The organism is Phenylobacterium sp. (assembly GCF_046590535.1).
Classification (GTDB): Bacteria; Pseudomonadota; Alphaproteobacteria; order Caulobacterales; family Caulobacteraceae; genus Phenylobacterium.
In genome coordinates this window covers 1-41,349 of sequence record NZ_JBKJTG010000131.1, presented here as the reverse complement: position 1 = coordinate 41,349, position 41,349 = coordinate 1, and the positions used below count along the sequence as shown (strand labels likewise).

At 70.0% G+C, this 41,349-nt stretch carries 38 protein-coding genes; 17 read left to right on the top strand and 21 right to left on the bottom strand.

Translation table 11 applies throughout. The features are described from left to right. The 3 genes from ACLL81_RS08085 to ACLL81_RS08075 all read right to left on the bottom strand — a co-directional run. Positions 1-452: acyl-CoA dehydrogenase family protein (locus ACLL81_RS08085; protein ID WP_411287837.1), on the bottom strand; the 452-nt coding region annotated here is incomplete at its 3' end. Between the two features lie 67 nt (positions 453-519). Then, the gene (locus ACLL81_RS08080) at positions 520-1,734 is read right to left on the bottom strand and encodes an acyl-CoA dehydrogenase family protein (protein WP_411287836.1); all 1,215 of its coding nucleotides are present in this window, start codon (positions 1,732-1,734) and stop codon (positions 520-522) included. Between the two features lie 9 nt (positions 1,735-1,743). Continuing rightward, entirely contained in the window at positions 1,744-2,970 is a 1,227-nt protein-coding gene (locus ACLL81_RS08075) for an acyl-CoA dehydrogenase family protein (protein WP_411287835.1), read from the bottom strand. A gap of 120 nt (positions 2,971-3,090) precedes the next feature. Here ACLL81_RS08075 and ACLL81_RS08070 point away from each other — a divergent pair, with 120 nt between their 5' ends. Beyond that, a complete protein-coding gene (locus ACLL81_RS08070) occupies positions 3,091-4,728 on the top strand; it encodes a GNAT family N-acetyltransferase (protein WP_411287834.1) in 1,638 nt (545 codons plus the stop codon). On the opposite strand, the gene ACLL81_RS08065 is transcribed toward ACLL81_RS08070, so the two are convergent. Beyond that, on the bottom strand, positions 4,725-4,940 hold the full coding sequence (locus ACLL81_RS08065; RefSeq protein WP_411287833.1) for a hypothetical protein: 216 nt from the start codon (positions 4,938-4,940) through the stop codon (positions 4,725-4,727). The two genes, ACLL81_RS08070 and ACLL81_RS08065, sit on opposite strands and share 4 nt — an antisense overlap. A gap of 157 nt (positions 4,941-5,097) precedes the next feature. On the opposite strand from ACLL81_RS08065, the gene ACLL81_RS08060 reads away from it, so the two are divergent. From ACLL81_RS08060 to ACLL81_RS08045, 4 genes are read left to right on the top strand one after another with little or no spacing between them, the layout of a single operon-like run. Beyond that, positions 5,098-7,785, top strand: a complete 2,688-nt coding sequence (locus ACLL81_RS08060; protein WP_411287832.1) for a peptidoglycan-binding protein — start codon at positions 5,098-5,100, stop codon at positions 7,783-7,785. 41 nt (positions 7,786-7,826) lie between these two features. Then, on the top strand, positions 7,827-8,747 hold the full coding sequence (locus ACLL81_RS08055) for a sulfite exporter TauE/SafE family protein (RefSeq protein WP_411287831.1): 921 nt from the start codon (positions 7,827-7,829) through the stop codon (positions 8,745-8,747). Beyond that, positions 8,747-9,499: a TIGR02186 family protein gene (locus ACLL81_RS08050; RefSeq protein ID WP_411287830.1), complete on the top strand. Its 753-nt coding sequence runs from the start codon at positions 8,747-8,749 to the stop codon at positions 9,497-9,499. The genes ACLL81_RS08055 and ACLL81_RS08050 overlap by 1 nt, the downstream gene beginning before the upstream one ends. Before the next feature lie 6 nt (positions 9,500-9,505). Beyond that, on the top strand, positions 9,506-9,973 hold the full coding sequence (locus ACLL81_RS08045) for a DUF3429 domain-containing protein (RefSeq protein WP_411287838.1): 468 nt from the start codon (positions 9,506-9,508) through the stop codon (positions 9,971-9,973). Here the strand turns inward: ACLL81_RS08045 and pdeM are convergent. Next, positions 9,970-10,707, bottom strand: a complete 738-nt coding sequence (pdeM, locus tag ACLL81_RS08040; RefSeq protein WP_411287829.1) for a ligase-associated DNA damage response endonuclease PdeM — start codon at positions 10,705-10,707, stop codon at positions 9,970-9,972. The genes ACLL81_RS08045 and pdeM overlap by 4 nt on opposite strands. Continuing rightward, positions 10,704-13,172: a ligase-associated DNA damage response DEXH box helicase gene (locus ACLL81_RS08035; RefSeq protein WP_411287828.1), complete on the bottom strand. Its 2,469-nt coding sequence runs from the start codon at positions 13,170-13,172 to the stop codon at positions 10,704-10,706. The genes pdeM and ACLL81_RS08035 overlap by 4 nt, the downstream gene beginning before the upstream one ends. 104 nt (positions 13,173-13,276) lie before the next feature. Here ACLL81_RS08035 and ACLL81_RS08030 point away from each other — a divergent pair, with 104 nt between their 5' ends. Both ACLL81_RS08030 and ACLL81_RS08025 read left to right on the top strand, forming a co-directional pair. Next, positions 13,277-14,005 carry a methyltransferase domain-containing protein gene (locus ACLL81_RS08030; RefSeq protein WP_411287827.1) on the top strand — a complete coding sequence of 243 codons (729 nt, stop codon included), beginning with the start codon at positions 13,277-13,279 and terminating at the stop codon, positions 14,003-14,005. Between the two features lie 58 nt (positions 14,006-14,063). Then, positions 14,064-16,883 (top strand): ATP-dependent DNA helicase, encoded by a 2,820-nt coding sequence (locus tag ACLL81_RS08025; protein ID WP_411287826.1) that lies wholly within the window; start codon positions 14,064-14,066, stop codon positions 16,881-16,883. Here ACLL81_RS08025 and ACLL81_RS08020 read toward each other — a convergent pair. The 6 genes from ACLL81_RS08020 to ACLL81_RS07995 all read right to left on the bottom strand — a co-directional run bounded on the left by ACLL81_RS08020 (position 16,870) and on the right by ACLL81_RS07995 (position 24,827). Further along, entirely contained in the window at positions 16,870-17,832 is a 963-nt protein-coding gene (locus tag ACLL81_RS08020) for a Coq4 family protein (protein WP_411287825.1), read from the bottom strand. The two genes, ACLL81_RS08025 and ACLL81_RS08020, sit on opposite strands and share 14 nt — an antisense overlap. Before the next feature lie 91 nt (positions 17,833-17,923). Next, entirely contained in the window at positions 17,924-18,856 is a 933-nt protein-coding gene (locus ACLL81_RS08015; RefSeq protein WP_411287824.1) for a prephenate/arogenate dehydrogenase family protein, read from the bottom strand. Then, positions 18,856-19,986, bottom strand: a complete 1,131-nt coding sequence (locus ACLL81_RS08010) for a pyridoxal phosphate-dependent aminotransferase (protein ID WP_411287823.1) — start codon at positions 19,984-19,986, stop codon at positions 18,856-18,858. Before ACLL81_RS08010 ends, ACLL81_RS08015 begins: the two co-directional genes overlap by 1 nt. A gap of 44 nt (positions 19,987-20,030) precedes the next feature. Beyond that, the gene (locus ACLL81_RS08005) at positions 20,031-20,837 is read right to left on the bottom strand and encodes a chorismate mutase (RefSeq protein WP_411287822.1); all 807 of its coding nucleotides are present in this window, start codon (positions 20,835-20,837) and stop codon (positions 20,031-20,033) included. A gap of 105 nt (positions 20,838-20,942) precedes the next feature. After that, the gene (locus tag ACLL81_RS08000; protein WP_411287821.1) at positions 20,943-22,058 is read right to left on the bottom strand and encodes a response regulator; all 1,116 of its coding nucleotides are present in this window, start codon (positions 22,056-22,058) and stop codon (positions 20,943-20,945) included. A 225-nt stretch (positions 22,059-22,283) separates the two neighbouring features. Further along, entirely contained in the window at positions 22,284-24,827 is a 2,544-nt protein-coding gene (locus tag ACLL81_RS07995; RefSeq protein ID WP_411287820.1) for a TonB-dependent receptor, read from the bottom strand. Between the two features lie 381 nt (positions 24,828-25,208). Between ACLL81_RS07995 and queC the strand changes: the two genes are divergently transcribed. The 3 genes from queC (at position 25,209) to ACLL81_RS07980 (ending at position 27,082) form a co-directional block, all read left to right on the top strand. Then, positions 25,209-25,931 (top strand): 7-cyano-7-deazaguanine synthase QueC, encoded by a 723-nt coding sequence (queC, locus tag ACLL81_RS07990; RefSeq protein WP_411287819.1) that lies wholly within the window; start codon positions 25,209-25,211, stop codon positions 25,929-25,931. Continuing rightward, the gene (gene queE / locus ACLL81_RS07985; RefSeq protein ID WP_411287818.1) at positions 25,928-26,560 is read left to right on the top strand and encodes a 7-carboxy-7-deazaguanine synthase; all 633 of its coding nucleotides are present in this window, start codon (positions 25,928-25,930) and stop codon (positions 26,558-26,560) included. Before queC ends, queE begins: the two co-directional genes overlap by 4 nt. A 150-nt stretch (positions 26,561-26,710) precedes the next feature. Then, positions 26,711-27,082: a 6-pyruvoyl trahydropterin synthase family protein gene (locus ACLL81_RS07980; RefSeq protein WP_411287817.1), complete on the top strand. Its 372-nt coding sequence runs from the start codon at positions 26,711-26,713 to the stop codon at positions 27,080-27,082. Positions 27,083-27,164: 82 nt separating this feature from the next. Here ACLL81_RS07980 and ACLL81_RS07975 read toward each other — a convergent pair whose 3' ends face one another. The 4 genes from ACLL81_RS07975 to ACLL81_RS07960 form a co-directional block, all read right to left on the bottom strand. Next, positions 27,165-27,365 (bottom strand): NF038104 family lipoprotein, encoded by a 201-nt coding sequence (locus ACLL81_RS07975; RefSeq protein ID WP_411287816.1) that lies wholly within the window; start codon positions 27,363-27,365, stop codon positions 27,165-27,167. Positions 27,366-27,445: 80 nt separating this feature from the next. Then, positions 27,446-27,943 carry a response regulator gene (locus ACLL81_RS07970; protein ID WP_411287815.1) on the bottom strand — a complete coding sequence of 166 codons (498 nt, stop codon included), beginning with the start codon at positions 27,941-27,943 and terminating at the stop codon, positions 27,446-27,448. A gap of 197 nt (positions 27,944-28,140) precedes the next feature. Beyond that, entirely contained in the window at positions 28,141-29,262 is a 1,122-nt protein-coding gene (gene aroC, locus ACLL81_RS07965) for a chorismate synthase (RefSeq protein ID WP_411287814.1), read from the bottom strand. 13 nt (positions 29,263-29,275) lie between these two features. Further along, positions 29,276-29,977 (bottom strand): DnaJ domain-containing protein, encoded by a 702-nt coding sequence (locus ACLL81_RS07960; RefSeq protein ID WP_411287813.1) that lies wholly within the window; start codon positions 29,975-29,977, stop codon positions 29,276-29,278. A gap of 80 nt (positions 29,978-30,057) precedes the next feature. Between ACLL81_RS07960 and pdxH the strand changes: the two genes are divergently transcribed. From pdxH to ACLL81_RS07945, 3 genes are all read left to right on the top strand, one after another. Beyond that, positions 30,058-30,723: a pyridoxamine 5'-phosphate oxidase gene (gene pdxH / locus ACLL81_RS07955; RefSeq protein WP_411287812.1), complete on the top strand. Its 666-nt coding sequence runs from the start codon at positions 30,058-30,060 to the stop codon at positions 30,721-30,723. Beyond that, complete coding sequence (locus ACLL81_RS07950; RefSeq protein WP_411287811.1) at positions 30,720-32,204, top strand: AAA family ATPase; 1,485 nt, start codon at positions 30,720-30,722, stop codon at positions 32,202-32,204. The genes pdxH and ACLL81_RS07950 overlap by 4 nt, the downstream gene beginning before the upstream one ends. Positions 32,205-32,278: 74 nt before the next feature. Further along, positions 32,279-33,925: a long-chain-fatty-acid--CoA ligase gene (locus ACLL81_RS07945; protein ID WP_411287810.1), complete on the top strand. Its 1,647-nt coding sequence runs from the start codon at positions 32,279-32,281 to the stop codon at positions 33,923-33,925. A 12-nt stretch (positions 33,926-33,937) separates the two neighbouring features. Here the strand turns inward: ACLL81_RS07945 and ACLL81_RS07940 are convergent, their stop codons facing one another. Genes ACLL81_RS07940 through ACLL81_RS07925 form a run of 4 tightly spaced genes read right to left on the bottom strand, consistent with a single transcriptional unit; the run spans position 33,938 to position 36,059 of the window. Beyond that, positions 33,938-34,420 (bottom strand): type II toxin-antitoxin system VapC family toxin, encoded by a 483-nt coding sequence (locus ACLL81_RS07940; protein ID WP_411287809.1) that lies wholly within the window; start codon positions 34,418-34,420, stop codon positions 33,938-33,940. Continuing rightward, a complete protein-coding gene (locus tag ACLL81_RS07935) occupies positions 34,417-34,710 on the bottom strand; it encodes a type II toxin-antitoxin system Phd/YefM family antitoxin (protein ID WP_411287808.1) in 294 nt (97 codons plus the stop codon). The genes ACLL81_RS07940 and ACLL81_RS07935 overlap by 4 nt, the downstream gene beginning before the upstream one ends. Before the next feature lie 45 nt (positions 34,711-34,755). Next, on the bottom strand, positions 34,756-35,652 hold the full coding sequence (locus tag ACLL81_RS07930) for an MBL fold metallo-hydrolase (RefSeq protein ID WP_411287807.1): 897 nt from the start codon (positions 35,650-35,652) through the stop codon (positions 34,756-34,758). After that, entirely contained in the window at positions 35,649-36,059 is a 411-nt protein-coding gene (locus ACLL81_RS07925; RefSeq protein WP_411287806.1) for a TIGR01244 family sulfur transferase, read from the bottom strand. The genes ACLL81_RS07930 and ACLL81_RS07925 overlap by 4 nt, the downstream gene beginning before the upstream one ends. A gap of 113 nt (positions 36,060-36,172) precedes the next feature. On the opposite strand from ACLL81_RS07925, the gene oppB reads away from it, so the two are divergent. The 3 genes from oppB to ACLL81_RS07910 are packed head-to-tail and all read left to right on the top strand — an operon-like array spanning position 36,173 to position 39,173. Beyond that, a complete protein-coding gene (oppB, locus tag ACLL81_RS07920; protein ID WP_411287805.1) occupies positions 36,173-37,096 on the top strand; it encodes an oligopeptide ABC transporter permease OppB in 924 nt (307 codons plus the stop codon). Further along, the gene (locus ACLL81_RS07915) at positions 37,093-38,001 is read left to right on the top strand and encodes an ABC transporter permease (RefSeq protein ID WP_411287804.1); all 909 of its coding nucleotides are present in this window, start codon (positions 37,093-37,095) and stop codon (positions 37,999-38,001) included. The genes oppB and ACLL81_RS07915 overlap by 4 nt, the downstream gene beginning before the upstream one ends. A 2-nt stretch (positions 38,002-38,003) precedes the next feature. Next, complete coding sequence (locus ACLL81_RS07910; protein WP_411287803.1) at positions 38,004-39,173, top strand: aspartyl/asparaginyl beta-hydroxylase domain-containing protein; 1,170 nt, start codon at positions 38,004-38,006, stop codon at positions 39,171-39,173. On the opposite strand, the gene ACLL81_RS07905 is transcribed toward ACLL81_RS07910, so the two are convergent. Continuing rightward, complete coding sequence (locus ACLL81_RS07905; RefSeq protein WP_411287802.1) at positions 39,174-39,671, bottom strand: hypothetical protein; 498 nt, start codon at positions 39,669-39,671, stop codon at positions 39,174-39,176. Between the two features lie 56 nt (positions 39,672-39,727). On the opposite strand from ACLL81_RS07905, the gene ACLL81_RS07900 reads away from it, so the two are divergent. After that, on the top strand, positions 39,728-41,349 hold a 1,622-nt coding region (locus ACLL81_RS07900), incomplete at its 3' end, for a peptide ABC transporter substrate-binding protein (RefSeq protein ID WP_411287801.1).

Genomic DNA, 41,349 nt, shown 5'->3' with positions numbered 1-41,349 from the left:
GCCTTGGTCTGCAACCCGGCCAGGTCCGAGCCTGCGCCCGGCTCGCTGAAGCCCTGGCACCAGCGCTGCTCGGCCTTCACGATCGCCGGGATGTGGCGGTGCTTCTGGTCCTCGTTCCCGTACTCCAGCAGGGTGGGGCCGAACATGCCCACGCCCATGCCGCCGATCGGGTTGACCGCTCCGGCCCTGCCCATCTCCTCGGCCAGCACCCGGGCTTCGGCGGAGGTCAGGCCGCCGCCACCATAGGCCTGGGGCCAGGTGGGGGTGCCCCAGCCCTTTTCGCCCATCCGCTCTTTCCACACTGCGAAGTCGCCCGTGGGCTTCGCGGGGCTCTGCGCCGCAGCGGACTGGCCGTCCATGTCCTTGGCCAGCGATGCGGGAAAATTGGCGGTCAGCCAGTCGCGGGCTTCGGCCCGGAAGGCGTCCAGCTCGGCGCCGCCGAAATCAGCCATAATAAATTCTCCCAAATATTCAATATCTTATTATCTATCATAGCACGCTGCCGCGGCGGCGGCCACTTCACTTCGATTTCGGGTCGGGCAGGCCCAGCACCCGCTTGGCCACCACGTTCAGGTTGATCTCCGAGGTGCCGCCCTCGATGGAGTTGCCTTTCGAGCGCAGCCAGGTGCGCACCGCGGTCAGCTCCTGTTCGGCATAGTCGTCGCCGGTCCATCCCAGGCCCTGCGAGCCCATGGCCTCCACCAGCAGCTCGTTGCGGTCCTGGGCGATCTTCGCGCCGGCGTACTTCATGATCGAGGTGGCGGCGGAGGGACCGTTGCCGGCCTTGGCCTCGTCGCCCGCCCGCCGCACGGTGAGCTGGAAGCTCCGGGCCTCCATCAGGTGCTCGGTGACCCGCCGACGCAGGTCCGCATCCGCCAGCCGACCGGTGGCGTCCAGCCCGACGTAGGCCTTGGCCGCCTCGGTGACAGTCGGCAGCGGCGAGGCCTGGCCGATGTTGCCGCCGCCCAGCCCCGCGGAGATGTTGTCGCGCTCGAACTGCAGCAGGCGCTTGGCCACCGTCCAGCCGCCGTTCAGCGGGCCGAATAGCTGGTCCTTGGGAACCTTCACGTCGGTGAAGAAGGTCTCGCAGAACGGCGAGGTCCCATTGATCAGCCGGATCGGCCTGACCTCGACGCCCGGCGCCTTCATGTCGATCAGCAGGAAGCTGATGCCCTCATGCTTTTTGGATGTGTCTGTCCGCACCAGGCAGAAGCAGCGGTCGGCGTGGTTCGCGCCGCTGGTCCAGATCTTCGAGCCGTTGACCAGCCAGTGGTCGCCCTTGTCCTCGGCCCGGGTCTGCAGCCCCGCCAGGTCCGACCCGGCGCCGGGCTCCGAGTAGCCCTGGCACCAGCGCACCTCGCCGGTGACGATGCCGGGCAGGTGCTGGCGCTTCAGGTCCGCGGTGCCGTACTCGATCAGCGTCGGGCCGAACATCATCACGCCCATGCCGCCGATGGGGTTGCGGGCCCCGGCCTTGGCCATCTCCTCGGCCAGCGCCCGCGCCTCGGCGCGGCTCAGCCCGCCGCCGCCCAGCTCCGCCGGCCATGTGGGTGTGCCCCAGCCCTGGGCGCCCATGCGCTCACGCCACAGTCTGGCGTCCTCACCCTCGGGCTGCGCCTGCATCCGGGCGAGCTGGGCGGCGGTGTCGTCCTTCAGCGCGGTCGGGAAATTCTGCGCCAGCCATGCTCGCGCCTCTGTCCGGAAGGTCTCAACCTCGGGGCCGAAGTCGGCCATCGCGCGCTCCTACTTGGCGTCCGGCAGGCCAAGCACCCGCTTGGAGACCACGTTGACGTTGATCTCCGAAGTGCCGCCCTCGATGGAATTGCCCTTCGACCGCAGCCAGCCGCGCACCGCCAGCACCTCGGCGGGGCTGTAGCCTTCGCCCGCCCAGCCGAGGCCCTGGTGGCCCATGGACTCCACCATCAGCTCCGAGCGCTCTTGAGCGAAGGTCGCCGCCGCGTACTTGATGATCGAGGTGGCGGCGCTGGGGCCGTTGCTGGCCCGGGCCTCCGCCGCCGTGCGGCCGATGGTCTGGAACAGGGCCTGGAAGTCCATCTTGTTCTTGGTGACCCGGTCGCGCAGGCCGCCGTCGGCCACACGCCCCTCGGCGTCGGCGCCTACATACTGCTTGGCGATCTGACCCAGGTCGCCGGCGGACCCGCCCGCGCCGCCCCCGCCGCTGCCGAACCCGCCCGAGATGTTCTGGCGCTCGTACTGCAGCAGCCGCTTGGCGATCTCCCAGCCGCCGTTCACCTGGCCCACCAAGTTGTCCTTGGGAATCTTCACGTCGGTGAAGAAGGTCTCGCAGAACGGGCTCTCGCCGGAGATCAGCTGGATCGGCCGTGTCTCGACGCCCGGCGTGGTCATGTCGATCAGCACGAAAGAGATGCCCTCGTGCTTCTTGGAGGTGTCGGTCCTCACCAGGCAGAAGCACCAGTCGGCCTTGTCGGCGTAGCTGGTCCATACCTTCTGGCCGTTGATCAGCCAGTGGTCGCCCTTGTCCTCACAGCGGGTGGCCAGGCTGGCTAGGTCCGACCCAGCGCCCGGCTCGGAATAGCCCTGGCACCAGCGGATTTCCCCGTTGATGATCTTCGGCAGGTGTTCGCGCTTCTGGTCCTCGGTAGCGTACTCCAGCAGCACCGGGCCCAGCATCCAGACGCCGAACGAGGCCAGGGGCGGGCGATAGTGGCCGGCGGCCAGTTCCTGTTCGAACACCCGGGCTTCCTGAGGCGACAGCCCGCCGCCGCCATAGGCTTTGGGCCAGGCCGGCGCCGTCAGCCCCTTGTCCGCAACCTTGCGCATCCAGGCGATTTGCGGATCGCTCGATCCCGCGAAGGTCCGGCCGCCCCAGATCGCCTCGGGGTCGGTCGCAGCCTTCGGGTCGCGTAGCTCTGCGGGATAGGCGTCCACCAGCCAGGCGCGGATATCCTTCCGGAAGGTGTCGATGTCGGCGCCGCCGAAGTCGGCCATGGCGTCCTCCACTCGTGAAACAGGCAGGTCCGCATCACCTTAGCGCCCGGCCCCTGCAGGGCAAGCACGACGAACAGTTGTTTGATATGGCCCACCCATAGCGCGGTATAAGGCGGGTCGATGCAGATACTTCGAGACCTGAAGCCCGCGGCAGTTGCGGCGGCGCCCTGGACGGCCGCCCTGTGCACGCTGGCGGCGGGGGTAATGCTACTGGCCTCGGCCGCGACACCGTCGGAGCCCGTGCGCTTCATGCGGCTCCTGGCGATCACCCCGGTCTATCTCGTGGAAGCCAGCCACTTCCTGTCGAGCGTGGTGGGACTGACCCTCGTGATGCTGGCGTTTGGCCTCAGGGCGCGGCTGGACGCGGCCTGGGCGGCGACGCTCGGCGCTCTGTTGATCGCCGCGCCGCTCGCATTGTTGAAGGGCCTGAACTGGGAGGAGTCGGCGGCGCTGGTCGTCCTGGCGGCGGCGCTGGCGCCCTTCCGCGGCGCGTTCCGGCGCAACGCGCGGCTCTCCCGGATGCCGGTCACACCGGGCTGGATGGCCTCGGCGGCCTGCGTCGTCCTGGGCGCGGGGCTCGTCGGCGTCTGGTCCTTCGAGCACGCCGACTATGGGACCATGCCCTGGTGGAGGGTGATGGCCGATCAGGACGCTGCGCGCGCCGTCCGCGCCTGGGTCGGCGCGGCCCTGGCCCTGTTCGCCTTTGGCGTCTGGCGGCTCCTCGCCTCGCCAGCGACCCCGCCGGTGGTCGGCGAGACCGACCCGGACTTCCCGCGCGTCCGCGCCATACTGGCTAAAGCCGAGGTTGCCGACCCTGGCTCCAACCTGGCGCTGCTGGGCGACAAGCGGTTCCTGTTCTCTCCATCGGGCGAGACCTTCCTGATGTTCGGCGTCCGGGGCCGCAGCTGGATCGCACTCGGTGCGCCGGTCGGACGCGGGGATGAGCAACTGGAGTTGCTGTGGCGCTTCCGCGAACTGGCCGACGCAAACGCCGCGCGTCCGGGCCTCTATGGCCTTGGGGCGGAAGACCTGCCGGACGTCGTTGAGCTGGGCTTCTCGATTCAGAAAGTGGGCGAGGGCGCCGCGGTCCCCCTGGAGAGCTTCAACCTCGAGGGCGGCCGGCGCGGCAATCTTAGACGCGCCTGGATCAAGGGGGCGGAACAGGGTGCGACCTTCGAGGTGCTGGACGCCCCGGCGGTCGCCGGATTGATGGCCGACCTGCAACTCATCTCGGACGAATGGCTGGCGCGCCACACCGGCGGTGAGAAGGGTTTCTCCATGGGCGGCTTCGTGGCTGCTTACGTGGTTCAGTTTCCCGTCGCTCTGGTACGTGTGCATGGACGGCCCGTGGCCTTCGCCACCTTGTGGACCACGGCCAGCCGCACCGCCTACTCCATGGACCTCATGCGCTACGCCGACGCAGCGCCGAAGAACATCATGGATTTTCTGTTCGTTGAGTTGCTGGCCTGGGGCCGCGCGCAGGGCTATGTCGCCTTTGATTTCGGCATGGCGCCGCTGGCGGGGCTCGACGACCGGCCGCTGGCCCCGATCATGTCGCGGGTAGGCCGGCTGCTGTTCGACCGGGCCGAGGAAATCTACAATTTCCAGGGCGTGCGCAGGTACAAGGACAAGTACGACCCCCTCTGGCAGCCGCGCTACATCGCGGCGCCCCACAAGTGGGCCATCCCGCTGCTCCTGGCCGACGTCGGCCTCCTGTCCTCGGGCGGCGTCGCGGGGCTGGCTAAGCGTTCCGGTTAGCGCCCGGTGGTGACGCCCATCAGGTTCACCAGATGGACGACGACGATCAAGGCGCACGCTGACGCCAGCAACATGATAAACCGCCAAGGCATCAGGCGCGGACCCTTGTACGGGTTCGGCGGCCGCGCGCCCCGCCAGCCGGCGAACACCGCTAGCGCCAGAAGGGCCGCGATGGCCGACAAGGTGACGCTCATGCCCATCTGCGACCGCATATCGCAGGCTTGGCCTTAAACCGGAAGCCAGGCCGCGGCGCAATGCGCCAGATCATCCACAGGATAGAGGGCCTGGACGCAACATGTAGCGTTAAGGTTGCATTTACACCCCCAGGATCGGTGGGTAGCCTCCAAGCTGTCGTGGAGTACCGATTCGATGTCGGCGGGTACGCCCTGGAGCGTGAAGGGGATAGACCCCAAGGCCCGCGAGGTCGCCAAGGACCTTGCCCGCCGCTCCGGGATGACGCTAGGCGAATGGCTGAACCGCGTCATCCTCGAGGATGATGTTCCGGAGGAGGTCACGTCGGAGTCGCATTTCACGGATCGGCCCCAGCGTCCCTTCGCTGAGACGCCGCGGTTCAAGCTGGCCGCCACGCCCGGTTCGCAGGACCTGGCGCGGATCGCCTATGCGCTGGATCGGCTGACCGACCGGATCGAATCCTCCGAGACCCGCACGGGCCTGGCGATCTCTGGCGTCGAACATTCCGTGCGCCATGCCCTGGCCCGCATCGAGACCGCCGAGCGCGAGCATGTGGCTGTGGCCCAGCGCCTGGACGGCGCGGTCGAGGAGGTGGCCGACGAGCATGGCCGCCTGGCCGACCGCCTGCGCCGAATGGAAACCGACAGCGCCGGGCCCCGCTCCGCGGAGGCGTTGCGCGCCTTGGAAAGCTCGGTCAGCCGGCTGGCGGCGCGCGGCGACGTGGCCCTGGGCGCCGACGGCGCCGCCCTGGTTGACGAGGTTCTGCGCCGGCTGGGCGATCGCCTCGCCACCGCCGAGGGCCGCACCTCCGACGCCCTGGACAGCCTGCGCGGCGCGCTCACCACCCTGGACGGGCGGCTTAGCACGGTAGAGGCGGGTTCGCCCGGGGCTATCGACCAGCGCCTGGAAGACCTCGCCGAGACCCTGACCCGCCGGGTCGAGGACGCCCGCACCGAGGTCGCCGAGAAGCTGAAGGCCTCGGCCGCTGGCCAAGTCGAGGCCCGGCTGCAGCAGATGGCCGAGCACGTCCGCACCGCCGAGCAGCGCTCCGCCCAGGCCATTGAGCGCATGGGCCGCGAAGTGCTTTCCATGGCCGAGACCCTGAACCGGCGCGTGCAGACCTCCGAACAGCGCAGCGCCCAGGCCATCGAGCAGGTGGGCGGCGAGATCGCCCGGATCGCCGGTGCCGTGGAGGCCCGCTTCAGCCGCGCCGAGCACGTGCAGGCCGACGCCCTGGAGAAGCTGGGCGCCGAGATCGGCCGCATCACCGACCGGCTCACCGAGCGTCTGGTCAGCTCCGAGCGCCGCGCGGCCCAGGCCATCGACGACGTCGGCGAGCAGGTCTCCCGGGTCACCGAGCGCATTGAGCAGCGCCACGAGCGCGCCTCCAGTGACCTAGCCGAACGCATCCGCCAGAGCGAGGAACGCACCGCCCTGCTGCTGGACGAGGCCCGCCGCCGGATCGAGCAACGGGTCTCCGAGAGCCAGGGCGGGCCGGTGGACGCCGAGCCCCGCGGCCCGTTTGGCCCGGAACTGTTCTCCCGCGCCGAACCCGACCTGGAGATGGAGGCCGCGAGCCTTGATGCTGAGGGGCCCCGCTTTGCGGCGGAGGACTTCGAGGCGGCCGACGGCTTCACCCCGATCCCCGAGGCTCCGGAAGACCTGTTTGGCCTCGACCAGCCCGAGCCCCCGGCCTCCGGCATCGAGGGCGCAGTCCGTCCGCTCTCCACCCGCGAGGTCATCGAGCAGGCGCGCGCCGCCGCCCGGGCCGCCCAGGGTCCGCGCCCGCGCGCCATGCAGGCCAAGGTCAAGGTCGATCGCCGCGGCGCCTCCGACCGGTTCTTCGCCGGCCTTTCGCTCAAGCCTCGCCGGGCCAACTCAGCCCTGCAGACCGCCCTGATGGTGGCCGGTGGCGCAGCCTTCTTCAGCGTCGGCGCAGCGGGCGTGGTGTTGATGGAGGGCCCCGCCGCCCAGCGCGAAATCTCCTTCCCCTCGACCTTCGCCTCGATCAGCCGCGCGGCGGTGGCCCTGACGCCGGGACCGCTGGGCCCCACCGCGCCGGCGCCCGTGGCCGCGCCGGCCGCGCCTGGGCTGGCGGAGGCCACGGACGAGGCCGGGTTCACCGACGCCGTCCGCGCCGCGGAGTCTGGCAAGCCCGGCGGCCTGGCGCGCCTGAAGGCCGGCGCCGACGCCGGATATGGCCCGGCCCAGTTCTACTTGGCCAAGCTCTACGAAACCGGCCGTTCCGGAGTGTCGCAGAACATGCCCGAGGCCCGGCGCTGGACCGCCCGCGCCGCCGAGGGCGGCGACCGCACCGCCATGCATAATCTGGCGCTCTACTATTTCCGCGGCGAGGGCGGCCCGCAGGACCTGGCCAGCGCCGCCCAATGGTTCCGCAAGGCCGCGGGCCTGGGCGTGGTCGACAGCCAGTTCAACCTGGGCCTGATGTACCAGTCCGGCAGCGGCGTGCCGAAGGACCTGGCGGAGGCCTACAAGTGGTTCTCCATCGCGGCCCAGGGCGGCGACGGCCTGGCCCGCGCCAACGCCGTCGGCCTGGAGGGCAAGCTCGCGCTGGCGACGCTCGCCGCCGCCGACAGGGCCGTGGCGGATTTCAAGCCGTCCGCCGAGCCGCTGGTCCAGGCGGCCGCTCCGGCTGGGACCCAGGTGGTCCAGCTCCCGCCCGACACGGTGGCCGCGGCCCAGCGGATCCTCGGCCGGCTGGGCTACTACAAGGGCCCGATCGACGGCGCGGGTTCGACCAACTTCACCATGGCGGTAGCCAGCTACCAGCGCGAACAGGGCCTGGCGGCCACCGGATCGCTTGACCCGAACACCCAGGCGCTGCTCTCCGTCTTCGCACGTTGACGGCCGCCGGCGCCGGCGGCGCCATGCACGGGCGCTGAGATTTGGACATCTACCTGCCCATCGCCGAGGTATCGGTAAACGCGCCCCTTCTGGTGGCGCTGGGCGCGCTGGTGGGGTTCATCTCCGGTCTGTTCGGTATCGGCGGCGGGTTCCTGATGACCCCCGTGCTGGTGTTCCTAGGCATTCCCCCCGCCGTCGCCGTCTCCAGCATGGCCAATCATGTGGCGGCCTCCTCCATGTCCAGCGTGGTCGCATATGGCCGCAAGCGCGCGGTGGATTTCCGCATGGGCGGCGTGCTCGCAGCTGGCGGGGTGGTGGGCGCGCTCGTCGGCGTGGAGCTGTTCCGCTGGCTGCGGCTGGTCGGCCAGGCGGACCTGGTGGTCTCGGTCTCCTACCTGATCTTCCTGTCGGTGATCGGCGGGCTGATGCTGACGGAGTCCCTGGGCGCCGTCCTGCGTCGCCGCCGGGGCGAGCCCCCGCCCCCGCGCCGCGATCGCCGGCCGCCCTGGCTCTACGGCCTGCCGCTGAAGATGCGCTTCCCGAGTTCGCGGCTCTATATCAGCGCTATCCCGCCGCTGGCGCTGGGCGCCTTCGTGGGGGTGCTGTCGGCGATCATGGGGGTGGGCGGCGGCTTCGTGCTGGTCCCGGCCATGGTCTACATCCTGCGTATGCCGGCCCGGGTGGTGGTGGGCACCAGCCTCTTCCAGATCATCATCACTACGGCCATGACCGGGGTGCTGCAGGCCGGCCGCAACCAGACCGTGGACATCGTCCTGGCCACCCTGCTCCTGGCCGGCGGCGTCCTGGGCGCGCAGTACGGCGCCCGCGCCTCCTCGAGGTTCCGTGCCGAGGAGCTGCGCGCCATCCTGGCGCTGATCGTCCTGCTGGTCGGCCTGCGCATGGGCCTCGGTGTATTTGTCGAGCCGGACGAGCCCTTCATCCTGATGTCGGGGATGGGTTGATGGCCGACCTGCCGCCCCCGGCCGCGATCTCCGCGGCGCTCACCGAGACCACCGTGCAGGTGAACTCCGACTTCCGCGGCGCCAAGATCGTGCTCTACGGGGCCGTCTTCGATCCCCTGGCCCGGCCCAGCGACGTGGTGGTGATCGTCAAGGGTCCCGAGCAGCCGGTCCGGATCGCGCGCAAGACCCGGGTGGCCGGCCTTTGGATCAACAGCCGCCCAGTGGTGTTCCGCGGGGCGCCGGGCTTCTACATGGCCGCCTCCAACCGCCCGCTGGAGGACATCGCCCGCTTCGGCGCGCTGCGCCGACTGGGCGCCGGCGTCGATCACCTGTCGATCCAGGCGCCGGCCGAGCAGCGGGTGGAGACCCGCTACGGCGTCCGCGACGTGGTGGTCAGCCGCCTGGGCTCCGACTACGACACTTGGCGCCGCGCCGTGGTGCGCCTGAAAAAGAACGCCGCCCTCTACGCCGAGGACCAGGGCGGCGTGCGCTTCGTCGACCAGGCCCTGTTCCGCGCGGAGATCGCGCTCCCCACCGCCGCGCCCACCGGCGACTACCGCGCCGAGATCGTGCTTTTTCAGGACGGAGTGGCCGTCTCTCGGAGGGTCCGTACCCTGACGGTCGAGAAGGTGGGAATCGAGCGCACGCTTTACGTCTGGGCCCATCAACGTCCATGGTCCTATGGCTTGGCTTCCATGGCGTTCGCCCTGGCGGCGGGATGGGCCGCATCGGCCATGTTCCGGAGAGACTGATTGCTGATGGACGATGTGCGGCCCGCCAGCACGGCCGAATCCGCCCCGGCTTCACTTTGGAGCATCGTGCTCCTGGCTGTGGCGCCGTTTCCGGCCGCGGCGTTCGCCTATGCCTACGGCGAGCCTGATCTCGCCCGGCCCGCGCTCGACGGCCTCCTGACCTGGTCGGTGGTGGTGATGGCCTTCCTCGGCGGCGCCCGCTGGGGCCTGGAAAGCGCCGAACCGAACCCGCGCTGGCCCCGGCTGGCGATCTCCGTCCTGACTCCCACAGTGGCCTGGGCGATGCTGATGGCCCGGGGCCGGGTCGAGGAGAGCTGGGTCGTGGGCGGGATCCTGGCGGCCTTCCTTGGCCAGTGGCTGTTCGACCACCAGACGCCGGAAACCCCCTCGCGCTATCCAAGGCTCTCCACCGCGCTCACCGCCGCGGCCTGTATCTCCCTGGCGCTGGTGCTGGAAAAAACCCTCGGCGCCTAGTCCCCGGTTAGTGAGCGCCAGCCGATGGCGTGCACCTTCGCGGCGCCCAGGGCAGCGGCCAGGGGCGGGCGGGCGAACAGTCCCGCGAACGCTTTGTCCCTCACGTTCAGACCCCCGGCATAGGCTCCGAAGGCCGGCAGGATCGCGCGCTCCGCATCGGTGACGAAGCAGCGACGCCGGACGCTGCCGCGCGACGCCCGCACCCGGGCCGCCGGGTGCAGGTGGCCGGCCACCTCGCCGGGCTGCGCGCCGCCACGCGGCTCGTGACGGAAGGTCAGGCCGCCCATCTCCAGTTCGTCCGCGGTCTCGCCGGGCAGGGCCTGCGGGCCGTCGGCGTCGTGGTTGCCCACCACCCAGACCAGGGTGCGCCCCATGGCCAGCCCGCGCAGGCGCTGGGCGTCGTCGGCGGCGAGCCGGCCCTCGGACCGGCGGTCATGGAAGGTGTCGCCCAGCAAGATCACCACCCGCGGCGCCAGCGCCTCGACCTCGGCCTCCAGCCGTCCCAGGGTCTCGCGGGTGTCGTAGGGTGGCAGCATCTGGCCGCGGGCGGCGTAGGACGAGCCCTTCTCCAGGTGCAGGTCAGCCACCACCAGGCAGCCTTCGGCCTCCAGCCACAGGGCCCCGGAGGGCCGCAGCGCGACCTCCGCGCCCGCCACCCCCGTGCGCAGCGAGCCGCAGGCGCTGGCGGTGAAGGCGTAGGTGAAGGCGATGGCCGGAGCGGTGGCGGCGGTCAACTCAGGGCCTCTGCGATCAGGTCGTCCTGCGCCTCGGCCAGGATCATCTCACCAGCCTGACCCGGCGAGCGCTCCTTGCCGATCTCCAGGAGGATCGGCACCGAGAACGGCGACAGGTGGTCCAGAGGCGAGTGCCGGATCCTGCCGCGGATGCGCGCCAACATTTCGCCCAGGCGCGCCACGTCGATGAGCCCGGTCGCCGCATCCTCGCGGGCGCACCTGAGCAACAGGTGATCCGGCTGGTGTTTGCGCAGAACGTCATAGATCAGGTCTGTGGAAAAGGTGATCTGGCGCCCCGACTTCTGCTCTTCTCCGGGAAAGCGGCGCTCGATCAGGCCTGAGATGATCGCGCATCCCTTGAAGGCCCGCTTCATCATGAAGCTCTCGGCCAGCCAGTCCTCCAGGTCGTCGCCCAGCATGTCTTCTGCGAACAGCGCCTCAAAGTCGAGGCCATCCAGAGGCTTCAGCGCCCAGATAGCCATCGCGTAGTCGTTGCAGACGAACCCCAGCGGCGCCGCGCCCGCCCGCTCCAGCCGGCGGGTCAGCAGCATGGCCAAGGTGGTGTGCGCCAGGCGCCCGTCGAAGGGATAGCAGACCATGAAGTGGCGCTTCCCGCGCGGGAAAGTCTCCAGCAGCATCTCGTTCTCCGACGGGATCACCGAGCGGTCGCGCTGGGCCTCCAGCCACTCGCGCACGTCCAGCGGCAGCACCTGCCAGTGCTCCTGGTCGTACATCAGCTGGCGGACCCGCTTGGCCAGGTAGGTGGAGAGCGCGAACTTGGACCCGCCCCAGGACGGCATCTTGGGGTCCTTGTCGGCCGCCGGGCTGACCAGCACATCCAGGCTGGTCAGGCCTACCAGACGCCACACCTGGCCGGCGAACACGAAGGTGTCGCCGGGATCGAGCATCTCCAGCATGCCCTCCTCGACCTCGCCGATCTTGCGTCCGCCGCGTCCGCCCCGCCCGGCCAGGCGCACCGACAGCACGGCCGGCGAAATGATCGCGCCCACGTTCAGCCGATGGCGCTGGGCGGTCTGGGCGTTGCGCACCCGCCAAAGGTCATCCGGGCCCTTCACGATCCGACGGAACCGGTCGTAGGTGCGAAGCGCGTAGCCCCCGGTGGAGACGAAATCGACCACCTGTTCGAAGTCCTCCCAGGCCAGGTCGCGATAGGGCCCGGCTGAGCGCACCTCGTCGTAGAGCCCCAGCAGGTCGAAGGGCTCAGAGCACGCGCAGCCCATGACGTGCTGGGCCAGTACGTCCAGCGCGCCGACCCGCGCCGCATCGCCGTCCAGGCGGTTCTCGGCGATGGCTTCCCGGGCCGCCTGACACTCCAGCATCTCGAACCTGTTTGCCGGGACGAACAGCGCGCGGGACGGTTCGTCCAGCCGGTGGTTGGCGCGGCCGATCCGCTGCACCATCCGCGACGCCCCCTTGGGCGACGCCAGCTGGATCACCAGGTCCACGTCCCCCCAGTCGATCCCCAGGTCCAGGGTGGACGTGCAGACCACCGCGCGCAACTCGCCTCGGGCCATGGCCGCCTCGACCTTGCGCCGCTGCTCAGCGGCCAGGGAGCCGTGGTGCAGGGCGATGGGCATGCTGTCCTCGTTCAGCCGCCACAGTTCCTGGAACGCGAACTCCGCCTGAAAGCGGGTGTTGACGAACACCAGGGCGGTGCGCGCGCCCTTGATCACCTCATAGACCTCGGCCATGGCGTGCTGGGCGGTGTGCCCCGCCCACGGTACCCGACCCTCCGACAACAGGATGTCCACCACCGGCTGCGCGCCGGCGGGCCCGCGGACCAGGTCGACGGCGTCAGCGCCGCCTGTGCTGTGGCTGGCCATCCAGCTCTTGATCACCTGCGGGTCGTCCACCGTGGCCGACAGGCCTACCCGGCGCATCCGCGGCGCCAGGCGCCGCAGGCGCGCCAGACCCAAGGCCAGCAGGTCGCCGCGCTTTGAGGCGTGCAGGGTGTGGATTTCGTCGAGGATCACGCAGGAGAGGTTTTCGAACAGCAACCGAGCGCCTTCCCAAGCGCAGAGCAGGGCCAGTTGCTCCGGCGTGGTCAGGAGGATATCCGGCGGCTTCACCTTCTGCCGTTGGCGCCGTGATACGCCGGTGTCGCCGGTGCGCGACTCCGCGGTGACCGACAGGCCCATCTCGACGATCGGCGCGGTGAGGTTGCGCTCCACGTCCACCGCCAGGGCCTTCAGCGGCGAGATGTAAAGGGTGTGCAGGCCGGGCGCGGTGTTGGAGGGGGCCCGTTCGGAAAGCTCGATCAGGCTGGGCAGGAAGCCGGCCAGGGTCTTGCCGCCGCCAGTTGGCGCGATCAGCAGGGTGTCGCGCCCGGCGCGGGCCTGTTCCACCATCGCCACCTGGTGCGACCGCGGACTCCAGCCCCGCTGGGCGAACCACGCTTCGAAGCGGGGCGGCAGAGTCTGGGCGGGAACAGCGGCGTCGGCCATGGGTGACCGCCTATAGCATGTTCCCGGTTCGTTTCACGAGGCGGCTTGAGACCCCCGCATCAAGCCGGGTTGTCCGCGGCCGGCTTCGCCAATAGGTCTTGTTCATGCGATCGATCCTCATCCTGGCGGCGCTCTGTGTACTGGTTGCCTGCACCCGGCCCGACGCCGCGCCGGCCGCCACCACGCCCGCGCGGGCCGCCGACGCCTTCCCGACGCCGGACCGGCCGGTGGCGGAAATCGTCAGCTCGGAGTGGTCCAGCGGTCCCGACCGCGATGCGGCCAATGAGTCCGGCCAGCTCATCAAGGGCCTGGGCATCGGCCCCGGCATGGCGGTGGCCGACATCGGCGCCGGCTCCGGCTACCACACCCTGCGCCTGTCGCCCGCCGTGGGCCCCAAGGGCCGGGTCTACGCCCAGGACATCGTCGCCCACTACATCTCCGGCCTGAAGCGCGAGGCGGCCCGCCGGGGCATCGACAATGTGGAGCTGGTGGTGGGGACGGCGGACGATCCCAAACTCCCGGTGGGCGTGCTGGACCGCGCGGTGCTGGTCCACATGTACCACGAGATCGGCAACCCCTACGCCCTGCTGCATCGCCTGATCCCCTCGATGAAACCCGGCGGGCGGGTGGGCGTCATCGACCTCGACCGGCTGACCCAGAACCACGGCACGCCGCCGGCGCTGTTGAAATGCGAGTTCGAAGCGGTGGGCTACCGGCAGGTCGACTTCATCATCCTGGCCGGGGGCGGCGGCTACCTGGCGGTGTTCGAGCCCCCCGCACTCAAGGACCGCCCGCGTCCCGGCGACATCGTCCCCTGCTCGGCGACCAACTGAGGCGAACTGCGACCAAGTTTTCGTTTCGTTCACCCGGAAACAGCGCTACGAAATCGCGGTGAACGCGCCCGCCGTCAGCCTCGATCTCGCGCCCGCCCTGGTGGTCCTGCCAGGCCCTCGGGCGGCGGTGGCCGACGGCTCCGGCGCCTGGGCGCTGCGGGCCCCCGACGCCCGCGACCTGTTCGACCGTGGGCCCGTCCTGCTGGCCCACGCCGCCATGACGGCCCGGCGGCTGGGGCTGCATGCGCCGCCGCGCTCGCCGGCCATCTTCGACGCCCTCGAGCTGTTCGCCTTCGTCCGGCCGGGGCGGTTCTGCGCGCCCTCGTCGGCAGGGCTGGCCCAGGCCCTGGGCCTGCCGGAGCCCAAGGGCGCGGTGGCCCAGGCCGGCGCGCTGCGCGACGCCTGCGCCCGGCTCCTGGCCGACCTCGCGGACGCGCCTGAGCCGTCGCGGGAGGAGGCCCTGGCCATCGCCGAGACCCTGGCCCGCGGCGGCTGGGCCTGGGGCGCCGCGGTGGTGGGCGCCCTGCGCTCGCAACCGGCCGGCAACCAGTTCCGCTCGTCCGGCCTCGATGTCTGGATGCGCCTGCCCGAATGGGAGGGCGAGGCCCCGCCCGGCGAGGCGGGGTCCAAGCCGATCGCCCCGGAAGACGCCGCTGGGCGCCTGAAGGAGCTGCTGCTCCGCGCCGGCCTCGACGAGGCCCGTCCGGCCCAGGCCGAGTTCGCCGCCGAGGCCGCCTGGGCCTTCCAGCCGCGGGAGAAGGAGGGCGAGCCCCGCATGATGCTGGCCGAGGCCGGCACCGGCATCGGCAAGACCCTGGGCTACCTGGCGCCGGCCTCGCTCTGGGCTGAGGCCAACGGCCCGGCGGTGTGGATCTCCACCTACACCCGCGCCCTGCAGCGCCAGATCGAGCGGGAGAGCCATGCCCTGTTCCCCGACCCCAAGGTGCGGGCGAAGAAGGCGGTGGTCCGCAAAGGCCGCGAGAACTACCTGTGCCTGCTGAATTTCCAGGAACAGGCCAACGCCGCCCAGCTCGGCGCCGGCGACCTGGTGGGCATGGGCCTGGCCGCCCGCTGGGCCCGGGTGACCCGCGACGGCGACATGACCGGCGGCGACTACCCCGCCTGGCTGCCGGGCCTGTTCGCCATCGCCCCCGCCGCCCAGGCCAGCCCAGCCAACTTGGTGGACCGGCGCGGCGAGTGCATCCACGCCGGCTGTTCGCACTACCGGACCTGTTTCGTGGAAAAGGCGATCCGCGGCTCCCGGCGGGCCGACATCGTCATCGCCAACCACGCCCTGGTGCTGACCCAGGCCGCCTTCGACGGGGCCCGCGCAGCCCGGGGCTCCAAGGCTGACGGCGAGACCACCCAGCTCAAGCGCATCGTCTTCGACGAGGGCCACCATCTGTTCGACGCGGCGGACTCGGCCTTCGCCTCCGCGCTGTCCGGCGCCGAGGCCGCGGAGCTGCGCCGCTGGATCCGGGGGCCCGAAGGCCGCGGCCGGCGGGGCCGGGGCCTGGAGACCCGGCTGATGGAGGTGTTGGGCGACCGCGACGACGCCAAGACCGCTCTGGCCGAGGCCACCCGCGGGGCCGCCGCCCTGCCGGGGGAGGGCTGGTCCGGCCGCATCGCTCCGCCCGGCGGCGAGGTCAATCCGCTGGGCCCAATCGAGCACTTCCTGGTGGCGGTGCTGGAACAACTCCGCGCCCGCGCCGCGCCCTCCGAGGTGGGCATGGAGTGCGCGGCTCGCCCGGCGCTGGACCTGGTGCGAGCCACCGCCCGCGACGCCGCCGCCGCCCTCGCCAAGCTCGAGGCGCCCCTGGTGGCCCTGGCCCGCCACCTGGAGGACGTTCTCGACGAAGAAGCCGCGACCCTTCCCACCACCGACCGGGCCCGCATTGAAGGGGCGTTGCGTGGGCTCGACCGCCGGGCGCGCATGACCCTGCCGGCTTGGCGCTCGATGCTCCGCGCCATCGACGAGGACTCCGAGGACGATCCGGACTTCGTCGATTGGTTCGACGCCACCTTCCTCTACGGCCGGGTGGTGGACGCCGCCTGCCGCCGTCACTGGGTGGACCCGACCGAGCCCCTGACCAATGCGGTGATCGCCCCCGCGCATGGGGTGCTGGTGACCAGCGCCACCCTGGCCGATCCGACGCTCATCGACCCCTTCGCGCTGGCCGAGATGCGCACGGGCGCGGCCCGCCTGCCGGACCGGCCGCGGACGCTCAGGCTCGCCTCGCCCTTCGACTATGCCGCCAACGCCCGGGCCTTTGTGGTCACCGACGTGGGCCGCGAGGACCCGCGCCAGGTGGCCGCCGCCATGCGCGAGCTGTTCCTGGCGGCCGGCGGTGGGGGCCTGGGCCTGTTCACCGCTATCCGCCGCCTGCGCGCGGTGCACGAGAAGATCGCCGCCCCCCTGGCCGACAAGGGGGTCGCCCTCTACGCCCAGCACGTGGACCCGCTGGAGGTGGGCGCGCTGGTGGACATCTTCCGGGCGGAAGAGGATGCCTGCCTGCTCGGCACCGACGCCGTCAGGGACGGCGTGGATGTTCCCGGTCGGTCGCTGCGCCTGCTGGTCTTCGACCGGGTGCCGTGGCCCAGGCCTGACATTCTGCACAAGGCCCGCCGCGCCCGCTTCGGCGGCAAGGGCTACGACGACGCGGTGGCTCGCGGCCGCATCGCCCAGGCCTTCGGCCGTCTGATCCGCCGGGCGGACGACAAGGGGGTCTTCGTCATGCTCGACGCCGCCGCCCCCACGCGCCTGTTCTCCGGCCTCCCCGAGGGGATCGAACTGCAGCGCGTCGGTCTGGTGGAGGCGATCGAGGGCGTGGCGGCGTTTCTAAGCACAGGAGATGCGCCCAGCGCTACGCGGCGGTGAGCTGTTCGAAAAGGTCGGCGGGCCAGGGGGATGCGTAAGGGACCAGGCCCAGGCGCGCACGGATGTCCTCGGTCGGCAGGGTCCACAGGGCCGGCCAGTCGACCCCCAGCAGCGGCGGGCTCTCGCGGCCGTGCTTCCAGCCGGCGAGGATGATGTCGAGCATCAGGCTGCCGCCTTCGGGCCGCTCGAAGGCCAGCCGTGACAGCACCATGGCCAGGAACATGGACGAGTAGTGGTGCCCGAACTGTCCCATCTGGAACCCCGAGATGGCGACCTCGTGCAGGCTGGTGGTGCGGTAGCCCGCCGCGATGTGCCACAGGTCGTGGCACTGCAGGATGCGGGCGTTGAGGTAGTCCAGGGGCGGTGCCATGTGGGCCAGGCCCAGGGCCTCGCGGTCCAGCACCTCCAGGTCAAAGCCGTTGTCGACGATCAGGGCGTGGAATTCGCCGCCCAGGGAGCCGCGCGGGCAGCGGCTGAGCGCGGCCAGGGTGAACCGCTCCGGATAGCCTTGGTCCACCGCCGCCGCGCAGCCGGGATAGGCCAGCGCGGCCTTGCCCACCCGTGCGCCCAGCCCGCCCGACAGCAAGCCGGAGAGCGCCGCGGTGCGCTGGGTCACCCCGCCGGCGTCGAGCATGATGCCCGGCGTCTCCAAGAGGTCCCAGTAGGCGTCCCAGAATGCCTGCGGGATCGCTTCGGGGGCAGCGTCAGCCAGTACGACGGCCGGCGCCGATACCGGCGCGCCCAGCCAGGCCCCGGCGCTCGCGTCATAGATGGCCGGCAGGCGCTCCGGCGCCGCAGCCGAGGCGTGTAGCCACAGGGCGGCCAGCGCTTCCAGGTCGGCGGGATCGAGGCCGGTCTTCAGACGCGCAGCAAGAGCCTGCGCCGTCGCCGCCGATCCGCTGGCGACGGTCTGGGCCTCGAAGCTCAGCCGCTGGTCGCGCGTGATCATGGCCACCCCCGCACCCTGTCCGGCAGCGACCCTAGCACGGCCGGGTCTTATTGGGATTGGCTGCGGTGATCTCGCGTCTTTGTCGGCGTCCTCAGTGCTTGCCGCGGTCGCGCCCGAAGTTGGGCTCGGCGCTTTCCTGGCCGGCGGAGATGATGTCTCGGCGGATTTCCCGGGTCCGGGAGAACAGCTCGAACAGCTTGTCGCCCTCGCCCCAGCGGATCGCCCGGCTGAGCGCCTGCAGGTCCTCGGTGAAGCGGCCCAGAATCTCCAGCACCGCCTCGCGGTTGGCCAGGAACACGTCGCGCCACATGGTCGGGTCGGACGCCGCGATGCGGGTGAAGTCGCGGAAGCCGCCGGCGGAATATTTCATCACCTCGGCCTGGGTGACCTCCTCCAGGTCGGCGGCGGTGCCGACGATGTTGTAGGCGATCAGGTGGGGCAGGTGGCTGGTGACGGCCAGCACCAGGTCGTGGTGACGCTCGTCCATCTCATCGACGTTGGAGCCCAGCGCCGTCCAGAACTGTGTGAGCCGCTCGACCGCTTTGCGGTACGGCGCGTCCTGGCGCGGTTGCGGCGTCAGGATGATCCAGCGATTCTGGAACAGCTCCGCGAAGCCGGCGTCCGGGCCCGACTGCTCGGTGCCGGCGATCGGATGCCCCGGGATAACGAACAGCGTCTCAGGCACCGCCTCGGCCAGCGCCTCGGCCACCGCCGCCTTCACCGAGCCCACGTCGGTCACCGTGGCGCCGGGCTTGAAGGCCGCCGTGGCCTGTCGCGCCGCCTCGCCCATGGCCATGACGGGCACGGCGAAGACGACCAGGTCGGCGTTCGCCACGGCCTCGGCCGGATCGGCCGTCACCTGGTCGGCGAAGCTCAGGGCGGTGATGCGTTCGCGGGCCAGGGGGGAGGCGTCGGCCACCGCGACCTCGCCCACTACACCGGCCTCGCGGGCCGCGCGGATCACCGACGAGCCGATCAGGCCGCAGCCGATCACCGCCATGCGGGGATAGATCAACGGCGCCATCAGGGTTGCATGAACTCGGCCAGCGCCTCGGCCAGGGCGCGGTTGTGCGCCGCCAGCCCGATGGTGAACCGCAGGTGATCGGGCAGGCCGTACATGTGCAGGCCCCGGACCAGTAGGCCTCGGGACGCCAGGAAGGCGTCGGCCTCGGCCGCGGTCCTGCCGGGCACGCTGGGAAAGCCCACCAGCACGAAATTGGCCGCCGACGGCTTCACCACATCCAGGCCAAGCCCGCCTAGCTGCTGCTCCAGCCACGGCCGCCACTGCTCGGTAAGCTCGACGGAGGCGCGCTCGAAATCCAGGTCGTCCAGCGCCGCGGCAGCGGCCAGCTGTGCGGGAACCGAGACGTTGAACGGCATGCGGATCCGCTCGCAGGCCTCGATGATCCCCAAGGGCGCGTAGCCCCAGCCGACCCGCAGGCCGGCCAGGCCGTGCAGCTTGGAGAAGGTGTGGGTGACCACGATGTTGGACGACCCGTGCGCCAGCTCCAGCCCATCGTCAAACGTTGGGTCGGCGACGAATTCTGAGTAGGCGCCGTCCAGCACCAGGATCACGCCGGGCGGCAAGGCCTCGTGCAGCCTGCGGACCTCGGAGAAGGCAATCCAGGTGCCGGTGGGGTTGCCCGGATTGGCCAGGAAGACCAGCCGCGTGCGGTCGTCGACACAGGCCAGCAGTTCGTCCACGTCGATGCGGTAGTCCGGCTCCGCCGCCAGCCGCACCTGCGCTTGGCAAGCCCGGGCGCCGATGGCGAAGCCGGCGAAGCCGTACCGCCCCTGCACGATGTTGTCGCCGGGCTCGAGGTAGGCCTGGTTGAGAATCTGGAACACCTCGTCGGAGCCGCAGCCGAAGATCAGCCGCTCCGGCTCGAGGCCGTGGCGCTCGGCGACGGCCGTGCGAAGGACAGTGGCCTTGGGGTCGGGATACATCTGCAGCTTCAGGCCGGCCTCGGCATAGGCCGCTTGCGCCTTGGGGCTGGAGCCCAGGGCGTTCTCGTTGGCCGACAGCTTGATCGGATCGGCGATGCCCTCGGCCTTGGCCTTTCCCGGCGTATAGGCGTGGATATCCAGTATGCCCGGCTTGGGTTGCGGGCGCGGTTGGGCGGCGCGGTCGTTCAGGGAAGCGGTGTCGGACATTTCAAAGGAGATGGCATGGAGCCTGGCGGCCTGAGGCCCGCCTCTTACACGTCCAGGGGCGCGGGCGCAGCCCCGATCACGCCTGAAAGCCCGCCGGGCGCCCGGGCCAGCCGTTCGTCGTCCGCCTGATAGTAGCCAGCCAGCATGAACAGCTTCAGGCCACCGGCCTCCGTCACAAGGGTGGCGGCCACACCGTCACGGCTGAGCGCCTCCTCGACGGTGGCGGCGGTCTGAGCGGCGTCGGTGACCCAGAATGTGCGATCGTCGCCGGAGGGCTCCATCGCCACTTCGCCCACGGCCAGCGCCGACAACGGCCCCCAGGCGGCAAGGCAGGGCAGGGCGGCGAACACCTTCAGCTTCGGTTCGGCCAGCAACCGCCCCCACCAGGCGCTGTCGGGGGTAAGGGCCGCGACGGCGACGCCGCCTTGGGTGCGGGCCGCGGCAAGGGCGTCCTCGGGCTTGCCCACCTGGCGCAACGGCGGGGCGGCGCCGAAGCGCAGGCGCGCCAGCTCCACCGTCCGGCCGGGGTCGCGCCCGCCCCAGACGGCCAGGTGGAAAGGGCCTTGCAGACTGAGGCTCTCGGCGATCAGCTCGCGCCAGACCCGGACCACCAGCGCCGGGGTCGCGCCGGTCCGCGGCATGGCCAGCAAGCGGCGCAGGACCTGGGCCTCGCGGGCCGGGCGCAGGCCGAACCTGCCCGCATCGCCGGCGGCGGCCTTGGCCTCCGCCACCGCGCGGGCCAGCGCGGCGCGCTCGTCCAGCAAGGGCAGGAGTTCGGCGTCGATGGCGTCGATGCGCTGGCGGACCGCGTCCAGGGAGGGCGGGGCCGCTCCGATGCTGGCCTGCGCCATATTTCCCCCCGAAACGAAGGTTCGCGACCTAAGTCATTGCGGCGATGGGTGCAATAGGTGCGATCGCCGCAATAAAGTTGCAGTCGTTACGAGCGCGCGCGGCCCTCACGCAGCCGCGGCGGCGGTCGCGGCGCCAGGTTCGGCCAGCGCCGCCTGCAGGGCGCGCAGCAGGTGTTCCGGCTTCATGGGTTTCTCCACCACCCCGTTCATGCCGGCCGCCAGGTAGCCGGCGGCGTCGTCGGGATCGGCGTTGGCGGTGAGCGCGATGATCGGGGTCGCGCCGATCCGACCGGGCAGGGCGCGGATGGCGCGGGCGGCGCTCACCCCGTCCATGCGCGGCATCTTGATGTCCATCAGGATCAGGTCGAAGCGGCCGGAGCGCGCGGCGTCGACCGCCTCCAGGCCGTCCTGCGCCGCCTCGCTGGTGCAGTCGAACATCTCCACCAGGGCCTGGGCGACCATGCGGTTGGTGGCGTTGTCATCGACCACCAGAACGTGCGCGGTGCGCGCGGCGGCGGTCTCGTGCGTCTCGGGCGTAGCGATCAGAGCTGGCAACTGAACGTCGAACACCACCGTCTCCGCGGCGTTGGCGCTGGTCTCCTGCCTCACACTGCCGCTCATGGCGGTGATGACCCGGCGGGCCAGCAGGACCCCCAGCGCCACCTCCAGGCCGAAGCGGGCCTCGACGCCGCGGACCCGGGCCTCCAAGTCCTGTTTGTCCCACGCCGGGTCGCGCGGTCCGCGCACCCGCCCCTGCAACGCCAACCCCACAGGGCAGGCGCTGACCTTAAGGCTGACTTCCATGGCGCCGCGGCTGATCCCGGCCAGTGCGTCGCCGACGAAGCCGTCGAACATCTGGGCCAGGCGCGCGCGGTCACTGACCACGGCGGCGTCCGGCGCTCCGTCATAGGAAACCAGCAAGGTGACGCCGGCCTGGGCGGCGCGGCCCTGCCAGCGCTCCTGGATTGCGTCCATCAGCTCGCGCAGCCGAACGGGTGCGGCGTCCAGCTTCGGGCCCTCGGCGCCTACCGCCTTGAGGTCGAGGGCGCTGTCCAGCATGCGCCGCACGCCCAGGGCGGCTTCGGTCACGCCAGTGACGCAGGCCTGGGCGTCCGACGTCAGCCGCTGGCGCGCCAACTGCTCGGTCAGCGCCAGCACCCCGTCCATCTGTTGACGGATATCGGCGGTGACTCGGTCGAGGAAGAACTCGGGCAGGGACATGGGCCGCCAAAAGCAACGAAATCTGTGGGTTATAATGAGGCCAACCGCTTGCCCAGAAGTTAAGCCTGCAACGTAAGGATGTGCTTTCGGCCTCTCGCCAAATTCGTCGCTTGTGTCGCGATCCGTCAGCGCCTGGCCAGCCAAGGCCCCGGCGCCCCGGTTCGCGGACATGAGAAAGGGCGGCGGGTCGCCCCGCCGCCCTGAATGCCGCTAGGGAACGCCGATCTAGAAGCGGTACTGCAGCTCCACGCCATAGGTCCGCGGGAAGTTGAGCTTCACCGTCTGCCGGTTGCCGACCTGCGGCGAGGGCGTCGAGACCGACGAACTCTGGTAGGCGACCTCATCGAAGGCGTTCTTCACGAAGGCGATCAGCGTGTAGCGGTTGTCGGCGTCCTTCCACAGGGCCCGGGCGTCGACGATGTCGTTGGCCGGCGAGGTGAAGCCGGGCTGGGCCCAGATCGTGGTTTGCTGGTCCTCGGTGTGGGTCCAGGTGGCCCCCAGGGTGAAGCTGCCGGGGTTGAACCGCCAGGTGTAGTTGGCGGCCACCGTCGCCTTGTGCTCCGGCGTCAGCGGCAGGTTGTTGCCGACCAGGGTCTGCGGCCGGCTGCCGTTGGGCAGGGTCACGCCGGTGGGCCGGGAGCCCGGCTGCAGGGCGCGCGGGTCGGCGGTGTCGACGAAGCAGCAGCCTTCCGTGATCTCGGTGTTCAGGTAGGCGTAGCTGGCCAGGATCTGCAGGTTGTCGATTGGCGACCACTGAGCCTCGACCTCCAGGCCATAGACGCGCGCCTCCAGGTTCAGGAACTGCGCGCCGGTCGAGCCGGTGGTCGAGTTCAGCACCACGGTCAGCGGGGTCTGGAAGCCGGCGTAGTCCGAATAGAACAGCGCACTATTGACCTGCAGGCGGCCGCCGATGGTCTTCTTCAGGCCGAGCTCATAGCTGTCGACGTATTCCGGCTCCGCATAGGGGAACGGAGTCAGGCCGTTGGAGGCCAGCCAGCCCCCCGACTTGTAGCCACGGCTGTAGCGCAGGTAGCCGTTGGTGTCGGCGTCCGGCTCCCATTGCACGCCGAGGGTTCCGGTCCAGGCGTCCCACGATCCGGACAGGTCCCGCTCCAGCCCGCCGGTCGGCAGCTGGCGCAGGTTGGAATAGAGCGGGTTGGCCAGGCAGGTGGCGATGGTCGGGCCGCCGCAGACCACGAAGGTGGTGAAGTCCACCGCCAAGCCCGGCGCCACGGCCGCCGGCACGCCGCCGGCGCGCAATACCGTCGTGGTCGTGGGCGTGCGCGAGACGTAGCGGGCGAAGTCCGTGCCCTCTTTCTCGTCCTTGGAGTAGCGCAGGCCCGCCGTCAGCTTCCAGGTCTCGGTGAACTGCCAGTCGATCTGGCCGAAGGCGGCATAGGAATCCACCTCCAGGTGGCCGTCGACCTTCAGGTAGTCGCCCAGCGGGTTGGGCGCCGCCAAGCCGCCGGTGGCCAGGTTGATCGGGTTCTGCACCGACGGGTCGCCGATCACCCGCAGGCCCTGCGGCTGGTCATAGATCTGGTGGTACTGATAGACCCCCGCGATCCACTGCAGCGGGCCGTCGGAGTTGGACGACAGGTTCAGTTCGTTGGACCACCACTTCTGGCGCTCCTGGTAGAAGAACTGCTGGTCAGGCGAGACGTTGGCCGCTGTGTAGGGGCCGAACGGGGTGGCGGCGGCGACGCTGAAATTGCCGACGCGCGGGGTGCCGTCCTGGTCGCCGCCCGTGTCGTAGGTGTAGCTCTGGAAGCCGCCCAGGTACTTCAGAGTCGCGCCGCCCAGATCCCAGGTGACGTCGGCGTGGATGCGCCGGTGGTTCGACAGCTTGCCGTAGTTGGTGCGGTTGGTGTTGATTTCGTAGGGGTCGGCGATGGCCGGGTTGACCCCCGCGTAGCCCAGGGTTGCGTTGTAGTAGAGCGCCGGGTTGCCCAGGCCCACCAGGGCGGTGGTGTCAAAGGGCGAGATCACCGCCTCGAAGACGTTGCCGACCCCGTAGCTGTCATCCCAGTCGAAGGTGGAGGCGCGCAGGCGCGCAACGATGTTCTCGCCCAGGTCGGCCTCAAGCTGGGCCTCGACCATGTAGCGCTTGACCGCGCCGGTGTCGCCGGCCGGCCCGATGTTGTTGATGAAGCCTTCCTCGCGCCGCTCAACCGAGCCGCCCAGCAGGAACCGCAGGCCCTCGGTGATCGGGCCCCGCACGAGGGCGTCGGCGCGATAGACGCCGTAGTTGCCCAGCACGCCACGCACTTCGCCGTTGAACTCGTCGCTTGGGCGCTTGGCGATGATGTTCAGCGCCCCGCCGATAGAGTTGCGGCCATAGAGCGTGCCCTGCGGCCCGCGAAGGATTTCCGTCCGCTCGATGAACAGCGACGGCGTCGACGCGTCGGCCATGGAATTGGAGAAGATGCCGTCCGAATAGAGCGCCACCGACGGGTCGGTGCCGATGGCGTTGGTCAGTCGCCCGAAGCCGCGGATCGAGAGGCGGTCGTTGTTGGTGTAGCTGAGGCTGGGGGTGATCCGCGCCACATCCTCGACGGTGGCCACGCCCAGGAGGTCGCGGCGCTCGCTGGTGTAGGCGGTGACGGCCACCGGCACGTCCTGCAGGGACTGCTCGCGCTTCTCGGCGGTGACCACCAGTTCCTCGATCATCGGCCCGTCCTGGGCGAAAGCGGGCTGGCTGATGGCGCCAAGAGCGAGTGTCGAAGCGCCCACGGCGAGCAGGCTCCGCAAGCGGAGAGACTTGGACATTTGAAATCCTTCCCAGCGGCAGGCGGAGCTCGTTAAGTGGCCCGTCCCGCCAAAGACGCCGCATGCAATTCAGATCACGGGGCGCGGCCGGCCCCCGGACAGGCGGGAAACTCATTCCTGATCGTTGATCTGTCAACGCCGGGGCGCGCCGATTCAGTGTTCTGGGGAAGGTTTCGCGGCGCCTGTGGCTGAAACGACAGCTTCTCGGCGGCAATCTTGTCTTTGAGAAATCATCGGTACGTCAAAACTAGACTGAGTTACGCGGCGTCATTCGTCACAATGACCTAAAGTAACGTCGTTCCCCGAAGATGAGACGGGGCGCTACCGCAACGCAACACCGCCGGACTTCACGAACCGCCTGCGGCGGCGCATATGGGCGCCATGACCGACACCGCTGGCGCACTGGTGCTGTTTTCGGGCGGGCAGGACTCCACCGTCTGTCTGGCCTGGGCGCTCGACCGCTACCGCCACGTAGAGACCGTGGGCTTCGACTATGGCCAGCGCCACGCTGTGGAGCTGAAGGCCCGCGCGCAAGTGCGTGCGGCGATGGTCGCGGGCTTTCCGGAGTGGGCCGCCCGGCTGGGCGAGGACCACATGCTGGAGATGCGCGGCTTCGGCGCCGTCGCCCAGTCCGCGCTCACCGCCGACCGCGCGATCGAGATGACGGCCCGCGGCCTGCCCTCCACCTTCGTGCCGGGCCGCAACCTGGCCTTCTTCGTCTATGCCGCGGCCCTGGCCGACCGGCGCGGGCTGCCGGTGATGGTGGGCGGCATGTGCGAGACCGACTTCTCGGGCTACCCCGACTGTCGGCGCGACACCCTGGACGCCATGGCCGCCGCGCTGAACCTCGGGATGGCCCAGGCCTTCGTCATCGAGACCCCGCTGATGCCCCTCACCAAGGCGCAGACCTGGTCGCTGGCCAAGGGGCTCGGCGGCGAGCCGCTGGTCAACCTGATCCTTGAAGAAAGCCACACCTGCTATCTTGGCGACCGCACGCACCGCCACCCCTGGGGCTACGGCTGCGGGAACTGCCCGGCCTGCGAGCTGCGCGCCCGCGGCTGGGAGGGCTGGGTCGCCGAGGGCCGCCCGGTGATCCGCCCGTGAGCTATGCGGTCAAGGAGATCTTCCTCACCCTGCAGGGGGAGGGCGGCCAGGCCGGCCGGCCGGCGGTGTTCTGCCGCTTCGCCGGCTGCAATCTGTGGTCGGGCCGCGAGCAGGACCGCGCCACCGCCGTCTGTTCCTTCTGCGACACCGACTTCGTGGGACTGGATGGTCCGGGCGGCGGCCGTTTCGCCGAAGCTCACGACCTCGCCCGCGCCGTCGAGGCAGCCTGGACGGGCGGCCCTGACAATCGCCTTGTGGTGCTCACCGGCGGCGAGCCGCTGCTGCAGGTGGACGCAGCCCTGATCGCGGCGCTACACGCCCGCGGCTTCGCTCTGGCCCTGGAGACCAATGGCACCCTGCCGGTTCCGGAGGGGGTCGACTGGATCTGCGTCAGCCCCAAGGCCGACGCCCCGGTGGTCCAGACCCGAGGTCAGGAACTGAAGCTGGTATTTCCGCAAACTGGCGTCGATCCGGCGCGCTTCGAGGGCCTCGCCTTCGAGCGTTTCCTGCTGCAACCGATGGACGGTCCCGACCGCGCCGCGAATACCCAGGCCGCAATCGCCTATTGCCTTGCCCATCCCCGCTGGCGTTTAAGCGTCCAGACCCACAAATACCTCGGCATCGCCTAGACCCTTTCTGGTTCAAGTGAAATCACTTGAACCAGATGAAAAGGGTCTATCTTCAAAGGTTTAGAGCGTGACGGGCGCCGAAACCGGTATCCACTTTCGGCTGTCACGCTCCAGGCCACGCCCGCGCCACGCGCCCTGTCCCCCAAGTCCATGACCCCGAACATCTTCGAAATCACCAAGGCCGCCGGCTTCGACGCGGCCCACCACCTGCCGGCCGGGCCGGGCGGACCCTATACTAGGCTGCACGGCCACTCGTTCAGGGTGGAGGCCACCGTGCGCGGCGAGGCCGCCGAGCCGGTCGGCTGGGTGGCGGACCTCGGCGACCTCGACAGGGTGCTGAAAGCGGTGGCCGGCGAGCTGGACCACGGTCTGCTCAACGAGAAGCCCGGTCTGGAGAGCCCGACCCTGGAGCGCCTGTGCGTCTATTTTGCGGAGCGGCTGAAACCGCAGTTCCCCGGCCTGTCGCGCATCGTCGTCTCGCGCCCCACCGCGGGCGAAAGCTGCGCGCTGATGGTGGCTTGAGCGCCTAGAGCGCTTTCCCGAAGTGGCCGCCGGTTCGGCGTCAGAAAGCGCGACAACGCAAAAGACTGGAGCGAATAGCGCTCTAGCGCTTCTTCTTCTCGTCCTTGTCGCCGTCGGGAATGATCGCGCCCACCACCATGCCCGCGCCCTTGGCGGTGGCGCCGATCGCAGCGCCGGTGACGCCCACGGCGGCGCCCACCACCATGCCGGCCAGGCATCCGGAGAGCAGCACGCAGGTTGCGCAAAGGACGGCGCCGCGCAGGGCGAGAGCTTGGATGGTCATGGCCTGTTCCCCGAGAACGCCCAGATCATGACTCAAAACGATTGCGGAATGATGGCGAAGTTCCGCGGGCCCGATGCGGCCTATTGCTGCGGCTTGGGATCGCCGGAGCGGCGCAGCGGCCCGCTATAGGCCGGATCGGCCCGGCGCCGGCGGTCGGGGCCAAAGTAGTCGCCCGTCCGTATATAGGGCCTGGGGTGCTCGACCACCTGGGATATCCGCTCGATCACCCCGCGCGCCGTCAGCGGCTTAGCCAGGAACTCGTTGACGCCGGCCTCACGGGCCTCATTCACCCTCTGCATGGTGGAGTGGCCGGTGATCATGATCACCGGCGCCATCTGGTTGGGGCTGTCCGGGGAATTCCTCAGTAGGCGGACGAAGTCGATGCCGTCCAGCGGCTGCATGGAAAGGTCGGTCATCACGATGTCGATGGGATGGTTGCGCATCATCTGCAGGCCTTCGGCGCCATCGCTGGCCTCGAAGATTTCCTTCACCCCGATGGCGCGCAGAATCTCGCCCAACAGCACCCGCATGTGGTGGTTGTCGTCGACCAGCAGGATTTTGAGCAGTTCGTAGCGCAAGCAACCGCCGATGATCAGGATGAGGGCATGGGCAAAGAAAGTGTTCGCCTAGCCGCAGGGCGACCGCGGCGATGAATACGGTTCGGCGCTTGAACCGGTCAATGGAGAATCCCGTTCGGCGACGCTCTGCAAGGTGGAAGTCGCAAGTATTCGGCGAGAATAAAACCACCGCGTGTGACGGCGCTGAGTTCTACTACTCAGCGTCGTCCGTCGGCCCCGGGCTGGAAGGCGCCGCCGCCGGTCTGGCCGCGGTGGCGCAGGAAGGCGTCGGCCAGCACGCAGGCCACCATCGCCTCCACCACCGGCACGGCGCGGATGCCGACACACGGGTCGTGACGGCCCTTGGTACGCAGCTCAATCTCCTCGCCGGCCTCGTTCAGACTGCGGCGGGGCGTCAGGATCGAGGAGGTCGGCTTAAAGGCCACCCGCGCGGTGATCGGCTGGCCGGTGGAGATGCCCCCCAGCACGCCGCCGGCGTTGTTGGCCAGGAAGGCGGGGCCGTCATTGCTGGCGCGCATCTCGTCGGCGTTCTCCTCGCCCGACAGCGCCGCGGCCGCGAAGCCCGCGCCGATCTCCACCCCCTTGGCGGCGTTGATCGACATCAGGGCGCCGGCCAGTTCGGCGTCCAGCTTGCCATAGACCGGCGCGCCCCAGCCGGCCGGGGCGCCCAGCGCCTCCACCGCCACCACCGCCCCGGTGGAGGAGCCGGCCTTGCGGATGGTCTCCAAGTGGTCTTCCCAGACCGCCACCATGTCGGCGTCGGGGGACCAGAACGGGTTGTTCAGCGTCTGGTCCCAGTCCATCCGGTCGGGGGCCACGGCGTGCGGGCCGATCTGCACCACGGCGCCGCGGAAGCTGACGCCTTCCAGGACCTTGCGCGCGATGGCGCCGGCCGCGACGCGGGCCGCGGTCTCCCGCGCGGACTGCCGGCCGCCGCCGCGGTAGTCGCGCACGCCATACTTGGCGAAATAGGCGTAGTCGGCGTGGCCGGGTCGGAACGACGTGGCGATCTCGGAATAGTCGCGGCTGCGCTGGTCGGTGTTCTCGATGATCAGGGAGATCGGCGTGCCGGTGGTCACCTGGCCGCCTGTGCGCGCGTCCTCGAACACTCCGGACAGAATGCGCACCGTGTCCGGTTCCTGCCGCTGGGTGACAAACTTGCCCTGGCCAGGCCGACGCTTTTCCAGCCAATGCTGGATGTCGGCTTCGGTGAGCGGAATGCCGGGGGGGCAGCCGTCCACCACGCAGCCCAGCGCTGGCCCGTGGCTCTCGCCCCAGGTGGTCACGCGGAACAGGTGGCCGAAGCTGTTGTGCGACATGGCGGGGTTTCTATCACGCCGCCCAGGCCGCGGCGAAGCGGCGCAGCAGGGTGCGGGCGGCGCTGTCGGCGGCGCCGGGCTGGGGGGAGAGCCTCAGAAACAGGTGGCCCTGCCCGTGGCGGCCTCGCGCCGGAAGGCCCTGGCCCACCAGCCGCACCAGGCCGCGGGCGCCGGCCTTGCGGGTGATCCAGACGATCCGACGGCCCAGCGGGGTCTCCAGCGCCACCCGCCCGCCGTCGTCCAGGGTTCGCCGGGCCACCGCGACGGTGACCCAAAGGTCGTCGCCGCGCACCATGATCGTCGCATCCCCGCGGACGGCGACGGTCAGTTCGGCTGCACCGGCGCGGACCCGGTCGCCGGGGCGCAGGCCGGCGGGCAAGGCGATGCGGACGCGGCGGCCGTTGGCCAGCAGATGGTCGGCCGCCCCGCCCAGGAGCGCGACCTGCGGGCTGATCACCAGGCGGTCGCCCGGCTGGGCCGGGGTGGTGGCGGCGGGCGGCTGGATGATGCGGTCGGCGCTGGGCCGGGCGGCCCGCAGCCGGTGATAGGCCTGCACCACCTGGCGGAACCGCGCCTCGTCGCCGGCGCGGTCGGGGTGAGCCTGCTTGGCAGCCGCCCGGAACGCGCGGCGCACCTCGCCGGGGCTGGCCAGCGGCCCGACGCCCAGCACCTCACGCGCCTGCGTCAGCGTCATCTCGATCCGGACGTCAGACATCGCCTCCACGTCTAGGCCGCGCACGGTCAATGCCGCGTTAAGCCTCGCGGAGCGCGCCGCCCCCGCGCTATATCGTCCCGATGAGCGACAAGACCGCCATTCCGCCTTCGCCCAGCGAGGACGACTATGTCCGCCAGGTGACCGCCGCCGAGCCGCCGGCTCTCCTCAGCGAGACCGACCCCTTCTTGCTGTTCGACGGCTGGTTCCAGGAGGCGGTGGCCAAGGAGCCGCACGACGCCAACGCCATGGCCCTGGCCACCGTCGACGCCTCCGGGGTGCCGGACGTGCGCATGGTGCTGCTGAAGGGCGTCGATTCCACCGGCTTCGTGTTCTTCACCAACCTGGAAAGCGCCAAGGGCCGCCAGCTTGCAGACCATCCGCAGGCGGCGCTGCTGTTCCACTGGAAGTCGCTGCGCCGCCAGGTCCGCGCCCGCGGCGAGGTCACCGCCGTCAGCGACGCCGAGGCCGACGCCTATTTCGCCACCCGCGCCCGGCCGGCCCAGATCGGCGCCTGGGCCTCGGACCAGTCGCGACCGCTGCCCGAGCGCCTGGCGCTGGAGAAGCGCATCGCCGAGACCGGCCTGCGCTTTGGCCTGGGCAAGGTCGCCCGCCCGCCGCACTGGTCGGGGTACCGCCTGGCGCCGCAGAGCCTGGAATTCTGGCGCGATCGCCCGTTCCGCCTGCACGAGCGGCTGGCCTTTGACCGGGCGCCAGGCGGCTGGACCACCAGCCGGCTGTTTCCTTGAGCGCGGCCAGCGAGGCCGAGATCACCGCCTGGTTCCAGGCGCGCTCTGAACGCGCCATCGAGACCGCCTGCGCCCGGGTGTTCCTGGCCGGGGACACCGCCTTCAAGCTCAAGCGTCACGTGGATCTCGGCTACGTCGACTACTCCACGCCGGAGCGCCGGCTCTGGGCCTTGGAGCGGGAATTGGCGTTCAACCGGGCCGCGGCCTCGGACATCTATCGGGCGGTCCGCCGGGTGACCCGCACCGCCACAGGCTTCGAACTGGACGGCCCCGGCCCGGTGGTCGAGCACGCCCTGGAGATGCGCCGTTTCGCCGACGACGCGGTGCTGTCCGCCAAGCCCTGGGCCATCGACGGGGCCCTGGCTGATGAGCTGGGCCGCACGGTGGCTGGCTTTCATGCCCGCGCGCCGCTGAGGCCTGAAGGCGGGCTCTCGGCGCTCGCCTTTACCGTCGGCTCCAACGCACAGTTGCTGCGCGAGCTGAAACCCCGCCTGGGCGGCGACCTCGTCGAGGCGCTGATCGCGCTCACCGAGGCCGAGCTGGCCCGCCAGACGCCGTTGCTCGCCCGTCGCACCGCCCAGGGGTTCTCCCGCCACTGCCACGGCGACCTGCACCTGGGGAACATCCTGGTGGAAGCCGGCCAGCCGATCCTCTTTGACTGCATTGAGTTCAACGATCTGCTCTCCGACCTGGACGTTCAGTACGATCTGGCCTTCCTGCTGATGGACCTGGATTTCCGCCACCGCCGGGACGCCGCGGTGAGGGTGCTCTCGGCCTGGCTGGACGAGGCCTCGCGCAGCTTTCCCGAGGCGATCTGGGAGGGACTGGCCGCCCTGCCGCTGATGCTCTCGGTGCGGGCCGGCGTGCGCGCCCACGTCTGGGCCCACTCCGGCGACGACGCGGCGGCCCGGGCTTACGTGGAGGCCGGCATCGCTCACCTCTCGCCGGCCCCGCCCGTGCTCGCCGCCGTTGGCGGGCTCTCCGGCGCCGGCAAGTCGAGCTTCTCGCGGCTGATCGCGCCGGGGCTGGGGGCCTCGCCGGGCGCCGTGGTCCTGCGCACCGACGAGGTGAGGAAGCGTCTCAAGAACGTGGCGCCGGATCACCGCCTGGACGCCTCGGCCTACACGCCGGACTTCTACAACCTGTCTTATGACACCCTGATCGAGAACGCCCGCACGCTGCTCAAGGCCGGCCGCGCGGTGGTGCTGGACGCCACCTTCATCGACCCCGCCCTGCGCGCCCGGGCCGAGCGGCTGGCGACCGACTGCGGCGTGCCGTTCCATGGGGTCTGGCTGGAGGCGCCCACCGAGGTGCTTGAGGCTCGCATCGCGGCGCGCAGCGGCGACGCCTCGGACGCCACCGTGCCCACCCTGCACGACCAGGTCGCGCGCCTCGACGCAGCCGTCGCCTGGCCGCGGGTCAATGCCTCCGGGGCCGTGGAGCAGTCAGCGGAGGCCTGGAGCGCCGGTCACGCCGCCTGAACGGGGGTTGCCTTAGCCCGGGCTGGCACTAAGCCTGTCGAAAACCAGAAAACGTCCGTTGGGAGGAGATCGAGATGCAGGGTCTGATGCAGGGTTGGCCGTTGACGGTCGACAGGATCCTGGACCACGCCAAGACCTGGCACGGCGGCCGCGAAGTGGTCAGCCGGTCCGTCGAGGGGCCCATCGTCCGGACCACCTACGCTGAGATCCACGGGCGGGCCAAGAAGCTCTCCAACGCCCTTCTGGGCCTGGGCGTGAAGCCCGGCGACCGGGTGGCGACGCTGGCCTGGAACACCGCGCGCCATATCGAGGCCTGGTACGGCGTCATGGGCATTGGCGCGGTCTGCCACACGCTCAATCCCCGGCTGTTCGCCGACCAGCTCTGCTACATCATCAACCATGCCGAAGATCAGATCATCTTCACCGACCTGACCTTCCTGCCGTTCCTCCTGGAGCACCGCGACAAGCTCCCCACCGTCAAGCATTTCATCGTCATGACCGACGAGGCCGGCATGCAGGGCGCGAACCTGCCCGGCGCGCTCTGCTTCGAGACCCTGGTGGACCAGAACTGCGCCGACTGCGCCTGGGGCGGCTTCGACGAGAATACCGCCGCGGGGCTCTGCTACACGTCGGGCACCACCGGCAATCCCAAAGGCGTGCTCTATTCCCACCGCTCCAATTTCCTCCACACCCTGGTGACCATGGGAAAGGACGTGATGGGGCTGTCGGCCACCGACACCGTGCTGCCGGTGGTGCCGATGTTCCACGCCAACGCCTGGGGCCTGGCCTTTTCCTGCCCAGCCACCGGCGCGAAGCTGGTGATGCCCGGCCAGAAGCTCGACGGCGCCTCGGTGCATGAGCTGCTGGAGACCGAGGGCGTCACCTTCTCCGCGGCGGTACCCACCGTCTGGCAGATGCTGCTCACCCACCTGCGTGAGACCAAGGGCCAGCTCACCACGCTGAAGCGGGTGGTGATCGGCGGCTCGGCGGTGCCGGAAGCCATCGTCCGCGGCTTCCGCGACGACTTCGGCGTCTCGGTGACCCATGCCTGGGGCATGACCGAGACCTCGCCGCTGGGCACGCTCGCCACCCCCACCGGCGACATCGCCAGGATGGACAGCGAAGAGCAGCTGCGCTTCACCCTGAAGCAGGGCCGGCCGCCGGTCGGCATCGACCTGAAGCTGGAGAACGACGCCGGTGAGCGCCTGCCTCACGACGGGGCGACCTTCGGCAAGCTCCTGGTCAAGGGGCCGTTCGTGGTCGGCGAGTACTTCAAGTCGGAGGGTGGCGACATCCTCGACGCCGAGGGCTTCTTCGACACCGGTGACGTGGCCACCATCGACGCTCACGGCTACATGCAGATCACCGACCGGGCCAAGGACGTGATCAAGTCTGGCGGCGAATGGATCTCCACCATCGAGATCGAGAACATCGCCATGGGCCATCCCAAGGCGGCGCTGGCCGCGGTGATCGGCGCGGCGCACCCCAAGTGGGACGAACGCCCGCTGCTGCTGGTCAAGCTGCAGCCCGATCAGACCGGGACCAAGGAGGAGTTCCTGGCCTTCCTGGAAGGCAAGATCGCCAAGTGGTGGATGCCCGACGACGTGGTCTTCGTGGACGACATCCCGCTCGGCGCCACCGGCAAGATCGACAAGAAGCTGATCCGCCAGCGGATGGAAGGCTACGTCCTGCCCACCGCCAAGACGCCGGTCAGCGCGTAGGAATCGCGGCTCTCATCCCCGCGAGCGCGGCCCGGCGGCGCTGGGCGTCAGCGGGAAGTCGGCAGGCTGGTCCTCCCAGGGGTTGAAGACCGCCGCGCCGGTGTGGCGCACGTCGCGGGTGTTGCGGGTCACGAGGTAGAGGCCGGCCTGCAGGGCGGTGGCGGCGAGCATCGTGTCGATCACCGGCGGCGGATGGCCGGTGTCGCGCTTGATGCGACCGGCAAGCGCCCCCCAGCGGCGCACCACCGCGTCGTCCGTGGGCAGGACCCGATCGCCGAACCGGGCCTCGATGGCGTCTCGCGTCGCGGCGTGATGCGCGCGCATGGGGTCGTCGTCTGCCAGCTGGTGGATGCCCTTGTCGTATTCGGCCAGGGTCAGGACGCTCAGATAGAACCGCTGCTCGTCCTGCGCCCTGGCCCAGGCCTTGACACTCGGCGCCCCCGTCGGCGCCGAAAGGGCGGCGACCACATTGGTGTCGAGCAGCCAGCCGATCAAAGGTCTACCTGGCGTCCGGTGTCGGACTCACGAGTCAGGTCCAGGCCGGCCGCATGGAGGCTCTCCAGGAACTCGACCAGCGGCTGGCTGGCGGCGGGCGCGGCCAACCGCTCGTAGTCGTCCGCGTCGAGGATCACCACGGCGCGGTGGCCACGCACCGTCACGGCCTGAGGGCCGTCGCTCCGCGCGCGCCGCACCACTTCGCTGAACCGGGCCTTGGCGTCCTCAAGCTTCCAGCTAGCGGGTCTCGCGCCGCGCCGCTGGATGGGAAGCATCGTCCTGTCTGGCATCACCCTCTCCTGACTAGATAGTCAGATATAGCGCGATACGCTGGATCAGGCCAGCCGGTAGGTGCTCTCCGGTCCGGGCTCGCCGTCCGTGGCGATCCGACCCTGCCGGGCCAGATGGATCATTGCCGCCTGCATCGAGCGCGCCGCCGCCGGGTGCAGGCGCGGGTCCACGTCGGCGTACAGAGCCGGCACCAGTTCGCGGATCCGGGCTGGACCGGCTTCCAGCGCCTTCAGGATCTGCGCCGCACGGCCGTGGCGGTGCTCGACGTAGGCCCCGATGAAGGCGTCGACGTCGCGGATCGGCGGACCGTGGGTGGGCCAGAGCGTCTCGAACCCGCGCCCCCGGATCAGGTCCAGGCTGGCCATGTAGTCGGTCATGTCCCCGTCTGGCGGGGTGATCACCGTGGTCGACCAGCCCATGATGTGGTCGCCGGAGAACAGGCAGTTCTCCTCGCCCAGCGCATAGCAGATGTGGTTGGAGGTGTGCCCGGGCGTGGCGATCGCCTCGAGGGTCCAGCCGGGCCCGCCCACCGTGCCGCCGCCGCACAGGCTGACGTCGGGCCGAAAGTCGAGGTCGTGACCCGCCTCGACGCGCACCTCGCCGGTGTCCTCGGCTTCCTGGCCCGCCACCGCGCAGCCCCAGATCGGCGCCCCGGTGCGGGCTTTCAGCGGTTCGGCCAGGGGGGAATGGTCGGCATGGTGGTGGGTGATCAGGATGTGGCTGACGCTCTCCCCCGCCACCGCCGCCAGGATCGCCTCCAGGTGGACCGGGTCGTCGGGGCCGGGGTCGATCACCGCCACCTGGCCTTGGCCGACGATGTAGGTGCCGGTGCCGGTGAAGGTGAAGGGGCCGGGATTGTTGGCCACCACCCGGCGGATCAGCGGCGAGACCTGGTCGCAGCGGCCGTACTCAAACTCGATCTGTCGGACGTAGGGGATCATCTGGGCAGCACGTCGGAAAGGTCGTAGCCGGCCTGCTTGCCCAGGCTCACCAACTCCTCGCGCGGTTTCGCGCCGGACAGCGCTTGGCTCAGCGACCAGGCGACGATGGAGCGGGTCCCCGAGCGGCAGAAGGCCAGCACCGGCCCAGGCGCGTCGTCCAGCACCTGCTGGGTGGTCGCCACCTGCTCCGGCGTCGGGCCGCCGCGCACGGGAATATGGAAATAGGCCAGGCCCGCGGCCTCGGCCGCCGCCGCCACCTCCGCGCTGGAAGGCTGCGTCGGGTCCTCGCCGTCGGGGCGGTTGTTGATCAGGGTGCGGAACCCCAGCCGGGCGGCCTCGGCCACCTGCGCCACGCTGATTTGCGGGCTCACGGAGAGCTCGTCGGTGACGTGTCTGAACTCGGTCATGTCGTCCTGTTTCCTGCGCCCGGCCGGCGCTTCGTTGACATCATCGGGGGCGGGTGAAAGTTTCGCAACGCCCGGCCCTGAAAAGGTCAAAAGCCAAAGGCTCATTCGATCTCATGTTCCGTTTTATCGGCCGGCGACTGCTGGTGGCGATCCCGACACTGTTCCTGGTCATCACGGTCGCATTCTTCATGATGCGCGCCGCGCCCGGCAGCCCCTTCGACATGGACCGCAAGCTCTCGCCCGAGATCGAGCGCAACGTCATGGCCAAGTACGGCATGAACAAGCCCCTGGGCGCCCAGTACGTGGACTATCTGGTGGGCGTCACCCGCGGCGACCTGGGCCCCTCACTGAAATACAAGGACAAGTCGGTCCTGCAGATCCTCAAGGAGAACTACCCGGTCTCCCTGAAGCTTGGCCTGTCGGCGATCCTGATCGCCGCCATCGTCGGGGTGAGCCTTGGGGTGCTGGCGGCGCTCCGGCAGAACCGCACGGTGGACTACACGGTGATGACTGTGGCGATCCTGGGGGTCTGTATCCCCACCTTCGTCACCGCCCCGCTCCTGGTGCTGGCCTTCGCCTCCAAGCTCGGATGGCTGCCAAGCGCCGGCTGGAACGACGGGGCGCTGGTCAACATGATTCTCCCGATCACGGTCCTGGCCCTGCCGCAGATCGCCATCATCTCGCGCCTGACCCGGGCCGGTATGATCGAAGTGCTGCATTCCAACTATGTGCGCACCGCCCGCGCCAAGGGCCTGCCGGAGCATCGCATCGTCGGCAAGCATGCGCTCCGCGCCGCTATCCTGCCCCTGGTCAGCTACCTGGGCCCGGCCTGCGCCGGCCTGATCACCGGCTCCCTGGTGGTGGAAAAGATCTTCAACCTGCCAGGCCTGGGCAAGTTCTTCGTCATCAGCGCCCTGCAGCGCGACTACACCGTCGTCATGGGCATGGTGATCTTCTATGCGGCCCTGATCCTGATCCTGAACCTGATCGCCGACCTGCTGTACGCGGCGCTCGATCCGCGCGTGAGGCTGTCTTGACCGCCACCATCCTGACCCCGGGCTCGCGCAGAGGCGCGGAGACCATGAAAAAGGCCGTCCAGGGCCGCAGCCTGTGGCAGGACGCCCGCCGGCGCCTGCTGCGCAACAAGGCCGCCGTCACCGGCATGGTGGTTCTGGCCATCCTGGTGGTGGCCGCCCTCATCGGGCCGTACCTGACACCCTACGCCTATGACGAGATCAACAAGAACGACGTCTGGCTGGGCCCGCTGCAAAACGGCCACCTGATCGGGACCGATTCCCTGGGCCGCGACCTGCTGGCCCGCCTGCTTATCGGCCTGCGGGTGTCGCTGGCCATCGGCCTGGTGGCCACGGTGGTCTCGCTGATCATCGGGGTGATCTGGGGCGCGGTGGCGGGCTACGCGGGCGGCCGCCTGGACGAGGCGATGATGCGCATTGTCGACATCCTCTATTCGCTGCCGTTCATCTTCTTCGTGATCCTGCTGATGGTCACCTTCGGGTCGAACATCATCCTGATCTTCGTGGCCATCGGCGCGGTGGAATGGCTGACCATGAGCCGCATCGTCCGCGGCCAGACCCTGACCCTGAAGCACAAGGAGTTTGTCGAGGCGGCCCGGGCCGCAGGTCTCGGCCAGGGCGGCATCATCTTCCGCCACATCGTACCCAACCTGCTGGGCCCGGTGGTGGTCTATGTGACCCTGACCATTCCCGCGGTGATCCTGGCGGAGAGCTTCCTGAGCTTCCTGGGCCTGGGCGTTCAGCCGCCGATGGCGTCCCTGGGCACCCTGATCGCCAATGGCGCCCAGGACATGGAGCTGGCGCCCTGGCTGCTGATCTTCCCGTCCCTGATGATGGTCATCACCCTGATGAGCTTCAACTTCATCGGCGACGGCCTGAGGGACGCCATAGATCCCAAGGACCGCTGAGCATGTCGGAGGGCGCGCCGGCGGCGGCGGACCTCCTGGCCCGCTCGGGGGAGGCCCTGGCCCGCGGCGACCGCGCCGAGGCCCTGGCCCTGATCGCCCAGGCGCAGGCGGCCGATGCCGCCGACCCGGCGCTCCGCCTGCAGAAGGCGCTGATCCACCGCACCGGCCGCGAATGGGCCCAGGCCCTGGCCGCCCTCGACGAGGCCCTGGCCCTCGATCCCTACAACTTCCTGGCGCTGCTCTCGAAGGGGGCGGTGGTGGAGCGCATGTCCGGTTCCCGCGCCGCGGCCAAGGTCTATGAGAACGCCCTGAAGCTTGCGCCCACCCCGGAAAACCTGCCGGCCAATCTCGCTGCCCCCACCGCGCGCGCCCACCAGGTGGTGGCCGGCGTGCAGGCCGAGCTCGAAGCCTATCTCCGCCATCGGGTCGGAGCGATGGAGGCGGCCGGCGGCGCCGCGGCCCAGGCCCGCTTCGACGAGGCCCTGGGCGTCTATGCCGGAACCCGCCGGGTCTATGTGCAGCAGCCCCTGCTCCTCCACTACCCGCGGCTGCCGGCCATTCCCTTCCACGAACGGGCCCTGTTCCCCTGGCTCGCCGAGCTGGAGGCGTCCAGCGACGTGATCCGCGGTGAGCTGGAAGGCGTGCTGGCGCTGGGCCAGGCTGACTTCGCCCCCTACATCGCCTTTCCGCCTGAGGCCCCGGTGAACCAGTGGGGCGAGCTGAACCACTCCGCCCGCTGGAGCAGCTACTTCCTGTGGAAGGACGGCGAGCGGCAGAGCGACGCCTGCGCCCGCTGCCCGCGCACCGCGGCCCTGCTGGAGGGCCTGCCCATGGCCCGCCTGCCGGGTTTCGCCCCCACCGCCATGTTCTCGGCCCTCGACGCCCACACCGCCATCCCGCCGCACACCGGCTCCACCAATACCCGCCTGATCGTCCACCTGCCGCTGGTCCTGCCCGGCCCCGCGCGCTTCCGCGTGGGTGGCGAGACTCAGGCGTGGCGGATGGGCGAGGCCTGGGTGTTCGACGACACCATGGAGCACGAGGCGTGGAACGACGCCGACCAGACCCGGATCATCCTGATCTTCGATGTCTGGAACCCGCTGCTGGAGCCCGGCGAGCGCGACCTGGTCGCCGCCCTGATGACCGCCCGCAACGACTTCTACGCCGGCTGACTACTCCGTGCGGTTGGCGCGGAAGGCGCGCTGGCCGTCGATGCTCAGCAGATAGCTGCCCATGGCGGCGCGCCGGATGCGGACCGGCATGCCGATCTTCGGCGTCCGGTGCAGTTCGTTGGCGTCGACCTGCGCCCAGGTGGCGCCGTCGTCCAGCCGGAGGATCCACTTGCCTGCGCCGTCGACGCGGAAGGCGGCGATCTTGCCGGCGGCATTCTCGACGTCCTCCTGCTTCTCGCCGCGCTCGAAGATGGCCATTGACGGCAGGTTGAAGCCGAATCCCTGGCGGCGGACCTTGCGGGCCTGCTCGCGGTCCACCACCACGATGTCGCCCTTGGCCTCGGCCTGGTCGATGCCCGCGGCGGCCTCGTCGTAGCAGGCCAGCCGGGCGGCGCCGTCGCTCAGCCTGCGGCAATCGGTGAGTTTCTGCAGGGCCGCGGCGCGTTCCGCGGGCTTCGGCTGGGCGCTCGACACAGGGGCGCAGACGAGGGCAGCCACAAAAATACCAGCGACCAGACTTGCCCGCGCCTCAGGAATTGTCATTGGTCGGCCCCATGTCCTTGCGAACAGCTTTTGAAGCGGCCCGCCGCGCAACCCGCAATCTCCTGATCCTCGGCGCCGCGGCCTTCGCGGTCCAGGCCTGCGGCCCCCAGGCGCCCGCCCGCCCGGATTGCCCGGCAGGCAAGGTTTGTCTCCACCTGGGCAACGGCTCGGAGCCGATTTCCCTGGACCCGCACAAGGCCAACGGCACCTGGGAAGACCGGATCATCTCCGATTCGATCATGGGCCTGACCCAGTCGGGCCCGGACGGGGCGCCGCTGCCCGGCATGGCCGAGCGGTGGGAAACCTCCGCCGACGGCCTCACCTGGCGCTTCTACCTGCGCGACGCGACCTGGTCGGACGGCGTGCCGGTGACCGCCGACGACTTCGTCTTCTCCTTGCGCCGCATCCTCGATCCCAAGTCGGCGTCGGAATACGCCTCGATCCTCTATTTCATCAAGGGCGCGCAGGCGGTGAACGAGGGCAAGGCGGGTCTGGAAACGCTCGCCGTCCGCGCGCTGTCGCCCAAGGTGCTCGAGCTGACGCTCGGCCACCCCGCGCCCTACCTGCCGGAAGTCGCCAAGCACTACACCATGTACCCTGTGCCCAAGCACATGGTGGACAAGTGGGGCGACGGCTGGAGCCGGCCCGACCGCTATGTCGGCAACGGCCCCTTCACGGTGAAATCCTGGAAGCTGGGCGACCACGTTCGCGCCGTGAAGAACCCGCGGTTCTTCGACGCCAAGAGCGTCTGCGTCGATGAGGTCTACTACTACCCCACCAACGACGCGATCAGCGCCGAGCGCCGCGTCCGCCGCGGCGAACTGGACCTGAACGCCGACATCCAGTCCAACCGCATCGCCTTCCTGCGCAAAGAGATCCCGGACTACGTCCACACCAACACCTACCTGGGCGTGGCCTATCTGGCGTTCAATTCCAATGTCCCCCAGTTCAAGGACGTGCGGGTGCGCCGCGCGCTCTCCATGTCCATCGACCGCGAGTTCATCACCCAGAAGCTGCTGCGCGGCGGCCAGCAACCCGCCTACACCTTCACCCCGCCGGGGGTGGCCAACTACCAGGCCGCCAAGCCGCCCTACTGGGCCAGCTGGACCCTGGAGCGCCGCCAGGCCGAGGCCAGGCGCCTGCTGGCGCAGGCGGGTTACGGACCCAAAAAGCCGCTGGTGGTGGAGATCAAGCACCGCAACACGCCCGACCCGACCCTGGTGATGCCAGCCATCCAGGCCGACTGGAAGCAGATCGGCGTCGATGCGCGCCTGGCGCAGAACGAGACCCAGATCGCCTATGCGTCCTATCGCAGCCGTGACTTCCAGGTGGCCGACGCCGCCTGGGTCGCCGACTACAACGACGCGATGAGCTTCCTCTATCTGATGCAGTCGGCCACCGGCCCGCAGAACTATGGCGACTACAACAACCCGGCCTACGACGCCCTGCTGGCCAAGGCCGACAACGAGCCTGACGCCAAGATCCGCGCCGGCTTCCTGGCCCAGGCAGAAACCCTGATGCTCGAGGACGCCGCGGTGGCGACCACCTATTATTACGTGAACAAGAACCTGGTGAGCCCGAAGATCACCGGCTTCGTCGACAACATCGTCGACCAGCACCGCACCCGCTACCT

Coding starts and splice junctions, on each gene's coding strand:
- ACLL81_RS08080 (WP_411287836.1), bottom strand. CDS start 1,734: ATGGCCGACTTCGGCCCCGAGGTTGAGACCTTCCGGACAGAGGCGCGA.
- ACLL81_RS08075 (WP_411287835.1), bottom strand. CDS start 2,970: ATGGCCGACTTCGGCGGCGCCGACATCGACACCTTCCGGAAGGATATC.
- ACLL81_RS08070 (WP_411287834.1), top strand. CDS start 3,091: ATGCAGATACTTCGAGACCTGAAGCCCGCGGCAGTTGCGGCGGCGCCC.
- ACLL81_RS08065 (WP_411287833.1), bottom strand. CDS start 4,940: ATGCGGTCGCAGATGGGCATGAGCGTCACCTTGTCGGCCATCGCGGCC.
- ACLL81_RS08060 (WP_411287832.1), top strand. CDS start 5,098: ATGTCGGCGGGTACGCCCTGGAGCGTGAAGGGGATAGACCCCAAGGCC.
- ACLL81_RS08050 (WP_411287830.1), top strand. CDS start 8,747: ATGGCCGACCTGCCGCCCCCGGCCGCGATCTCCGCGGCGCTCACCGAG.
- ACLL81_RS08045 (WP_411287838.1), top strand. CDS start 9,506: ATGGACGATGTGCGGCCCGCCAGCACGGCCGAATCCGCCCCGGCTTCA.
- ACLL81_RS08035 (WP_411287828.1), bottom strand. CDS start 13,172: ATGGCCGACGCCGCTGTTCCCGCCCAGACTCTGCCGCCCCGCTTCGAA.
- ACLL81_RS08030 (WP_411287827.1), top strand. CDS start 13,277: ATGCGATCGATCCTCATCCTGGCGGCGCTCTGTGTACTGGTTGCCTGC.
- ACLL81_RS08020 (WP_411287825.1), bottom strand. CDS start 17,832: ATGATCACGCGCGACCAGCGGCTGAGCTTCGAGGCCCAGACCGTCGCC.
- ACLL81_RS08015 (WP_411287824.1), bottom strand. CDS start 18,856: ATGGCGCCGTTGATCTATCCCCGCATGGCGGTGATCGGCTGCGGCCTG.
- ACLL81_RS08010 (WP_411287823.1), bottom strand. CDS start 19,986: ATGTCCGACACCGCTTCCCTGAACGACCGCGCCGCCCAACCGCGCCCG.
- ACLL81_RS08005 (WP_411287822.1), bottom strand. CDS start 20,837: ATGGCGCAGGCCAGCATCGGAGCGGCCCCGCCCTCCCTGGACGCGGTC.
- ACLL81_RS08000 (WP_411287821.1), bottom strand. CDS start 22,058: ATGTCCCTGCCCGAGTTCTTCCTCGACCGAGTCACCGCCGATATCCGT.
- ACLL81_RS07995 (WP_411287820.1), bottom strand. CDS start 24,827: ATGTCCAAGTCTCTCCGCTTGCGGAGCCTGCTCGCCGTGGGCGCTTCG.
- queC (WP_411287819.1), top strand. CDS start 25,209: ATGACCGACACCGCTGGCGCACTGGTGCTGTTTTCGGGCGGGCAGGAC.
- ACLL81_RS07980 (WP_411287817.1), top strand. CDS start 26,711: ATGACCCCGAACATCTTCGAAATCACCAAGGCCGCCGGCTTCGACGCG.
- ACLL81_RS07975 (WP_411287816.1), bottom strand. CDS start 27,365: ATGACCATCCAAGCTCTCGCCCTGCGCGGCGCCGTCCTTTGCGCAACC.
- aroC (WP_411287814.1), bottom strand. CDS start 29,262: ATGTCGCACAACAGCTTCGGCCACCTGTTCCGCGTGACCACCTGGGGC.
- ACLL81_RS07960 (WP_411287813.1), bottom strand. CDS start 29,977: ATGTCTGACGTCCGGATCGAGATGACGCTGACGCAGGCGCGTGAGGTG.
- pdxH (WP_411287812.1), top strand. CDS start 30,058: ATGAGCGACAAGACCGCCATTCCGCCTTCGCCCAGCGAGGACGACTAT.
- ACLL81_RS07945 (WP_411287810.1), top strand. CDS start 32,279: ATGCAGGGTCTGATGCAGGGTTGGCCGTTGACGGTCGACAGGATCCTG.
- ACLL81_RS07935 (WP_411287808.1), bottom strand. CDS start 34,710: ATGCCAGACAGGACGATGCTTCCCATCCAGCGGCGCGGCGCGAGACCC.
- ACLL81_RS07930 (WP_411287807.1), bottom strand. CDS start 35,652: ATGATCCCCTACGTCCGACAGATCGAGTTTGAGTACGGCCGCTGCGAC.
- ACLL81_RS07925 (WP_411287806.1), bottom strand. CDS start 36,059: ATGACCGAGTTCAGACACGTCACCGACGAGCTCTCCGTGAGCCCGCAA.
- oppB (WP_411287805.1), top strand. CDS start 36,173: ATGTTCCGTTTTATCGGCCGGCGACTGCTGGTGGCGATCCCGACACTG.
- ACLL81_RS07910 (WP_411287803.1), top strand. CDS start 38,004: ATGTCGGAGGGCGCGCCGGCGGCGGCGGACCTCCTGGCCCGCTCGGGG.